Source organism: Erwinia sp. AK-PDG3-5 (assembly GCF_056821705.1).
Window position 1 is genome coordinate 1,949,718 of the sequence record NZ_CM165967.1, and the last position, 57,671, is coordinate 2,007,388.

Below are 57,671 nucleotides of genomic sequence, written 5' to 3' on the forward strand. Positions count from 1 at the left end.
ACTCGCTCTGGCAGCGATACGTACCGCTGGTGCGTCATGAAGCGTTGCGCCTCCAGGTCCGGCTGCCAGCCAGCGTGGAACTGGATGATTTGTTACAAGCAGGGGGAATTGGTCTGTTGAATGCCGTGGAGCGCTATGACGCGTTACAGGGCACCGCCTTTACCACCTATGCGGTACAGCGCATCCGTGGCGCGATGTTGGACGAACTGCGCAGCCGTGACTGGGCACCTCGTAGCGTGCGTCGTAATGCACGTGAAGTGGCCGGCGCGATGCACAAGGTCGAGCAGTCGCTGGGGCGTACGGCTACCGAGCAGGAAGTTGCTGCATCGCTTGATGTTTCATTACAGGAATACCGGCAGATCTTGCTGGATACCAATAACAGCCAGTTGTTCTCATACGACGAGTTTCGTGAAGAGCACGGCGATACCGCAGAACTGGTGACAGATGGCCACGAAGAGGCCAATCCACTGCACCAGTTAATGGAAGGGAATCTGCGCGAACGCGTCATTGAAGCGATTGAAGCCTTACCCGATCGCGAAAAGATGGTTCTGACGCTCTATTACCAGGAAGAGCTGAATCTGAAAGAGATTGGCGCAGTGCTGGAAGTGGGTGAATCCCGCGTAAGCCAACTGCACAGTCAGGCGATTAAACGCCTGCGCGCCCGGTTAACGGGAGCGCGCTGACGGAGTCAGTATTGCACTCTCAACACCAACCGGGGACTCTCAGATGGGATCCAAAACTAAAATGAGGCCGTTGAGCCGCTATTTGAAAGACTACAAACACAGCCAGAGTAACTGTTCACATTGTGGCAAAGTACTGGACCGCATGGCGTTAGTGTTTCGCGGTCAGATAATAAATAAAGAGGCCATAGCCCGGATGGACCAGCTGATCGACGATCAGGTCTGGTTGAAGCTTCAAAATGAACTGACGGCGCTGTGCCGTTTTTGCAGTGATATCTACTGCAACACGCATCCGAATTATTTCGATATTATGGCGTTCAAACAGTATCTGTTTGAACAGACCGAAATGAGCCACAGTACCATTCGCGAATACGTCGTTCGCCTGCGCCGCCTTGACGATATGCTATCGGCGCGCAACTTCCCTGCTGAAAAACTCAGCGGCAACAGCTGGCACGAATGCCTGGAAAATGATTTACCGGATGCCGGTAATAATAACTATCGCATTGCTCTGCGCAAATATGACCAGTTTTTAGGCTGGCAGCGCGCTTAAGGTGACATCAACTCACTCTTTTACGTTACCTTTTTGCTATCTTCTGTAAGACTGTAAGGATAACTGTTAGCGCCATCTCAGGAGGCTGCATTGTCCTTACATCTTTTACCCTCATTCCCCAAGCTTGAGCTGCTGGGTGCGCCCACGCCGCTGGAGCATCTGCCACGCCTGTCCGACTACCTTGGCCGCGATATTTTTATCAAACGTGATGACTTTACGCCCGTTGCGCTCGGTGGCAATAAACTCCGAAAACTCGAATTCCTCGCCGCCGATGCCTTACGTCAGGGGGCCGACGTGCTGCTTACCGCCGGTGCGATTCAGTCCAACCATGTGCGTCAGACTGCGGCCGTCGCGGCCAAACTTGGCCTGAAATGTGTGGCGCTGCTCGAAAATCCTATTGCCACCACCGCGTCTAATTACCTGTCTAACGGCAACCGCCTGCTGCTTGATCTGATGGATGCTGAAGTGGTGATGGTCGATGCGCTGCACGATCCTGCGGCACAGCTTGAAGAGCAGGCGACGCGGCTGGAAGCGCAGGGCTTTCGTCCCTATATTGTGCCCGTCGGAGGATCGAATGCCCTTGGCGCGCTGGGCTATGTGGAATGTGCCCAGGAAATGGCGCATCAAATTGAAGGCGTGGTGGATTTTGCCGCGGTGGTGGTGGCGTCTGGTAGCGCCGGCACCCATGCCGGGCTGGCGGTGGGGCTGGAAGTGCTGATGCCAGACACCGAACTGGTTGGCGTCACCGTCTCGCGTAAGGCGGATGAGCAGCGCCCGAAAGTGGTGGCGATCCAGCAGCAGCTGGCGGCCTCGCTGGAACTGACGGCCAGCGCACCGATCACCCTGTGGGATGAGTATTTTGGTCCGCAATACGGCATGCCGAACGAAGAGGGGATGGAAGCGATCAAGCTGCTGGCCCGTCTTGAGGGGATCTTCCTTGACCCGGTCTATACTGGCAAAGCAATGGCCGGTTTAATTGACGGTATCTCGCAGAAACGTTTCCGCCGTGAAGGGCCGATTGCTTTTGTCCATACCGGCGGTTCACCTGCGCTGTTTGCTTATCATCCTTCGGTCTGAGCTGGAACGAAATAATCTTTGCAGGCCGCTGGTATTCGCGCGGCCGCTCGAATAAATTCTGCGGGTCGGAATCTAATAACACAGTGGAGTCTTTATGAATTTATCTCTGGTACGTCGCCGTCTGGTGATGGGAGCCGTGTCGCTGGCGCTGGTGGCGGGCTTTTCAGTCAACGCCTTTGCCGCGGATGAAAACCTGCTCAGCAAGGTGAAAGAGCGTGGTTCTCTGTTAGTGGGTCTGGAAGGCACTTACCCGCCGTTCAGTTTCCAGGACGAAAACGGCAAGCTGGCCGGTTTTGAAGTGGATTTCGCTGACGCGCTGGCGCAGCACCTGGGCGTGAAGGCCAGCCTGAAACCGACCAAATGGGACGGTATGCTGGCGTCGCTGGACTCCAAACGCATCGATGTGGTGATCAATCAGGTGACCATTTCCGATGAGCGTAAGAAGAAATATGACTTCTCCACGCCGTACACCATCTCCGGTATTCAGGCGCTGACCAAAAAAGAGAATGCGGCCAGCATCAGCAAGCCGGAAGATCTGAGCGGCAAGAAAGTCGGTGTTGGCCTGGGCTCTAACTACGAGCAGTGGCTGCGTGCCAACGTGAAAGGCGTCGACATCCGTACCTATGATGATGACCCAACGAAATATCAGGATCTGCGCGTAGGCCGTATCAATGCTATTCTGGTTGACCGCCTGGCCGCACTGGATCTGGTGAAGAAAACCGGCAACACGCTGGCTGTCGCCGGTCCGGCATTTTCCCGTCAGGAATCGGGTGTGGCATTGCGTAAAGGCAATACCCAACTGCTGGACGCGATCAACAAAGCCATTGCGGACATGCAGAAAGACGGCACCATGGCTAAACTGTCTGAAAAATGGTTTGGCGCGGACGTGACTAAATAATGCAGGAAAGTATTCAACTGGTGCTGGATTCAGCACCTTTTTTATTGAAGGGTGCCGTATTTACCCTGCAGCTGAGCATCGGCGGCATGTTCTTTGGCCTGTTGCTCGGCTTTATTCTGGCGATGATGCGTCTGTCGCATTTCTGGCCGATTTCATGGCTGTCGCGCTGCTACGTGTCGATTTTCCGCGGCACGCCACTGATCGCCCAGCTGTTTATGATCTACTACGGTCTGCCGCAGTTCGGCATTGAGCTGGATCCGATCCCGTCGGCGATGATTGGTCTGTCGCTGAATACCGCCGCTTACGCTTCCGAATCCCTGCGGGGTGCCATTGCCTCGATCGAACGCGGGCAATGGGAAGCCGCATCCAGTATTGGCATGACGCGCTGGCAGACCATGCGTCGCGTTATCCTGCCGCAGGCGGCGCGCACCGCGTTGCCGCCGCTGGGGAACAGCTTTATTAGCCTGGTGAAAGATACCTCACTGGCCGCCACCATTCAGGTGCCGGAGCTGTTCCGTCAGGCGCAGCTGATCACCTCGCGTACGCTGGAAGTGTTTACCATGTATCTGGCTGCGTCACTGATTTACTGGGTGATGGCAACCGTGCTCTCCATCCTGCAAAGCAAGCTGGAAGATCGCGTTAATCGCCAGGATCGGGAGTCGAAATGAGTGCCATCGAAGTCAGAAATCTGGTGAAACAGTTTAACGGGCAGACGGTGCTGAATGGCATCGATCTTGACGTCAAATCCGGCGAAGTGGTGGCGATTATCGGCCCCAGTGGTTCCGGTAAAACCACACTGCTGCGCTGCATCAACCTGCTGGAAGTGCCGGAAAGCGGCACGATCCAGGTCGGCGAGATTAAAATTGATGCCGCACTGGGCATCAGCAAACAGAAAGAGCGGGTGCGCTGGTTGCGTCAGCAGGTAGGGTTTGTCTTCCAGAGCTTTAATCTGTTCCCGCACCGCTCGGTAATGGAAAACATTATTGAAGGGCCGACCATTGTTAAGCGCGAACCGAAGGCCGAGGCGATAGCCCGTGCCCGCCAGCTGCTGGAGAAAGTCGGTTTGCAGGGCAAAGAAGAAAGCTACCCGCGCAAACTGTCCGGTGGACAGCAACAGCGGGTGGCGATTGCCCGTGCGCTGGCGATGCGTCCTGAAGTGATCCTGTTTGATGAACCGACCTCGGCGCTGGATCCAGAGCTGGTGGGCGAGGTGCTCAGCACCATTCGCGCGCTGGCAGAAGAGAAGCGTACGCTGGTGATCGTCACCCACGAAATGAGCTTTGCCCGTGACGTGGCTGACCGGGCGATCTTTATGGATCAGGGCCGCATTGTGGAGCAGGGCGATGCCAAAAGCCTGTTCACCAATCCGCAGCAGCCGCGTACTCGCCAGTTCCTTGAGAAATTCCTCAATAATTAATCCCCTGATCTAATTCCCTCATCGCCGGGTTTCCCGGCGATTTATTTTTTCTTTTCGCTTTGTTTCTCCCATCCGATTATTACTAAGGAAAATCTTAATTACGCATGATGCTTATTTGGCTTAATGACTGACATAACGCCCGAAATCCCATAACTGACTGATAATCACCGTCGTTATCAGGCCGATTAGGAGTAACCCCATGGCCTTTTGGTGGACAAGAGTTAATAATTCGTAAAGTTTTACGTTAATTTGGGTTAAATTTTATGTCTGCTTCTGGGTCTTCTTCAACTAAAAATGAAGTTTTATGGATCAATACGCTGAAGGGCGGTTGTATTCTATTGGTTGTTTTGCATCACACTATTATCACCACTTTCGCCCCATCTTTACACTATCTTACCGCCGGCGTCTTGCCAGCAGAAATATGGATCGCGTTTAATAAGTACCTGTCGCCATTAAGAATGCCAGCGTTCTTTTTTGTTTCTGGTTTGCTGGCAATCAGTGCCATTAATAAAAGGTCCTGGCGCGAGGTTTTCACCAAAAAGTTCAGCAACATTTTTTACCTGTATATCCTGTGGGGCGTGATCCAGTGGGTCAGCATCTACAATATTTCAGCCAATTTAATTGGTGAGAAACTCTCCACGGCTAAGAACGCGGCCTATGCTGAAAGCCCGCAGGAATTCGTAAAACTGCTGTTTTTATCGATGACCAGCCTGTGGTACCTGTACGCGCTGGCGGGGTATTTTGTGGTGGCTAAGCTGTTCCATCGTCAGAAAATGGCGTTGATAGTGGCCGCCTTGCTGATGAACTATGCCACGCAGTTTAGCCTGGTGCCAGGCTGGGGACCGGCAAGCGTGGTACAGAACTTTGTCTACTTCCTGTTGGGGGCGTACTTCAGCCACTATCTGGTCGAGCTGAGTTTTATGAACCGACGCAACGTGCTGATCCTCAGCGCCTTCGCCCTGACCGGCGTCGCGCACCATGCGGTGGGACTCTATAAGAACCCGTTCTACTGCATGCTGTCGATTGTGTTTGGCATCGTGCTGTGCCGGGCGCTGAACAACCGATTCAATATGGCCTGGCTGAACTGGATTGGCCGTAACACGTTACAGATTTATGTTTTGCATCGCATTTTTATCGAACTGCTGGGACTGAGCGTGCTGACGCTGGCCGTGCAGTACAACCTGTTCGATAACAGTGCGTTTTCACTGCTTTGGGCGCTGACGCTTCCGGTGGTTGCCGTCAGTACCTGTACTGCTGTCTCGTTGCTGGTCTGGTCGCTGCTCAATCGTGGCCCTGGTCGGGTTCTGTTCCTCTATCCGGTATTGATGAGAAAAACAAAGCCTAAACCCGATATCGCCAGCAATCACTGACAGTCTCCATTCAGGGCCGATAATATCGGCCCTGAATGTTTCTGAACCACCGTATTACCCTGTACCACATAATAATAAAAATTACACTCAGCACCGGGAAAGATGCTGCCACTGTTTTATAAAAATACGACGATAACAGCTGGAGTATTATAATGAAACCTACTCAAAAGAAAGATATCGCCTGGGTGAATAGCCTGAAAGGCGCTTGTATATTGTTGGTTGTCTTATATCACGTTGTACTACCAGGTTATGCTGATATGGTGACGCATTTAACCGCCGGTTTTTTCCCGGCGAAATTATGGGTTGCTTTTAATAACACACTCTCTCCCCTTCGAATGCCTGCGTTCTTCTTTGTCTCTGGCCTGCTGGCGGCCAATGCCATTGTCAATCGTCCCTGGAAACAGGTATTCACCAGTCGCGTCACCAATCTGTTCTATCTCTATTTTCTGTGGGGACTGATTCAGTGGCTGATGATCAACGGCGTCTCCGGTGAAATCATGGGCGATCACCTCTCCGACAACATCAACGCCGCCTGGGCTTCCACACCGTGGGAGTTTTTGAAGCTGATGCTGCTGGCGATGAGTTCTTCCTGGTATCTCTATGCGCTGGGCCTGTTCTTTGTCTTTGCCAAGCTGTTCCGCCAGCAGAAGGTGTTGATGATGCTGGTGGCGGCGGCGCTGAACTATGCGGCGATAGTGAAAGCCATCCCCGGTTGGGGACCGGAAAGCCTGTCGCAGTACTTTATCTTCTTCCTGTTTGGCGCGTTCTACAGCAGTACGATGATCCGCTGGAGCGAGTGGCATCGCAGTAATGTGCTGCCGTGGGCGGCGATTGTGGTGCTGGCGGGCATCCATGCGATGGTGGGATTACCGAAAAGTCTGTTTATGTGCGTTATCGCTATCCTGTTCTGCATCGCCGCGTGTCGGGCGTTGAACAGCCGCTTCTCGATGAACTGGTTAAACTGGATCGGGAAAAACACGCTGCAAATCTACGTGCTGCACCGTATTTTTATCGAGTTCTTTGGCATGTCGGCGATCCTGTTTGCCGTGCATCACCATCTGTTTGCCAGCAAAGCCTTCTCGATGGTGTGGGCGGTGGGCTTCCCGATCGCCATGGTCGCGCTCTGTTCGGGCTGCTCGGTGGCTATCTGGACGCTGCTCAATCGTGGAGTCGGCAAGAACCTGTTTATCTACCCGAAGCTGTTACGGATGAAGCTGAACGTCCAGTAACGGCGTCTGCTTTCAGGCAATAAAAAACGGGGCGACTAATCGCCCCGTTTTGTTTTCCGTTATGCCGCTTAGCCAATGGTCATCAGGCTGGCATTGCCGCCGGCGGCTGCGGTGTTAACGCTCAGGGAACGCTCGATCAGCAGACGTTCCAGCAGCAGATTGGTTTCCCCGCGCGCAAAGCCCTGTACCGACACAATCGGCCCCTCACGCGAGGCGACGGTTTCACACACGGTGCGTAACTGATCGGCATCACCGTGATAGATCACCGCGTCAAACGCTTCGCTGGCCGCCAGCGGCTGCGCGCGCAGGCTGATACGTTTCTGCACCTCGGCAGGCAGGGATTTCAGCAGTGCGCGGTGCAGCTCATCATCGCTCCAGATCGCCTGGCTACCCACGGCAGTCACCCCAGCCAGCTGGATCAGCGCATCCTGCTCATTATCCGCCAGGCACAGCACATGCTCTCGTGGCAGCAGCGCAAAGGTGTTGCGCTCGCCCGTTGGGCCTGGCAGCAGGCGGACGGTGCCGCCCTGACCGAGTTCGGCAAAGCGAGCGCAGCAGGCCGCAAGTTCCGGTTGGCCTTTTGCCCATTCGGTCAGCGCCTGGTGGGCAGCTAACAGCGTTGGACGCAGGGCCGCATCGACCGGACGTTCGCCATCCTGACGATCGAGGGTAACGCGCAGCGCGCCATCCGGGCGGTGCGATAACAGACGGTAGAGATACAGCGGGCCACCGGCTTTCGGTCCGGTGCCGGATAAACCTTCGCCGCCAAATGGCTGAACCCCAACCACCGCGCCAACCATATTACGGTTAACGTAGAGGTTGCCGACGCGTGCATGGTTGGTGACCTGAAGGATGGTCTCATCAATACGCGTGTGCACACCCAGCGTCAGGCCGTAACCCGAGGCATTGATCTGCTCAATCACCTGCGGCAGGGAACTGCGCGCGTAGCGCACCACGTGCAGCACCGGGCCAAACACTTCTTTATCGAGGTCGCTGACGCTGCCGAGCTCAATCAGCGTTGGCTGGATGAAGGTTCCGCTCTGCCACTCTTTGCTGTCTTCCTGGCTGGCGAAGGCGGCCTGATAAACGGTCATGCCTTTGCTGCGCATGCTCTGAATATGACGTTCGATGTTCTCGCGGGCTTCGGCATCAATCACCGGGCCGATATCGGTGGACAGACGTTCCGGATTACCCATACGGCACTCGGCCATCGCCCCACGCAGCATTTTCAGCGTGTGGTCAGCCACATCGTCCTGAATACACAGCAGACGCAGCGCGGAGCAACGCTGTCCGGCACTGTCAAAGGCCGAGGCGACAATATCAATTACTACCTGTTCGGTCAGCGCGGAGGAGTCGACGATCATCGCATTCATCCCGCCGGTTTCGGCGATTAACGGTGTCGGGCGGCCTTGTGGATCGAGACGGCCGGCCAGATTGCGCTGCAGTAAGGTGGCGACGGCGGTTGAGCCGGTAAACATCACGCCACGAACACGCGCATCGCCCGTCAGCTGCGCACCGACGGTTTCCCCCAGGCCTGGCAATAATTGCAGCGCGCCAACGGGCACGCCCGCTTCATGCAGCAGGGCGACCGCTTCGGCCGCCACCAACGGCGTCTGTTCCGCCGGTTTCGCCAGCACGCTGTTGCCGGCGGCTAACGCTGCCGCAATCTGTCCGGTGAAGATCGCCAGCGGGAAGTTCCACGGGCTGATACACACCACCGGACCCAGCGGGCGGTGGGTTTCATTATCAAAGTCATCACGCACCTGGCCGGCGTAGTAATGCAGAAAGTCGACCGCTTCACGGACTTCGGCAATGGCGTTGCTGAAGGTTTTACCGGCTTCACGCACCAGGATCCCCAGCAGGCGTTGCATCTGACCTTCCATCAGGATCGCCGCGCGTTCCAGAATGGCGGCACGTTCTTCCGGCGGCGTGGCAAACCAGATCGGGCCTGCACTGGCGGCCGCATCCAGCGCAACCGACACCTCGGCTTCGCTGGCATGACGAACGTAACCGACGATATCGGTCGGCTCTGCCGGGTTAATCACCGGCAGCGATTCACCGGCTTCCAGCTCGCCGTCAATCATTGGCGCAGCCTGCCACGGTTGGATCGCACTGTTCAGCAAGGCGCTGGAAAGCGACGCCAGGCGATGTTCATTGGCCATATCCAGCCCGGCGGCGTTCTGACGCTTGTTGCCATACAGATCGCGCGGCAGCGGAATTTTCGGATGCGGTAAGCCAATCGCCCCTTCAACCCGCGCCATCTTCTCCACTTCTTCCACCGGATCGGCCACCAGATCTTCAATCGGCAGGGTGTTATCGGCGATGCGGTTAACAAAGGAGGTGTTGGCGCCATTTTCCAGCAGACGACGAACCAGATAGGCCAGCAGGGTTTCATGGGTGCCCACCGGCGCATAGATACGGCAGGGACGGTTTAACTTGCCGTCCGCCACTTTGCCTACCACCTGTTCGTACAGCGGCTCGCCCATGCCATGCAGACACTGGAACTCATACTGGCCGGGATAGTAGTTGTTACCCGCCAGCTGGTAAATCGCCGCCAGTGTATGGGCATTATGGGTGGCAAACTGCGGGTAAATCAGGTTTGGTACCGCCAGCAGCTTGCGGGCGCAGGCCAGATAAGAGATGTCGGTGTACACCTTGCGGGTGTAAACCGGATAGCCTTCCAGACCTTCAACCTGGGCGCGTTTAATTTCGCTGTCCCAGTAAGCGCCTTTCACCAGACGGATCATCAGGCGGCGACGGCTGCGTTGCGCCATATCGATCAGCGAATCGATGACAAACGGGCAGCGCTTCATATACGCCTGAATCACAAAGCCAATGCCGTTCCAGCCTTCCAGCTCCGGTTCAAAGCAGAGTTTTTCCAGCAGATCCAGCGACAGCTCCAGGCGGTCAGCTTCTTCCGCATCAATATTGATGCCGATATCGTATGAACGGGCCAGCAGCGTCAGCGATTTGAGGATCGGGTACAGCTCGGTCATCACGCGTTCATACTGCGCGCGGCTGTAACGCGGATGAAGGGCGGAAAGCTTGATCGAAATCCCTGGACCTTCGTAAATGCCGCGACCGTTAGAGGCCTTACCGATGGCGTGAATTGCCTGCTGATAGGATTGCAGATACGCCTTCGCATCCTGCGCGGTCAGCGCCGCTTCGCCGAGCATATCGTATGAGTAGCGGAAGCCTTTCTCTTCCAGCTTGCGAGCGTTGGCCAGCGCTTCGGCAATGGTTTCACCGGTAACGAACTGTTCGCCCATCAACCGCATCGCCATATCCACCCCTTTGCGGATCAGCGGCTCGCCACTTTTGCCGATAATGCGGTTCAGCGAGCGGGACAGGTTGGCTTCGTTATGGGTGGACACCAGACGGCCGGTAAACAGCAGTCCCCAGGTCGCCGCATTGACGAACAGAGACGGGCTGCGGCCGAGGTGTGAATGCCAGTTGCCGTTGCTGATTTTGTCGCGAATTAACGCGTCACGGGTCGGTTTATCAGGAATGCGCAGCAAGGCTTCGGCCAAACACATTAACGCCACGCCTTCCTGCGAGGAGAGTGAGAACTCCTGCAGCAGGCTTTGCACCATGCCAGCGCGTCCGGTTGCACCTTTCTGGTGCCGAAGCTTCTCGGCGAGCTGATGGGCGAGGCGATAGGTTTGCTGCGCCAGCGGCAGCGGTAAACGCGCCTGTTCCAGCATCATCGGCACGGCTTCCGTCTCTGGCCGACGCCATGCGGAGGTGATCGCGGCGCGGTTTACCGACTGCGGCAGAATATGTTCCGCAAATTGCAGGAACGGCTGGCGTTGCTCGTCTGCCGGGGGTTCATCCGTTTCCTGGGTTACCGTCTGCAGCGGGATCTCAGGCAGGGCATGGCCACTTTCCAGCTGCTCAAGATAGTTAAAGATCGCCTGCTTGATCAGCCAGTGTGGGGTGCGGTCAATCTGGCCTGCCGCCAGCTTAATGCGCTCGCGCGTGGCTTCATCCAGCTTCACGCCCATGGTAGTTGTGCCCATGCCTGAGAACTCCTTAAAAAATAATGACAATGTTGGCAAGCAATATCACTGAAGTTGCAACTTTGTGCAACCGTGTTAAATGTGACGCCGTTTGCAGAGTTTGAAACCGATTATTTAAAAGCGGCATGGATATTGCTGCAAGAATCCGGCCAGGGTTGTTCATCGCTATCCAGCCTGGATTGTAGGGACACTTCTCGCAGGTGCAACCGGTTAAAATGTGATCCAGTGCAACCTGTTAAAACTCCGCCTGTGACGAAGGGTGAAATTGCTGTAACTGCTGTGTTAAATCGTTTGTGCGCCAAAGCGGTTTACGGCAGGATACCCCGCGCTGAGCCAGGGAGGTAGCGCCGCGACGTTCCAGCGGTGACTATGGATAGCTCTTACGGTGGCGCATCAACAATAATAAGTGGAGAACCTGAATGACTCTGAGTACACCAATGATGGTGACCTTTTGTGTTTATATCCTCGGCATGGTGCTGATAGGTTTTATTGCATACCGGTCTACAAAAAACTTCGATGATTACATCCTCGGCGGGCGCAGCCTGGGTAGTGTGGTCACCGCACTGTCGGCGGGGGCGTCGGATATGAGTGGCTGGCTGTTGATGGGGTTGCCTGGCGCGATTTTCCTGTCGGGCATCTCAGAAAGCTGGATTGCCATCGGCCTGACCATCGGCGCCTACCTTAACTGGAAAATTGTCGCGGGGCGTCTGCGCGTGCAGACCGAGCATCATGATAATGCGCTCACCCTGCCGGACTTCTTCTCCAGTCGTTTTGAAGATAAAAGCAAAATGCTGCGCGTCATCTCCGCACTGGTGATCCTGGTGTTCTTCACTATCTATTGTGCTTCCGGCGTCGTTGCCGGTGCGCGTCTGTTCGAAAGCACCTTCGGCATGAGTTATGAAACCGCGCTGTGGGCCGGTGCTGCGGCCACCATCATCTATACCTTCGTTGGCGGCTTCCTCGCTGTCAGCTGGACCGATACCGTGCAGGCCAGCCTGATGTTCTTCGCGCTGATCCTGACGCCGGTGATGGTGATTTTCGCCGTCGGCGGGTTGAGTGATTCACTGCAAGTGATTCAGGCGAAAAGTATCGAAAACCTCGATATGCTGAAAAACCTGAACTTTGTTGCGGTGATTTCGCTGCTGGGCTGGGGACTGGGGTACTTCGGGCAACCGCATATTCTGGCGCGCTTTATGGCCGCCGATTCCCACCGCTCAATCCGCAGCGCACGCCGCATCGGCATGATCTGGATGATCCTGTGTCTGGGTGGGGCGGTTGCAGTGGGCTTCTTCGGCATCGCTTATTTCCAGAACCATCCGGAGCAGGCGGTGGGCGTATCTGAAAACGGCGAGCGCATCTTTATTGAGCTGGCGCGCATTCTGTTCAACCCGTGGATTGCCGGTATCCTGCTGTCCGCTATCCTGGCGGCGGTGATGTCCACCCTGAGCTGTCAGCTGCTGGTGTGTTCAAGCGCACTGACGGAAGACCTGTACAAAAACTTCCTGCGCAAAAACGCCACTCAACGTGAGCTGGTGTGGGTAGGGCGCCTGATGGTTCTGCTGGTGGCGGTGATCGCCATTGCGCTGGCCTCGAACCCGGAGAACCGCGTGTTGGGACTGGTCAGCTACGCCTGGGCGGGCTTCGGTGCGGCGTTTGGTCCAGTGGTACTGTTGTCACTGATTTGGAAGCGTATGACCCGTAACGGCGCGCTGGCAGGCATGATTATCGGTGCGGCAACCGTACTGATCTGGAAGCAGTACGGCTGGCTGGATCTGTATGAAATCATCCCAGGCTTCCTGTTCGCCAGCCTGGCAATCTGGATTGTCAGCCTGATGGGCAGCGAGCCAAGCGCCGCGGCACAGCAACGTTTCGAAGCGGCAGAAATCGAATACAACACCAAATAAGTCGGTGTTTACCACCGGGCGTCGCGCTGACGCCCGGTCGGTTGACTCCCGTTCACTCTTCGCTCGGCCCGTTACAGCCCCGCCGCGCCCCTTCTCGCAGATTGCGAAAATACCCACGATGCCTCTTGTTTTTTTGTTGCCGATAATGATAATCGATATCGTTTTGATTTACGTTTCTTTACCGCAACTGAAATTCTTTCACACTCGAGGGTGTAGGCATGTTTGTTCCCTTTCTCATCATGTTACGCGAAGGCCTGGAAGCCGCGCTGATTGTCAGCCTGATCGCCAGTTACCTGAAGCGTACCCATCGCAGTGAATGGTTTGGCGCAATGTGGGTGGGCGTGTTTGTTGCCGCCACACTCTGCCTTGGCGTGGGCTACTTTATCAACGAAACCACTGGCGAATTCCCACAGAAAGAGCAGGAGCTGTTTGAAGGGATCGTGGCCGTGGTGGCCGTGTGTATCCTGACCTACATGGTGTTCTGGATGCGCAAAGTGTCCCGCAACGTGAAGGCCCAGCTGGAAGATGCCGTGGACACTGCGTTGCAGAAGGGCAAAAGCAGCGGCTGGGCGCTGATTATGATGGTGTTCCTGGCAGTTGCCCGTGAAGGCCTCGAATCGGTGTTTTTCCTGCTTGCTGCATTCCAGCAGGATGTGGGCATTGGCCCACCGCTGGGCGCCATACTGGGCCTGGCGACCGCGGTTATCCTCGGCATGCTGATCTACTGGGGCGGCGTGCGTCTAAACCTGGCGACCTTTTTCAAGTGGACCAGCCTGTTTATCCTGTTTGTGGCCGCCGGTCTGGCCGCCGGTGCAATCCGCGCCTTCCACGAAGCCGGGCTGTGGAATCATTTCCAGGACATCGCCTTTGATATGAGTAACACGCTTTCCACCAGCACCCTTATCGGTACGCTGCTGGAAGGGATGTTAGGCTACCAGGAAACGCCAAGCGTCAGCGAAGTGGCGGTCTGGTTTATCTATTTAATTCCTGCGCTGCTGCTGTTCTTTATGCCAGTGCGTCCACAGGCTACGGCAGTGCGTACCACACGCTAAGCCTTTGTCCGCGCCTGTTTTGCAGGCGCGTCACTTTTTCACAGGGATTTACTATGACTCTTCGTTTTCGCCAGCACGCGCTGAATGCTGCGCTCGTGACTTTGCTGACCGGTTCTGCCGCTGCGATGGCTGCTGATATTCCGCAAGTTAAAATCAGCGTGAATGACAAACAGTGTGATCCAATGAACGTCACGGTGAACGCGGGGAAAACCCAGTTCATCATCCAGAACAACAGCCAGAAAGGGCTGGAGTGGGAGATCCTGAAAGGGGTGATGGTGGTCGAAGAACGTGAAAATATCGCGCCTGGCTTTACCCAGAAGCTGACGGCGAATCTGGAAGCCGGTGAATATGACCTGACCTGCGGCCTGTTAAGCAATCCGAAAGGTAAGCTGATCGTCAAGGGCACCACAGCGCCTTCTGACGGCAAGCCAGACGTGATGCAGTTGGTCGGACCGATTGCTGAATATAAAACTTACGTCACCAAAGAAGTGGCGGAGCTGGTTGCCGGCACCAAAGCCTTCACCGATGCGGTAAAAGCGGGCGATATCGAAAAAGCCAAAGCGCTGTATGCACCGACCCGCCGTCATTATGAGCGCATCGAACCGATTGCCGAACTGTTCTCCGACCTGGATGGCAGCATCGACGCCCGTGAAGATGATTTCGAGAAGAAAGCGGAAGATCCTAAGTTCACCGGTTTTCACCGCATCGAGAAAGCGCTGTGGGGCGATAACAGCACCAAAGGCATGGGGTCTTTCGCTACTCAGCTGAACACCGACGTGTTGGATCTGCAAAAGCGCATTGATGAGCTGGCCTTCCCGCCAAGCAAAGTGGTGGGTGGTGCGGCGGGTCTGATTGAAGAAGTGGCCTCCAGCAAAATCTCCGGCGAAGAAGATCGTTACAGCCGTACCGACCTGTGGGATTTCCAGGCTAACGTTGACGGCGCGCAGAAAATTGTTAACCTGCTCCGTCCAATGCTGCAGAAGGCCGATGCGCCTCTGCTGGCGAAAATCGATGCGAACTTCAAGAAAGTGGACGGCATCTTGTCAAAATACCGCACCAAAGACGGTTACGAATCTTATGACAAGCTGACGGACGCTGACCGCAATGCAATGAAAGGCCCGATCACCACACTGGCGGAAGACCTTGCTAAGCTGCGCGGAACGCTGGGACTGGATTAATCGTAAATGGCAAAATCTGTGGATGACGCGGCACTGCCGTCGCGTCGTCGTTTATTAAAAGGCATGGGAATCCTTGGGGGTGCCTTTGCCGTAGGTGGTGGCTGTCCGGTGCATGCGGCACCGGATGATAAATCCTTCTCGCCTGGCGCGTTGTCGCCTTCAGCGAGACAGGAGGCACAGCCTTTCTATGGCCTGCATCAGGCGGGCGTCACTACACCTCAACAGGCTGCGATGATGATCGTAGCCTTCGACGTTCTGGCAACCGACAAGGCGGATTTGCAACGGCTGTTCCGCTTGCTCAACGATCGTATCGCCTTCCTGACTAAAGGTGGCAAAGCGCCGCTGGTGACCAATCCACGCTTACCGCCAATGGATTCCGGCATTCTGGGTGATGATATTTACCCGGATAATCTGACCATTACGGTGTCGGTGGGGCATTCACTGTTTGACGAGCGCTATGGATTACAGGCGCACAAGCCGGTGAAGTTACAGGCGATGACGCGTTTTCCTAATGATGCGTTGGATGCCCGTCTGTGCCACGGCGATCTGCTGCTGCAAATCTGTGCCAATACCAATGACACGGTGATCCATGCCCTGCGCGATATCATCAAGCATTCGCCGGATCTGCTTAGCGTGCGCTGGCGTCGTGAAGGTTTTATCTCTGACCATGCTGCGCGTAGCAAGGGCAAAGAGACACCGATCAATCTGTTGGGCTTCAAGGACGGTACGGCGAATCCGGATACCACCAACCAGCCGCTGATGGACTCGATTTTGTGGGTGACTGCAGGGCAGGGCGAACCGGCCTGGACCGTTGGCGGCAGCTATCAGGCGGCGAGGATTATCCAGTTCCACGTTGAGTTCTGGGACCGTACGCCACTGCGCGAGCAGGAGACGATCTTTGGTCGCGTTAAGCACAGCGGTGCGCCGTTAGGGATGCAGAACGAGCATGATGTGCCTGACTATGCCAGCGATCCTGATGGCAACGTCACGCCGCTGGATGCCCATATTCGTCTGGCAAATCCCCGTACGCCAGAAACGCAGAGCAATTTAATGCTGCGTCGCGGCTACAGCTATTCGGCGGGGGTATCAAACGCGGGTCAGCTGGAAATGGGCCTGTTGTTCGTTTGTTATCAGCATGATTTAGAAAAAGGTTTTCTCAGCGTGCAAAAAAGACTGAACGGTGAAGCCCTCGAGGAATATATCAAGCCGATTGGCGGGGGATATTTCTTTGTGCTACCCGGTGTCCAGGATGATAAGCATTATCTTGGGCAGTCTTTGCTGGAAGCCTGATAGTTTCATTAAAGAACCTTCTGCTTCGTTGTGAAGCGGGAGGTTATTTTTTAATCAGTTATTTTTTTCACCCCTTTTTACTCCTCCCAGTGCATTTATCGATTCAGAAAAACCCGTAAGAAAAATCCATCTCGTTGAATTGTATCGTCATTTAATTTCTCACAGCCAGGGTGCGGACTATTAACCGATAAAATGTTACGTCAGACGTAAAATAGATGTTGCATTGATCCTGAGATCTGTAGCACCTTATTAACAGCGGGTGTTTAAAGTGTTGACATGTCCACCACGGAGATCGCGAATGGTAAAGTGTTGTAACGGACAGATGTACCATAAACAAAGTTTCGCGGCTCCATGCGAGGGCGCTACTCCCGCTTCAACTTTCTCTTCTCTCTTATATTCTAACGGCCAACTTCTTTCTTTTTCAAACCGGTGCACAGCTGCGCTCAAACACGGCTATGCGCTAACACATTGGCCAGACAAGGCTTAAAAGGAAGCCACCGAAACCTCTAAAGCGTTCACGTAATCGCATCGATTTGCAGGTGCGGGAAATGAAACCAACTGTAAGGTGCCACTATGGGAAGACAGAAAGCAGTGATCAAAGCGCGTCGTGAAGCAAAACGTGTGCTTCGTAGCGATTCACGCAGTCACCGTCAGCGTGAAGAAGAATCGGTCACCTCGCTGGTGCAGATGGGTGGGTTAGAGTCAATTGGCATGGCGCGTGATACCCGTGATCATTCCCCGATTGAAGCCCGAAATGAAGCTCAGGCGCACTATCTTAAAGCCATAGAAAGCAAACAACTGATCTTTGCCACAGGCGAAGCCGGTTGCGGTAAAACCTGGATCAGCGCAGCGAAAGCGGCTGAGGCCCTGATTCATAAGGATGTTGACAGGATTATTGTTACGCGTCCGGTATTGCAGGCGGATGAGGATTTGGGATTCCTCCCTGGAGATATCTCAGAAAAATTCGCTCCGTACTTCCGTCCAGTGTATGACGTTCTGGTTAAACGTCTGGGCTCTTCCTTTATGCAGTATTGTCTGCGTCCCGAAATTGGCAAAGTGGAGATCGCTCCCTTCGCTTACATGCGTGGACGAACGTTTGAAAATGCCGTGGTGATCCTTGATGAGGCGCAAAACGTCACCGCCGCCCAGATGAAGATGTTTCTGACACGCCTTGGGGAAAACGTCACCGTGATTGTGAACGGCGATATCACACAGTGTGATTTGCCGTCCCATGTGAAATCGGGTCTCAGCGATGCTCTTTCTCGCTTTGAGGACGACGACATGGTCAGCGTGGTGCGTTTCGAGAAAGAAGATTGCGTACGTTCACAGCTCTGCCAGCGTACGCTTCTCGCTTACGGCTAAGAATCTGCCTAGCTGAACCGAGCCCGGATGAAAGTCCGGGCTTTTTTATGCAAAAAAAAAGTCTGAACATAAGTTCAGACTCTTCTTTAAATATGGTGGTGAGAGAGGGGTTCGAACCCTCGATACGTTGCCGTATACACACTTTCCAGGCGTGCTCCTTCAGCCACTCGGACACCTCACCATATTTTTACTGCTGCGTCCCAGAGGGGCGACGGGGCGCTACTATAGGCAGTCGCAGGGAAGCGGTCAAGCAGAATTTTCTTTGCTTCTATCGGCTTATCCTCAATTCACTCACTGATTTATCCAGAAAGTTCACAGAAATCAGGTCATAAAAATGACATCAACCAAACACAAAAATGTCATGGTTGTGTCGCAGACTGGCTCCCTGAAATGTTTAGCAAAACTTACTCATGGAGCCTTGAGTTTATGAACGTTAAAAGCCTGTTTACCCTGTCTTTGATTGCCTCTGTTATCTCTTCCTCCGCCATCGCCGATATCGCCACTTACACCCGTGCCGCTCAGGGCGACATCACTCAGCCCGGCGGGGCCCGTCGACTGACCGGCGACCAGACCGACGCGCTGAAAGCCTCGCTGAACAGCAATAAAGCCAAAAACGTGATCCTGTTGATTGGCGATGGTATGGGCGACTCTGAAATTACTGCAGCACGTAACTATGCAGAGGGCGCGGGCGGCTTTTTTAAAGGGATTGATGCGCTGCCGCTGACCGGGCAATACACGCATTACGCGCTGGACAAGAAAACCCATAAACCGGATTACGTCACTGACTCTGCCGCATCAGCCACCGCGTGGAGCACCGGGGTGAAATCGTATAACGGCGCAATCGGCGTGGACGTTAACGGCAACGATCACCCAACCATTATGGAAATGGCGAAAGCAGCGGGTAAGGCGACAGGTAACGTCTCGACAGCAGAACTGGAAGATGCGACGCCAGCGGCGCAGATCGCCCATGTCACTTCGCGTAAGTGCTATGGCCCGGAAAAAACCAGCGAGCTATGCGCCGCCAATGCGTTAGAAAAAGGCGGCAGGGGATCGATTGCTGAGCAGCTGTTGAATGCCCGTGCGGACGTGACGTTCGGCGGCGGCGGTAAAACCTTCAGCGAAACCGCGAAAGCCGGGGAGTGGCAGGGCAAGACGCTGGAAGAGCAGGCTAAGCTGCGGGGTTATCAGTGGGTCAGCGATCTTAAAGGCATGACGGCCATTACCGAAGCGAATCAGGACAAACCGGTGTTAGGTCTGTTTGCTCAGGGCAATATGCCGGTGCGTTGGAAAGGACCGAAAGCGACCTGGCACGGCAACGGTGAAGACAAAGCGATACGTTGTGAAGTAAACGCCGAACGTCCGGCAACCACGCCGACGTTGGCGCAGATGACCGATAAAGCAATTGCGTTGTTGAGCAAAGACCAGAATGGCTTTTTCCTGCAGGTTGAAGGCGCGTCGATAGATAAGCAGGATCACGCCGCCAACCCATGCGGGCAGATTGGCGAGACGGTCGATCTGGACGAGGCGGTACAGAAGGCGCTGGAGTTTGCCCGTAAAGACGGTAACACGCTGGTGATTGTGACGGCTGACCATGCGCACTCCAGCCAGATCGTTGCCAATGACAGCAAAGCGCCTGGCCTGACGCAAACGCTGAAGACCAAAGAGGGGGGTTTTATGACCCTCAGTTACGGCAATTCTGAGGAGGATTCTCAGGGCCACACCGGGACGCAGTTGCGTATTGCTGCTTACGGTCCGCATGCGGCTAACGTTGTCGGGCTGACCGATCAGACCGATTTGTTCTACACGCTGAAATCGGCGATGGAAATCCAGTAATTTTTTCTGGTTAGCCTGGGGGAGCTTCGCTAAGCTGAATCAGCGACTCCCCTTCAGGAATAATGTCATGCGGCAGAGCTTGTTACGTGTACGCGATGGTCAGGGCGCCACCGTGTCGTTTTCTGAATTACTGTTCGATCTGATTTATGTCTTCGCCGTTACCCAACTTTCCCATTATTTGCTACATCATCTGACGCTGGTCGGCGCTTTGCAGACGCTGTTGCTGTGGTTTGCCGTCTGGCTGGCCTGGCAATATACCGCCTGGGTCACCAACTGGTTCGACCCTGAAACCCGGCAAATCCGTCTGTTGTTGTTCGCCATTATGGTGCTGGGGCTGTTTGCGTCGTCAGCATTGCCTGAAGCCTTTGGTGATAGGGGATTGGTGTTTGCCTTATTCTACATTGCGATGCAGGTGGGCCGAGCAGCGGTGACGCTATTCTGGTTGCCGAACAATCATTTGTTACAACGTAACTTTCAGCGCATCTTAGGCTGGATGGTGACTTCTGCGGTATTTTGGTTGATTGGTGGTCTTGTAGAGGGGAATGCGCGGATGGTGTGGTGGGCGATTGCCATTGCCTGTACCTACATTTCGCCGATGATAGGTTTCTGGTTGCCGGTGTTAGGGCGTTCGAATACTGCCAGCGAGTGGACAATTGAGGGCCATCATCTGGCGGAGCGCAGTCAGCTGTTTGTGATTGTGGCGTTAGGGGAGACCATTCTGATCACTGGCGCGACATTGAGTGAACTGGAGCGTTGGGATGCGCCGGTGATCATAGCCTCATTGGTGGCATTTCTCGGCAGTCTTGCGATGTGGTGGGTTTATTTCGACACCAGCAGTAAGGCGGGCAGTCATGCGATCCAGCAGTCGGAAAACCCGGGGCAAATGGGTGCCTGTTATCATTATGTGCATGTGGTATTGGTCGGGGCGATTATCGTTTGTGCGGTGGCGAACGAGTTGGTGATCGTCCATCCCGACGGGCATATGGATGCCAGCGCAATAGCGGTTTTGTTATTGGGTCCCGCCGCCTATCTGGCTGCCAACGGCATTTATAAAACCATGGTGTATCGGCGTTTCCCGCTGTCGCACATTGCCGGATTGGTGGCTCTGTTGGCGCTGTTACCGGTTTGTTTTATCACTGACAGGCTGATGATTAACGGATTAACAACAGTGGTGATGATCGCCGTCGCCGGATGGGAAAGTGTATCGCGAGGGAAGGGAGTGGCTTAACGTCAACGCCGGGTCGGGTGGCACGGCGCTCTGTGCCGCCACTTCATAGCATTGGTGTCGGTGGGTGGACTGGTGGATACACAAGGCAAAACCGGGTTGGGTGGCATGGCGTCGGCACAGAGCGCCTTATCCGAGACGCCGTAAATCCATCCCTGGAGGCTTGGCTGCGGCATCCCTGCCGCAGACACTCGGCTAATGCGCTCTGTGCCGCCACCTCATAGCATTGGTGTCGGAGGGTAGGTTTGTGGATACACAGGTCGAAGGCTGGGTGAAGAGTGATAGCGTTGATGTGGCTCAGTGGAAGCACATTTTAAAGGCAACCATCGGGCAGGGTGTTGACCTGTGTGTCCACATTTAACCATTCAATACTGAAGCTTGAGGGGAAGGGAGAGAGGGGTGATAAGCAAAGCATCGGCGACAGGGATGTCGCCGCTGAGCCCCCAGGGATGGGTTTACGGCGACTTTGCGTTCAACCTTCTCTCCCTGACCTGCCACCACAGTTAGCAGGCGACTTAACTAACATCAGGCAAAAAAAAAGTCTGAACGTATGTTCAGACTCTTCTTCAAATATGGTGGTGAGAGAGGGGGATCACGAGGCACATCCCTGTGCCTCGCCCTTCGGGCAGCAGAGCTGTGCAAAACGGCTGTCCTGCCGTTTTGTCGAACCCTGTCGAGGCTTCTCACCCCTCTCTCCTGAATTTTATGCAAAAAAAAAGTCTGAACGTATGTTCAGACTCTTCTTCAAATATGGTGGTGAGAGAGGGGGATCACGAGGCACATCCCTGTGCCTCGCCCTTCGGGCAGCGGAGCTGTGCAAAACGGCTGTCCTGCCGTTTTGTCGAACCCTGTCGAGGCTTCTCACCCCTCTCTCCTGAATTTTATGCAAAAAAAAAGTCTGAACGTATGTTCAGACTCTTCTTCAAATATGGTGGTGAGAGAGGGGTTCGAACCCTCGATACGTTGCCGTATACACACTTTCCAGGCGTGCTCCTTCAGCCACTCGGACACCTCACCATATTGTTGTCGCAACAAGGTTGCTGACGGGCGCTAATGTAGGCAAAAGCGCTGCTCCGGTCAACTCCCTTTCTCCACTTTTCTGCGCGTTTAGCCAGTTTTGCAGCAGTTTGCTGCTTAAATCACCAAAATACCCACTAATCACAACGAAACGGCATAACGGGTGTGTATAACCTCTGACATTCATTACCTGCGCTGGCTAATACTTCATCGCGATACTATTGGTATCGCAACAATTTTTGCTTGCCAGATGCGCCGTTTTCCCCGAGCCTTGAGAAAAAACAGGAGAGCAAAGTGGATATCATTTTTTACCATCCGTCATTTAAGGCAGAAACCTGGAGCGAAGGCCTGCAACAACGCCTACCCGACGCCCGTATCCGTCAATGGACCCCCGGCGATGAGGCTCCTGCCGACTTTGCGCTGGTGCGCCAGCCTCCTGTCGCGATGCTGCAAGGCCGCAAGGGACTGAGAGGCGTGTTCGCGCTTGGCGCGGGCGTGGATGATATCCTCGGCCAGCTTCGCCAACATCCCGAAATGTTGGCAGAAAACGTGCCGTTGTTCCGCCTGGAGGACACCGGTATGGGGCGGCAAATGCAGGAATATGCGGTCTATCACGTCCTGGGTTGGTTCCGTCGCTTCACCGAATATCAACAGCAGAAAGCCCAGTCGCTGTGGAAACACCTGCCTGACTACAGCCGCAATGATTTCAGCATCGGTATTCTGGGCGCGGGCGTACTGGGGCAGAGCGTGGCAGAAAGCCTGAAGTTTTGGGGCTTTCCGGTGCGTTGCTGGAGCCGTTCGCCAAAAGACTTGCCGGGTGTCACCAGTTTCCATGGCGCGGAACAGCTGGGCGAATTCCTGGCCGGCAGCCAGGTGCTGATTAACCTGTTACCCAACACGCCACAGACCGAAGGGATCCTTAACCGCGCCTTGCTTAGCCAATTGAAACCGCAGGCGTTCCTGCTTAACCTCGCTCGGGGCGCGCATCTGGTCGAAGACGATCTGCTGGCGGCGATCGAAGCCGGTGAGGTCAACGCCGCCGCGCTGGACGTCTTCGTACGTGAACCGCTCGATACTTCCCATCCGTTCTGGACGCATCCGGATATTGCCATTACGCCGCATAATGCCGCTGTAACCTTGCCAGACGAAGCTATGGACTACATCGCGAAGTCGATCGCCACCCTTGAAGCCGGTGAAATGCCTGGCGGTCTGGTCGACGTGACCCGCGGTTATTGAGTCAATCAGGGGCAGGAATGCTATTCTTGCCCTAAGCCCAAAGGAGAATGTTATGTACCCCGTTGACCTTCATATGCATACCGTTGCCAGCACTCATGCCTACAGCACACTCCGCGACTACGTGGTGCAGGCGCAAACCTGTGGCGTCAAACTGCTGGCCATCACCGATCACGGCCCGGATATGGCTGATGCACCGCATTACTGGCACTTTGTGAATATGCGCGTCTGGCCACGTGTGGTGGATGGCGTGGGCATCCTGCGCGGCATCGAGGCGAACATCAAGAATACCGACGGTGACATCGACTGCACCGGGCCAATGATGGGTTCGGTGGATATTGTGGTCGCCGGCTTCCATGAACCGGTGTTCGCCCCGCGCGATAAGGCCACCCATACCGAAGCGATGATTGCGACGATGGCCAGTGGCAATGTGCATATCATCAGCCATCCGGGCAACCCGAAATACCCGGTCGATATCCCGGCCATTGCCGAAGCGGCGGCGAAATATAACGTCGCGCTGGAGCTGAATAACTCCTCCTTTACCCACTCCCGCCCGGGTAGCGAACCTAACTGCCGCGCAATCGTCGCGGCGGTGCGCGATGCCGGCGGATGGATCTCCTGCGGATCGGATTCCCATACTGCCTTTACCCTTGGCAACTTCGAACACTGCATGCGGATTATGAAGGAAGTGGATTTCCCGGAGGATCGCGTATTAAATGTCACCCCTCGCCGCTTGCTGGATTTCCTCGAGCTGCGTACCGGCACCAAAATTGCTGAATTTGCTGATATGTGACATTGTCACAATTAACCTCTGGATGGACTGACCGTCATGAATGAATTCTCTATCATCTGCCGTATTCTTGGCTCGCTGTACAACCGCCAGCCGCAGGATCCGTTGCTGGTGCCGCTGTTTACCCTATTGCGTGAAGGCAAACTGCAGCAGCACTGGCCGCTGGAGCAGGATGAGCTGCTGATCCGCCTGCAGGAAAACAGCGACCCGCAGGCGTTGGCGGGGGATTACAACGCGCTGTTTGTCGGCAGCGACTGCAAAGTGCCCCCGTACGGATCCCATTGGGATAACGGCCCGCAGGAGAGTGACGTGCGTGGCTTCCTGCAAAGTCGCGGTATGCCGTTAGGCGAAGGGCCAGCCGATCATATTGGTGCGCTGCTGCTGGCCGCTTCGTGGCTGGAAGACCAGTCTGCGGCGGATGAAGTGCAGGCGCAGGTGACGCTGTTTGATGAGTATTTATTGCCGTGGGTCGGTCAGTTCCTGGGAAAAGTTGAAGCCCATGCCACCACCGCGTTTTACCGTACGCTGGCCGCGCTGAGCCGCGAGGCGATTCAGGCGATGCGTGACGAACTGGAAGAAGAAGGGGACGTCTGAGCCCTGTTCCAGCCTGAGCCATGACGTGACTTAAGCCCGCTGGTAACCCATTAGCTTACCGGCGGGCTTTTTACTGCGTTAAGGCCACTCCGCGTTGGCCGATCCCAGCCGCGACGCCGCCCGTGACCAGATCAACGGGGTGCCGGGTAACCACACCGGCGAACGCAGGCGATAGCCCATGCCCCACGGGGTGATTTCAATCTCAACGTTTTCATCCTGCGGCTTAAGCGGGTCCAAACCCTGCGGTTGTTCAGCTTCTGAATACGGATTGTCGGTCAACAGGCAGGCGGTTCTGGCCAATGACAGGCGGGCCGTATAGCCGGTATTGTGCAGCAGTCGCTGGCGCAAGCCTTCCAGCACCGCGGCTGCCATCAGATAACCGGTGGCATGATCCAGCGCCTGCACCGGCAGCGGTGAGGGCGCATCGCGCTGTTTCCACTGGCGGCCGCTGTCGGCAATACCGCATCCCATTTGCACCGGGCTGTCGAAGCCACGGCGATTACGCCATGGGCCGGTCCATCCCCACGCGTTCAGGCTGACGTCCACTAATCCCGGCGACAGTTTTTGCCGGGCTTTTGCGTCGTATCCCAGCGCGCTTAATGCATCCGCACGATAGCCATGCACCAGCACGTCCGCCTTGCTGAGCAGGGCTTCAAACACTTTCCGGCCTTTCGCAGATTTCAGATCGAGCCTGGCGCAGAGCTTACCCAGGGTCACCTCTTCTTCCAGCGAAGGTTCTTCCCAGCCTGGCGGATCGAGCCGCAATACCTCCGCGCCCAGCCCGGCAAGAAATCGTGTTGCAACGGGGCCCGCGATGATGCGGGTCAGATCCAGCACGCGCACGCCATGCAGCGGACGCGCGGGGAACAGGCGCCAGGTGGGTGCCGGGCCCTCGGGCTGCAAGGTTTGTTCGATTAACGATTCGCGCCGCACGGCCTGGCCTTGTGGATGCCGTTGCCACGCCTCCACGCTGCGCATCTCCGCCGCACAGCCGCCTGCGGCGACCACCGCGTCTTCCAGTGCGCTGTTATTCCACTGGCTGACGGCTGCCGTAAGGCTGGCGCGATCGGCATGCTGACCGAGCACGCCTTCCATCGCCGCGCGATGATGGGGCGCATTGGTATGCAGCCGGATCCAACCATCCGCGGTGGGATAATCCCCGGCAAAAGGGTCCCACAAGGCAGGCGCGGGGCGATTAATCGGGCGGAAGCTGTGCTGGAACCAGCGTGAAGCCAGCGAGGTATTCACCTCAAGCGGATGCGGATTGCCAATCAGATCGGCCGCGGCCTGCATCGCCAGCGCGATGCTGGTGCTGGCCATTTCGGTGACCGGATACAGCGAGCAGAGTTGCGCGTCCCCGTGGAAGGTAACCTGAGGAACGGTATCGCTGGCAGCGCGCAGCCCGTGCCAGAGCTGCTGCCAGAGGTGTGTGGTAAGCCCATTGTCCATTGCGTCCTCCTTGGATGATGCTTATCACCTTAGCAATGAACCCCGCTTTTTGCCTGGCGTTAGCGCAGGCGGCGGAATTTTGGCAGACGGGCGTGCATGCGCAGATTACGCAGATTAATTACCGCAATGGCCGTGCCGGCGACCACCAGCAGCGCGCCGATAATTTTAAACATATTCATCTCGTCGCCCAGCACCACCACGCCCATAATCACCGCCAGCACCGGCGTCAGCAGCGAATACGGCATGATCAGGTTGACGTTGTAGCTGCGCAGCAGCCAGTACCACAGCGAGTAGGCGATAATCGAAGAGAAAATCGCGCTGTACAGAATGCCAAACCAGCCGCGCCAGCTGGAGTGGATCAGGCTGTCGATCTGATTGGATTCCATCACCCAGGAGGCGAGGCCGACAATCGGGATCGCCAGGAAACAGAGCCAGCCGGTCATGGTCAGCGGCTTAATCGGCGGGGATTTTTTCACCAGCATATTGCTGATCGCCCAGCCCGCGGCGCTGCACAGCAAGATACACAGCACCCACCAGGAAGGAATGGTCGGGCTGCCGGCCAGCACCACCACGCCGGTCAGGGAGACGGCAATGCCGGTCATCTGCACCACCGACAGTTTCTCCTTCAGGATCACCATCGCCAGCAGCATGGCAAACGGCGTGCCGAGCTGCACCACAATGGCGCCGGTTCCGGCATCGGTGTATTTCATGCCAACAAACAGCAGTGAAAAGTGCAGGAAGCCAAAGGTAAACGCCAGCGGCACCAGATAGCGCAACTGCGCGCGGTTAACGCGGGTGAACGGGACCAAAATCAGCGCCACAACCACAAAGCGCATCAGGGTCAAAAACAGCGGGGGAAGATCGAGCAGACCCCATTTGATCGCCACGTTATTGAACGCCCAAAGGGTCACTACCAGTAAAATAAGAAAAAAATGCCGCAAAGCCACGAGACTGTCCTGTTGTGCGTGTGATCACCTTTTTATCATGGCATGAATTGCCGCTAAATTAAGCGGGCTCAGGCAATTTATTTCGCACCGGGCGTTAGCTGAATTTGTTTTACTGCCCTCAGAAAAAGTGATGAGACAGCCGACCGTCAACATGCCATCATGATCTTCAAATCCCTGTCGTCAGGTGCATGTTGATAATCATTAAGGATAACTTCCCGCTATGCGTTCTGCACTTCCGTTAGCCATCATTCAATTTGAAACCCCGCCTGACGCGGTCATCGATCGCGTTGGTGAACAACAGCACTGGTTTGTTGCCGCTCTGGGCCTGCAACCGGGCGAATATGTGGTGATCCGCCCTGATTTGGGCGAAGCCCTGCCGGATGCCGGTTCCGTTGCGGCCGCCGTGCTAAGCGGCTCCTGGGCAATGGTGACCGATCACGCCGAATGGAGCGAGCGCAGCGCGGCCTGGATCCGCAGCGCGGTCGAGCAGGGCTTACCGCTGCTCGGCGTCTGTTACGGTCATCAGCTGATGGCTTACGCGCTGGGCGGGCGGGTGGATGATAATCCACGCGGCTGGGAACGGGGGCTGCAACAGCTGGAGATGAACGCCTGCTCCGCCAGCGATCCGTTACTGAGCCAGCTGCCGACGCACTTCTCCGCGTGGCTGTCCCATCGTCAGTCGGTGCTGCAGCCGCCGCCGGGCGCTCAGGTGCTGGCCGCTTCCGCACAGGATGACTGTCAGATTATCCGTTACACCCCGCAGGCGCTTTCCGTACAGTTTCACCCGGAATTTACCGGCACCATCATGACCGCCTGTCTGCAAAGCAGCCAGAATAGTGAAATCAGTAGCCTGATGGCGCATCAGCAGGAGCCGGCCACGCCGTTGCAGCTGCTGCAAACCTTCTGGCATCAGCATCGTCAGACCAGCAAGCTGGCCTGATTCACCCGGGCCATTGTTGTGCGTTACCTCACAATGATGGCTTCCCGACCCGCTTTGATGGCACTCCCGTCACAGTTTCCTCTTCGGCAATCTGACATGCTCATTTTTATCAATATTGTTAATGATGAGTTATTTGATTGTTAAATCGCTCCGGCGAATTTACTCCGAGGAAACCACCATGCGTTATGCATATCCGGGCACTACAGATTCATTGATCATCCTGAAGTCTCACTACGGCAACTTTATCAACGGTGAGTTTGTGCCGCCGGTCAACGGCGCCTATTTCGAAAACACCTCGCCGGTCAATGGTTCGGTGATCGGTGAGTTCCCGCGTTCTGATAAAGATGATGTGGAAAAAGCGCTGGATGCAGCCCATGCCGCTGCCGACGCCTGGGGCAAAACCTCTGTACAGGCGCGTTCGCTGGCGTTGCTGAAAATTGCCGACCGGCTGGAAGAGAATCTGGAATATATCGCGGTTAACGAAACCTGGGACAACGGCAAACCGGTGCGCGAAACGCTGGCCGCCGACCTGCCGCTGGCGGTGGATCATTTCCGTTATTACGCCGGCTGTATTCGCGCGCAGGAAGGATCTTCTGCGGAGATTGACGAATTCACCGCCGCGTACCACTTCCACGAACCGCTGGGCGTGGTGGCGCAAATTATCCCGTGGAACTTCCCGCTGCTGATGGCCGCGTGGAAACTGGCGCCCGCGCTGGCTGCTGGCAACTGCGTGATTCTGAAACCCGCTGAACAGACGCCGCTGTCCATTACGCTGTTTGTGGAACTGATTGCCGACCTGCTGCCGAAAGGGGTGCTAAATGTGGTTCACGGGTACGGCCGTGAAGCTGGCGAAGCGCTGGCGGGTAATCCGCGTATCGCCAAAGTCGCCTTTACCGGTTCCACCGCCACCGGTGGTCACATCCTTGAACTGGCGGCAAAGAACCTGATCCCATCGACCGTTGAACTGGGCGGTAAATCGCCTAACATCTTCTTCGAAGACATCATGCAGGCCGAGCCGTCCTTTATTGAGAAAGCGGCGGAAGGCGTGGTGCTGGGCTTCCTGAATCAGGGCGAAGTCTGTACCTGTCCGTCGCGTGCGCTGGTGCAGGAGTCCATTTACGAACCCTTTATGGAAGCGGTATTGAAACGCGTGAAAACCATTAAGCGCGGCGATCCGATGGATACCGACACCATGGTTGGCGCGCAGGCGTCTCAGCAGCAGTTCGACAAAATCCTCTCCTATCTGGAAATCGCTCAGCAGGAAGGCGCTGAAGTGCTGACCGGCGGCGGGGTGGAAAAACTGGAGGGCGGTCTGTCCACCGGCTATTACATTCAGCCGACGCTGCTGAAAGGCAACAACAGTATGCGCGTGTTCCAGGAAGAGATTTTCGGGCCGGTGGTCGGCATCCTGACCTTTAAGGATGAGGCCGAAGCCATCGCCATTGCTAACGACTCCATTTATGGCCTGGGTGCCGGCGTCTGGACCCGCGACATCAACCGCGCGTATCGCGTGGGCAGGGCGATTAAAGCCGGACGCGTGTGGACCAACTGTTACCACCTGTATCCGGCGCATGCCGCTTTCGGGGGTTACAAAAAATCCGGTATCGGCCGTGAAACCCATAAAATGATGCTCGATCACTACCAACAAACCAAGAACCTGCTGGTCAGCTACAGCATTGAGCCGCTGGGCTTCTTCTGATGTAAGCACATCACTCAACAGGGCCGCGAGAGCGGCCCTGTTTATGCTGTTCCCCGCCATAACCTCAACCGTTTAAAAACGCCTGTACGTCACCTCCGCGCGCGCCCTCACACATTGGTTTTTGTTATGACCCATCATCTTGCCGACTAAAGCCAAATATGGCACGCTGCCATAGGGTTGTATATACAAGACTAAACATCACAATCCGTACACATCATCGCGCCACCTCGCCTCATGTCGTTCCCATGAGCGGGCGGCTCCCTTTCAGGCAAGGAGTTGGTTATGTCATCCGTATCCTCTGCGCGCACCGGGCGTGCAGAAAGCAAACTGATTGAGACCCGCAGCATCGACTACATTCCCGAATCCGAACGTCACGGCAACGTCTTCAGCCAGTTCACCCTGTGGTTTGGCGGCAACTTACAGATCACCGCGATAGTCACCGGTGCGTTAACCGTGGTGCTGGGCGGCGATGTGGTCTGGTCGCTGATTGGGCTGCTGGTGGGGCAGATACTCGGTGCCGGCATTATGGCGCTGCATGCGGTGCAGGGGCCGAGGCTGGGCCTGCCGCAGATGATAACCTGCCGCACCCAGTTTGGCGTATATGGCGCTGTGATCCCGCTGGTGCTGGTCTGCGTGATGTATATCGGCTTTTCGGCCAGCGGCACGGTACTGGCCGGGCAGGCGCTGGCGCATCTGGCCAACATCAGCGACAGGGCCGGGATTATCGGCTTCGGGCTAATCATTATCGTTGTTGCCACGCTGGGATACCGGCTGATCCACGGGTTGGGCAAAGTGGCGAGCGTGGTTGGCGTGCTGACCTTTATCTATCTGTTCTTCCGGCTGCTGCTGGAGAACGATATTGGCGCGCTGCTGAGCAACAATCACTTCTCGCTGGCCAACTTCCTGCTGGCGATGTCGCTGTCGTCTTCCTGGCAGATTGCCTTTTGTCCCTACGTTTCCGACTACTCGCGCTATCTGCCGCGTAACGTGTCGGCCGGCAAAACCTTCTTCGCCGTTTTTGCCGGCACCGCGTTGGGCACTCAGCTGTCGATGACGCTGGGGGTGATTGCCGCCGCGCTGGCCGGAAAGGCGTTCTCGGGCAATGAAGTGGGTTACATCGTGGGATTGGGATCGAGCGGAACCCTGGCGCTGGTGCTCTATTTTTCGATCTGCTTCGGCAAAATCACCTTCACCACCTTGAATGCCTACGGCAGCTTTATGTCGCTGACCACCATCGTCTGTGGTTTCCGCCAGACCGCCACTATCAGCAAAGCCGGACGTATTACCTTTATTGTCTGTATGGTGCTGATCAGCTGTGCGATAGCCATGCTCAGCGCGCCGTCCTTCCTCAAATCGTTCACCCAGTTCCTGCTGTTTCTGCTGGCGTTCTTTGTGCCCTGGAGCGCCATGAACCTGATGGATTATTACTTTATTACCCGCGGGCATATCGACATTCCGGCACTGTCCGATCCTGACGGCCGCTACAAGCGTTGGAATCTGGTGGGGATTGCCACCTATGTGGCGGGGGTGTTGATCCAGCTGCCGTTTATCTCCAATGGCTTCTACAGCGGCTCGCTGGTGTACCTGTTCAAGGGGAATGATATTTCCTGGATTATCGGCTGGGTGTTTACCGCGCTGTGCTGGCTGCTGGTCAATCAACGTGGTAAAGCAGCCCGTTTATCGGCCACCGTGCTGCCACAGGGTTAACTGGCTTTTCGCTGAGCCAGTAATTCAACGATGTGTTCTTCGGAAACCGCCTGAGAGAAAAGGTAGCCCTGCAGCTGATTACAACCGGCTTCTGCCAGGGCTGCCATCTGTCCCTGCGTTTCCACGCCTTCTGCGGTCACCGTCAGACCCATTGCCTGGCCCAGTTTCACCACCGATTCGATGATCGCCATCGAGTTCTCCGTTACCCCAAGCGACTGGGTGAACGAGCGGTCGATTTTGATTTTATCGACGGAGTAATGGCTGAGGTAATTGAGGCTGGAGTAACCGGTGCCGAAATCATCCAGTGCGATGCGGAAGCCGGCCTCGCGTAGTTTTTTCATCGTCTCCTGCGCGCCTTTTTCGTCTTCAATCAGCACCCCTTCGGTCACTTCCAGCTCAATGCGCGTGGCCAGGGTTTTTTCCTGCTTCACAATCGCCTTAAAGCGTTCGACAAAGCCGGGCGCGCGGAACTGCAACGGCGAGACGTTGACCGCAATGGTCAAATCCGGCCACTTGAGCGACACGCGGCAGGCTTCCCGCAGCACCCATTCGCCAATCTGAATAATCAGCCCCATCTCTTCGGCCAGCGGGATAAATTCGCTCGGTGAGATTGCGCCATGAACCGGATGATTCCAGCGCATCAGCGCTTCCAGTGCCACCACCTTCTGCCCGGAAATGTCCATCAGCGGCTGATAGAATACCGCCAGATCCTTTTTGCTTTGCATCGCCAGACGCAAATCGGCGGCGATTTGTTGGCGGGTCTTCACCGACTCATCCATCGCCCGCTCAAACACCCGATACTGTCCGCGCCCCTGACTTTTGGCCTCGTACAGGGCGATATCCGCTTTGCGCATCATCTCGGAACGATCGACCGCATCTTCCGGCGCGATGGCCACGCCGATACTGACACCGATCCAGGTATCGCTGCCGAGCAGGGTAAAGGGACGCGAGAGTGCGGCAATAATTTGCTCGCACATGGTCTGAATCTCGCGCGGCGAGTTGACAGCATCAAGGATCACCACAAACTCATCACCGCCAAGCCGGCCAACCGTATTTTTTTCACCCACCAGGCTGCTGACCCGGTGGCCCACTTCAATAATCAATTCATCCCCGGCGTGATGGCCGTAGGTGTCATTAATCAGCTTAAATCTGTCCAGGTCTAACAACAGTAACGCCACCTTGTCGCCGTTACGCATTAACCTGCCTAACGCTTGTGTCAGGCGTTCTTCCACCATGGCGCGGTTGGGCAAACCGGTCAGGACATCATGAAAGGCCAGATGCTGTGCCTGCGCCTCGCTGGCGCCGAGTTGCAGCACCGACTGCGACAGCCGCAGGGAAGAGAGCCACAGGCGGCGGATCATCACGCCGCAGATTGCGGTGATGATTAATACCACGATGGCGACCAGCGGGCCGATCACCGCCAGCATGCGTGTGCCAGGCCGGTCGGGCTGCCAGGAGAGATGGCCGAGAGACTGACCGCTGTGGGTGGTTAACAGGTAATTGGCGCCGTCCGCAATCGGCTTACCATCGGTATAACGCAGATCGTGCAGCAGGCTGCGCTGAGAAAGCGAACTCAGGTAGGTGCTGTCGAGATACTTTACGCTGACCAACGTGAATGGGGTTGATTGTCCACGTTCGCCTTCTACCGTGCCCATTGCCAGCACGGCAGGTCGGTTATCGATCAGCGTAAAGTCGATAACCTCACGATGGCCATTCTGGCTGGCAAAGGGCACTTTCATTTTTTGTATAAAGGTGGTGACAGGCTGTTGCAGATGGTCAAACTGCGACGCCGCCACGTTACGACCGTTCTCCCAGCGATAGACCGGTTGATTGTTGGCATCAAGGATATACACCAGTTGATGGCCGAACATCGTTGACAGCCAGTCACCGACATTTTGATTAAGCCAGACGGTATCGTGTGGCGATCTGGCCAGTCGCCGACCCAGAGGTTGCCACAGCGCCAGGCTTCGGTGCTGCTTAATCATTTCGTCAAGGCTTTGAGAAAGTGAAGTTTTTATTATCTGTTGCTGCTGTGCAGCGGCGATATCATTGCTTTTTGCGGTCGCCCACCAGACGGTAAAACTGGCTGCCACAAAGGTAATTATCAACACTAATACCAGAGGAATAAGAACTTCTCGAACGAAGTGGAGACGGAAACTGTCTGATATCTTCATGTTTTTTTATGAGCCTGTGGCGATGGGCGGACCTCCTTTCAGGCTAGCATAAATCTGATTTATGTCTTTTTTCGGGTTCTGAAACGTGCGGCTCTGCTGATTTCTCACACCTTTATATGTGAAGTAGAAATTAACTGATGAGGTCTGTTAACTTTTGGCAGCCTGGCAATTTGACTTAAAGATGTAAAAGCGAAGAGTTAATCTTTCCAACGTAAAAATGCCGGGCGGGGCGCCAACAGTTTAACGTTCTGGAAGTGTCGATATTTCCCGCTCGCGGCTTTACCCCTATTAACATAGGATTATTCCTTATTATTCTTGCCGGGTTGTTACAAAGGCCGTTCTCACCGTGAGATTGCCGTCTTATCGGCGATAAAAATTTGTGTAACCAGGTTTCGCCTGTGCATCAAATCGAATAAACAGGCATTTGGCTTAAATGTTTTGTCACCCCTGATGCCTTATGGCTTTCTTAAACGATGAGGCGATTGTGGCGGTGAATTAGCCTTGAGCGTCAGTCACATATTTTTATCCTTCCCGAATGAGGATTATCCTAATATCACGGTTTGTTTAACCTTGGTTGTAGTGAGATTTTGGAATAAAACATCCTTTACGGAAATAAATAATCATTCCTTCTGAGTGGTTGGATAAAGATTTTCATCTGACATCAATTTAAATAGGTTCGCTTATCTTATTGTTAGGCCATATTGAATTAACTTAGAAATGTAAAAAATGACATGCTTTATAATATTTAAGCGTCATTCCTGGTATTAATCTGAATAAGCGCAGGGGGGTTCATTCTGCGTTGATTTTATTTTGGTATTGTTGTTAATTAGCAGGCATTCCACTCTCACAAGAGATGAGACCTATGTCAGCTAAATTGTTGTCAGTCATTATTCCTGCGTATAATGTTGGGAAATACATTGTTGAATGTATTGATTCATTGCTGAGTCAAATTCCTTCCCCGAATGAACTTATTATCATTAACGATGGATCTACCGATAATACTCTGGCGCTGGTGGAGCAAAAGTACGGTGCGCTGGACAATGTCAAAGTGGTTACCATTGCCAATGGTGGCCTGGGTAATGCACGCGATGTCGGCATTGCGATGGCGCAGGGTGAGTTCATCTTCTGCTGTGACCCGGATGACGTGGTGTGCGACGGCCTGTTCAGAGAGCTGAGCGACGCCATTGCCCTGCATCCCGAAGTGGAACTGTTTTGCTTTAACTCGCAGATGTTTGAGGATGATGACTCCGGGCGCACCTATGGCAAAGTGGAGCACCGTGAATTTGGCTTAATGAAGCCGAAGGACGTTTTTGCCTCTTTACTGCGTTCAGGGGCCTATACCTCGGCGACCTGGAATTATGTTTTGAAAAAAGAGGTCATCGAAACTTACCAATTAAAATATGTTAAGCGTCTGCACGAAGACCACTGTTTTACGCTGGAAGTGTTTTTGCGTACCCGCAGCGCGTTTGTCAGTCAGAATCTTTACTATAAGCAACGTATTCGCAGCGGCTCTTTAACCAACAGCGTGAAGAGCGAAAGCTTTTTCCGCCAGCGTTATGATGCTTTTGTCTGTTCCTATGAGAAATTACTCAGGGCAGTGGACGATCAAAAGGAACTGGCCGAATTGCGCCGGCTGTATCTGATTCATTCGTTCAAGTTAATGATTAACCTGGCACTTGCCGATAACCGCAGCGTTCCTGTCTATGTCACCCACGCCATTCACTATTTGGGGAAAAGTCTGAAACCAGGCTCTGTTACCAACTGGCTACTGTTAAGGAAGCCGGAATTATACTCTAATCTGATCAAAGTCAGGCAGAATCTGCGCAGTATGACGGTTTCTTGAAAAGGTTAAGGGCTGATGGCTAAGGTATTTGATAAAAGTTTAATCATTAATATTTTTTCTTTGTTGGGGCTGCGTGGCGCCTCCTTTATTTTTCCGTTAGTCACCTTGCCCTATCTGGCCCGTATTTTGGGTGTAGAGCATATGGGGGTGTTGGCACTGGGCCTGGCCTGCGTCATGTACTGCAGTACCATCTCCGACTGGGGCTTTAACGTTTACACCACCAAAGATATCGCGCAGCACCGGGAAGACAAAGGCAAGGTGACCCAGCTGTTCTGGTCAACCTTCAATGCCAAGCTGATTATGGGGACCGCCACGCTGGCGATCCTGCTGCTGGTCACCTGGTTTAACCCGAAGTGGCATAATTTGTTCTTTATTGTGCTGGCGAACTCGACGGTGCTTTATGGCCAGCTGCTCTCCTTTGGCTGGTTGATGCAGGGTTTTGAGAAGCTCGGGAAAACCGCGCTGATCTCCACCGTCGGGCAGTTTTGTTCTATTCCGTTGACCTTTCTGCTGGTGAAAACGCCGGATGACACCTGGCTGGCGGCGCTGATCCCTGGCGTAACGGCCACCATTACCGCGGTGATCACCCTGTATTTCGTGGTCAATATGAAGGTGATTGGTTTTTACCGCTTTGAGCCGCGCGAAATCATGCAACGCATTAAGGACAGTCTGCATGTTTTTCTGGCGATTGCCGGCGCCAACCTGTTTAACAACGTCAACGTATTAATTCTGGCCAGCATGACCAGCAATTATATGGTCGGCTTATATAACGGCGGCGACCGCCTGAAGAAAGCCGCCAATACCTTGCCTGAGCAGATTGGTAACGCCTTCTTCCCGCGCGTTAGCTATCTGTTTCACAAGGATCCGCATGCGGTGATCCACGCCACCCGCAAAAGCATTACCTTCTCCTTCGGTATTAGCGTGTTTATTGTGGTGTTCACCTTCTTCTTCGCGGATTTAATCGTCAAGCTGCTGTTGGGACCCGATTTCCACGAGTCGGCCAACGTACTGAGGGTGATGGTGTGCGGATTTATCTTCGGTAACGTCAGCTACCCGGCGGGGCTGCAAATCCTGATCCCGCACGGACTGGCGAAGCAGCGTATGCATGTGATGTTTATTGTTGGCCTGATTAACGTGCCGGTCTGTGCCCTGTTGGCCTGGCAGTTTGGCGCGATTGGCGCGGCAAGTTCGCTGGTGCTGTCCGAGTTTCTGGTATTCCTCGGCATCCTGCGGATTATGATCAAACATAACATCCTCAAGAGCTATCTGCTGAAAGAGAGCCCACGAGGATTTGAAGCACCGAAAGAAAACGCGGGTTAAGGCTAACCCGCGCCGTTTTTAATCGTCCTTTTTCTGTCTGGCGGCAATTTTTGCCTGCCGCCAGTTCAGCAACGGCGTTACCGACACGCCATGCACGATGACGCTGGCGACAATCAGCGTGAAGGCCATATTGGCCATTCGGGTCACTTCCTCTCCCGCCACGCCATGGGTGTAGGCCCAGGCAATGTAGTTAATACTGCCAATCCCCCGAATCCCTAACCAGCCGATAATCAGGCGCTGATTGCGCGGTGCGTTCATGCCGGCGGTGGCGATCCACACCGAGGCCGGGCGGATGACGAGAAACAGTAACGCCGCCATCAGCAGACCTTGTGGATCCCAGTGATGGGCCAGCGTAACGCCCAACACAATGATGATCACGGCGGCGAACAGCCTTTCCACCGTGTCACCAAAGGAGAGCGCATCGCCAACCACCAGGCCGACCGAGCTGGCGGCGTTGGTTTCGCCCGGCGCGTGGCGGATATGCGGATTGACCAGCACCTCAGCCGGTGGACGATTGTCGCTGTCGGTAAAGTCATCGGCCGGTTGACGGTTAATCACCCGCATTTCCGCGCGGCGCAGTCCGACACCGGCGGCAAAGGCGGCGAGGAAGCCGGAAGCATCCAGCGCCTGCGCGGCGGCATAGCTGAGCGCGATCAGCGCCAGCGCCAGGAAGTCATTCGGGGCGACATCCTGATGCCTGTGGCGCAAATGGGTGATGTACTGACCGACAAACCGGCCGAGTATAAAGCCGATCCCCAGCCCGCCAACAATCGCCCACAGCACGTCGACCAGTGCCCAATGCGTGAAGTCTGGTAGCGATAACTCGCCCTGGGTGGTCAACAGCATCACCGCCAGCATCAGCAGCGGCAGGGCGGTACCGTCGTTCATCCCGGCTTCGCTGGAGAGGGAAACCCGCAGGTTGTCGCTATCCCGGGCATCGTTAACCGAAATCAGGCTGGCCAGCACCGGATCGGTCGGTGCGACGATCGCGCCAAAGGCCAGCGACAGCGCCCAGGAGAGATCCGCCAGGTAGTGCGCCACCACGGTGACACCCAGCACCGTCAGCAGCATCCCGGGAAACGCCAGCCGCAGCCCAATCCGCCAGCCCTGACTTTTTAGCGGCAGCCTGAGCTTCAGCCCGGTAATAAACAGCGACGCGGCCATGGCGATCTCAGTGAGATTTTTTGCCAGATCGGCATGGGCCGCAATATCAATCGATATCAAGCCGAGCACCCAGGGGCCGCAGGCAATGCCCACGGCGAGATATAACGCAAATGCGGTGATCGGGCCGCGTTTGATCCAGCCCGATGCCAGCGTCATTAACAGTAATAATCCACCCGTAGCGGCGGTCCAGCCAAGAAATCCCATTGCTTCTCCTTTTTGTGTTGAGCCGTTAAGTATGGACGATAAAATTACGCATTCTGTGCCGCGCGCCGCTGCAAACGTTGTCAGCAGGCGTTCAGAGGTATACTGTTAGCAGACTCATTTTTTCTCGCTGACGATATTTTATCATCGGCGATCCCCCGCTAAACCGAGGTTGTTTTGTCCAGTTATACGCCTAATCAACGTCCAAGACGTCTGCGCCAGACCCCGTCTCTTCGCGCCATGTTCCAGGAAACTTCACTGAGTATCAACGATTTGGCCTTGCCTATTTTCGTTGAAGAAGATCTTGATGACTATAAAGCCATACAGGCGATGCCGGGCGTCATGCGCATTCCTGAAAAGCGTCTGGCTTATGAAATTGAACGTATTGCTAAGGCCGGTATCCGTTCGGTGATGACCTTTGGTATTTCGCATCATACCGACGCGGATGGCAGTGACTCATGGCAGGAAAACGGTCTGGTTTCGCGCATGTCGCGTATCTGCAAAGAGACCGTGCCGGAAATGATCGTGATGTCCGATACCTGCTTCTGTGAGTACACCACCCACGGTCACTGCGGTGTGCTGCACGACCATGGCGTGGATAACGACGCCACGCTGATTAACCTCGGCAAACAGGCCGTTGCGGCGGCCCATGCGGGTGCGGATTTTATCGCCCCTTCCGCGGCAATGGATGGCCAGGTTGCCGCCATTCGTCACGCGCTGGATGCCGCCGGTTTCACTGACACCGCCATCATGTCCTACTCGACCAAGTTTGCCTCCTCGTTCTACGGCCCGTTCCGTGAAGCGGCAGGCACCTCGCTGAAGGGCGACCGTAAAACTTATCAGATGAACCCGATGAACCGCCGCGAAGCACTGCGTGAGTCGTTAATCGACCAGGCCGAAGGTGCCGATGCGCTGATGGTCAAACCTGCCGGCGCCTATCTGGATATCATCCGTGACGTCCGCGACCACACCGAACTGCCGCTGGCGGCCTATCAGGTGAGCGGTGAGTACGCGATGATCAAGTTTGCCGCGCAGGCTGGCGCAATCAGCGAGCGTGATGTGGTGCTGGAAAGTCTCGGTGCCATTAAGCGCGCCGGTGCCGATCTGATCTTCAGCTACTTCGCGCTGGATCTGGCCGAGAAAAAACTGCTGTAATCTGGCAGTGCGTGTTAAAACCGGCCGTTGAGCCGGTTTTTTTATGCCTGTTGGGGGGTTATACCACCACTTCCGCAATCCACTTCACCGATGTGATGTTGGTGAAGTTATCGACATCACCGACAATCTCATCCACATGACCGGCCATACCTTTCTGCAACGCTTCGGCAGAATGGCAGATCAGATGGCAGGCGGCGACGTAAGGGGCCGGCGTGCCGTCAGGGGCAGAGAGAATTTTGTCGATACTGTACGAGACCAGATAGTCGCCCATCCGCGCTTTGATTAACGGCAGATGCACGTCGCGATAATAGTCATGATCAAAGTGGCCGTTTTCAGTAGTCGGATAGAGCACGCTGTATTTAATCAAACCTTCACCTCATTGAGTTTCCCCGGCACGCTTACCGCACCGTTCTCAATAGTATAGCGAGGATGTAAGCGAAGCGATGAGCGCTTTGGAGTGATTGGGCGGCCTGTCCTTTACATGCATTCGGGGAATGACTAAATTACCGCAAACCGGAAGCCAGAGTGACCCGATAATGACTGATAACCAGACCCGAGGCAGGCCCTCCGCGCCGGAAAGTGACGTGCGTGACAAGGTACTCAATACCGCCTTCATCCTCATTGTTGAACGGGATATGGCCAGTCTTACCATTGATGAGATCGCCAAACGAGGCGGTCTGGCTAAAAAAACCATCTATAAATTTTTCAGCAACAAAGACGCCATCGTCGAAGGCATGATTGCGAAATGGACCTCCACCAGTGAGGTTGTGGCACCGGCTTTACCTGCGACTGAGCAGGAGGTTATCGCCTTGCTGGAAGCCTTTTTCATCACCCTGATGCAGCGGGTGCTCTCTCTGGAATCCGTGGTGATCTATCAGGTTCTTCAGGGCGATTTAAAGAAAAAAGCGGAGTACCTCAAACTGTACCGGGCCAATGGTTTTGATACCGCTGGCAGCGTGCTCGACGGTTGGCTGAACGCGGTGAGGGCGGCGGGGTTGCTGAACCCGGTCTGGCCAGAGAATTCTGCGGTCTATCTCCAGTCGCTGATCGTGACGCCGCTGCTGCGTGATATTTCGCTAGGGATCCTGCCGCCGGTTCCGGCGTATAACCCTCAGCCGCGCATTGCACAGGTCCTGCAAGATTTCCGCCCCATGCTGCTGGCCTCCCATCCGTCGTTAACACGCGCTTTCAACTGATTACGTTTTGCAACGTCGTGCCAGACGATTTCAGGCCGCTTTACGGTTATCTTAATTTGGAAACGATATTCGTTTCCAAATTGTGGCCGGAGCCCTGATATGACCAATCGTCGTGATTTTCTTAAGAATGCCACCGCCGTGGTGGCGGGAAGCACCGTATTTGCAGGAAGCAGCCAGTTTGCCTCAGCGGCGGCTGTCGAACCTGTCGCCGTTCAACCTCCCCGGCGCATCATTGCTCTTGAAGAGCATTTCATGTTGCCTGAGTTCGTTGGCTACCTGCATGAAACTCAGCAGAACCTGCGCAATGGGCTGGTGGATAAAGTGGTCACCCCGTTGTCTGATTTTGGCAAGGGCAGGCTGGAAATTATGGATAAAAATGGCGTGGATTTTGCCGTGCTGTCTTTATCTGGTCCTGGCGTTCAGGCCGAGCCTGACAAAGTGAAGGCGGTACGACTGGCCCGTTATGCCAATGACAAACTGGCCACCGAGATGCAAAAGAATCCCCGTCGTTACGGCGGCTTTGCCCACCTGGCGATGCAGGATCCGTTTGCGGCGGCGAATGAACTGGAGCGCTGCGTAAAACGGCTTCATATGCAGGGTGGCATGATCAACGGCGAGACGGACGGATTGTATCTGGATGACCGCCGCTATGACGTGTTCTGGGAGCGCGTAGAAGCGCTGAACGTGCCGATTTATATTCACCCTGGCAACCCACCCGACTACCCGCATATGTTTGCAGGTCATCCTGAGATGTGGGGGCCGGTGTGGAGCTGGGCGGTAGAAACCTGTTCCCACGCGTTGAGGCTGATTTTCAGCGGCACCTTTGACCGTTACCCTGGCGCGCGGGTGATATTGGGCCATATGGGCGAAACGTTACCCATTCAGCTGTGGCGTCTGGATAGCCGCTATCAGATTGCCAATCAGAAGTTTGCGATCGAGCATCCGCCTTCCTGGTATGCCAAAAAGAACATCACCATCACCACCTCGGGCGTCTGTAATGATGCCGCGCTCCGGTGTGCGCTGGATTCAATGGGCGGTGAAAATGTGATGTTCTCTATCGATTACCCGTTTGAAAGCACCGAAATTGCGGTGAACTGGCTTAAAACCGCCAAAATTAGCGAGCAGGAGCGTAATGCGGTTGCCTGGGGAAATGCCACCGCGATCCTTCGCCTCGGCGCATAAGGCTCTTGTTGCTCTCTCAGTAGGGAGGGCAGCGAGCATCAGCTCACCGCCTTGCCGGTTTAAAAAGATTCGCCGACCGGGCATTCTCTGTGTTAAACGCCATTTATCTGGCTATCGTTATCATGGCTAGCTAAAATGCTAGCCTTATTTTATTCCGGACACTTCCCCCCTATTTTGATGAAGCTAATCTTCCCCCTAATGAGCTGGGCCCGCACCTTTTGGCCTCAGGCGGCCGTGCCTTCCCTGAAAGAACGTCTGGCTGCCGCCATCGGTGCCGCCGTTGCGCTGACCGCCACCTTTCAGTTGTCCCATCTGATGCTTGGCGAAGCCAACCCGTGGTTTATTGCGCCGATGGGCGCGTCTGCGGTGCTGTTGTTTGGCGTACCGGCCAGTCCTTTAGCGCAACCCTGGTCAATCATTGGCGGTCATCTGCTGGCCTCGGTGATCGGTGTTGCCTGTGCGCAATGGATAGGGCATAGCGGTCTGGCGGGCGGGATCGCCGTTGGCCTGACCATCGCCCTGATGTTCTCTTTACGCTGCCTGCATCCGCCGAGTGGCGCCGTGGCGCTGACCGCCGTTTTTGGCGGACCGGCGATTAGCCATCTTGGCTGGGAATTTGTCCTCGTGCCGGTGCTGGTGAATTCGCTGTTACTGACCGCCGTGGCGCTGGTGTTCAACAATGCGCTGCGTCGACGCTATCCTCACGCTGCACCGGTCAACGCCGCCGATAACACACCGGTCAGGCCTGCGCAGCGGATTGGCGTCAGTCGTGAGGATTTGCATGCGGTGCTGGCGGAGCGGGGCGAGTACGTGGATATCGATGAGGGTGACCTGCAGGCGATTTTGTCTCAGGCTGAGCAGCGCGCGCATCGCCGGCATTTTGGTGGGCTGCGCTGCGCCGATTTTATGACCCGGGAGCTGTGGACCATCGAGCCGGATGCCTCCTGTCACGAGGCGGGCAGCCTGCTGCGGCAGCATCGCATCGATGTTCTGCCGGTGGTGTCGAAAGCGGGTGAGCTGTTGGGGATCGTCACCTCGCGGGATTTACTGGCGGATGCGGAGAGATGGCCGGACGATCTGGCCTCGCATCCCGTCTCACAGGTGATGTGCACCGCTTTCCCGCGCTGTGCGCCGGATGATGCCGTTGAGCAACAGGTGTTGCCGTTCACGCTGCAGAGCATGCAGTGTTCACTGGTGATCGACCCGGCCGGCAAGCTGGTCGGGCTGGTGACCGCCTCCGATGTGCTGGCGGCGTTATACCAGGAGCAGCTTGAGAAGGGCCGTGCGGCCTGAGCGCCGCTAAAGGGGGGCCGCCAGCGAGACGATCAGCGCTCTGAGCCACGTCTGTGCGGAAGATCCGGCGTTACGGCGATGCCACATCAGGTCGAACGGCACCACCGGCAAGGTCACTGGCGGCGGGAACATGCGTAATTGCCCGGTGGCCGACGCATGCTGCGCGACGCGCTTCATTACCGTGGTCACCATATCCGTCGCGGCGACCAGCGCGGGTGCCGCAAACATCTGCGGCAGCGTTAGCGCGCGGATGCGCTGTAATCCCTGCTGCGCCAACACCTGATCCACCAGGCCATAGCCATCACCTTCCGGCGAAACCAGCACATGCTTCAGCTGAAGAAACGTCGCCATATCCATCTCGTGGCGGGCCAGCGGATGGTCGTGCCGCAGCAACGTGACAAACTCGTCCTCCAGCAGCGGCTGCGAAAGAATGCGGTTGTTCTGCTGACCGGTCGGCACGCCAATCGCCGCATCAATTTTCCCCGCATCCAGCAGATCGATCGCCCGGTCGCGGTGATCGAAGTTCAGCACCGTCAGCCGGATCCCCGGTGCCTGCTGCTCCAGCGCCTGACTCAGTAAAGGCAGCAGCACATAGGCCGGATACTCAGACATGCCGAGCCGGAAAGTCTGATTCACCGTGCTGGGATCGAAAGCCGGTCTGGCGATCAGCGTCACTTCCAGCTGTTGCAGGGCATTGCCAATCGGTTCCGCCAGTTCTCTTGCCCGGGCGGTTGGTTGCAAACCGTCGGCACTGCGTTGGAACAGCGGATCGCCAAACACCGTGCGCAAGCGGGCGAGGGCCGCGCTCATCGCCGGCTGGCTGACGCCTACACGGCTGGCCGCGCGGGTGACATTGCGTTCTTCACTCAGCGCATTAAACGCCACCAGCAGATTCAGATCGATGCCATGAAAATCCATAAATCGTATAGTCATCTATATCGGTTATTTGTTGGATTGATAATAGCGGGCGCTTTATCCTCAGGCAATCATCTACACCACAGGAGCCATCCATGAGCCATGCCGAAACAGAACTGGGATTAACAGAACGTCGCGCTGTTGAAACGATCTACCGCGCGTTTAACGATAAGGATCCGGATTTACTGGATCGCGTTGTCAGCGACGACTGGCAGGACATCCCGCTGGCACCAGGCCAGGGGCCTGGCGCCGCAGGCCTGAAGCCGATTATTCGCGGGTTTATCGCGGCAATGCCGGATGTGCATATTCATGTCCATGAGGTGATGCAGACGCCCGGCCGCGTTGGCGTGCGCGCAGAAATCACCGGCACCCATCTTGGCAATTTTATGGGCATTCCGCCGACTGGCAAGCAAGTGAGTTTCCCGATCTTTGAGTTTCATCATCTGTCCGCCGGACGCATCACCCACACCTGGCACCTTGAAGACTGGTTTAGCTTATTCCGCCAGTTGGGGCAGTTTCCTCAGCTGGGATAATCACGCGGCAGAACTATTTGCTGAAAAATAATAAAGCCAATATAGGGGTGATTTATTCACCCCATATAGCTGACAAATGTAAAGGTGCTTAAGCCAATAATGACAACAATAACAATGGCCAAGACCACATAAGAAAAAATACGTTTACCGCTGTAAATTCCGTTCATCAGACACCTTTATTTGAAGTTAAACTAAACGAACATTAAACAGATTGCTGAAATAATCTCGCTCAATAGTATCGCAATAACATCTCTGGCAAATATTGCGACGGATCAAGTCGCCTTCATCACTATTCCATTAAGATAATTCAAATCGTAAATTTTGAATTCTACTCTTTGATGGAGTTATATTTTGACTAAACTCGCTACGGAAAATAAAAACTTTCCTCCCACGCCTGCGGCAGATATTCCTTATTATCAGCTCTCAGCAGAACAGGGCTTACAACGTCAACAATCGTCGCGCAGCGGCCTGAGTCAGGCGGAGATTAACGCCCGTCAGCGTCAGTATGGTCCGAATGCCTTACCGCAAACGAAAGGCAAGCCGGCATGGCTGCGCTTCCTCGCTCACTTCAATGATGTGCTGATCTATATCCTGCTGGCAGCCGCATTACTGACTGCGGTGATGGGGCACTGGGTCGACACGCTTGTCATCCTGGGTGTGGCGGTAATCAACGCGCTGATTGGCCATATCCAGGAAAACAACGCCGAGAAATCCCTCAAAAGCATCAGCAATATGCTCGCCAGCGAAGCCGTGGTGGTGCGTGAAGGCCAGCACAGCACCCAGCCCACGCGCGATTTGGTGCCTGGCGATATCGTCATCCTGCGCGCGGGTGACCGCATTCCGGCTGACCTGCGGGTGATCGAGGCGCATAACCTGCGGGTTGAGGAAGCGATCCTCACCGGCGAATCGGTCTCGGTATCGAAAACCGCTGAGCCGCTGAGCGGTGAACTGGCATTGGGCGATCGCACCAATCTGCTGTTCTCCGGCACCACGCTGAGTGCCGGTAGCGGCAGCGGCGTGGTGATTGCCACCGGTGGCGACACCGAGTTGGGCCATATTAACCAGATGATTTCCGGTATTGAAAAACACCGTACGCCGTTGCTGGTTCAGATTGATAAACTCGGCAAAGCGATATTCGTCATTATTCTGTTAATGATGGTGGCGTTATTTATTTTCAGCCTGTTATGGCGGGATATTCCCCTCGACGAATTACTGCTGTCTTTAATTAGCCTGGCGGTTGCCGCCGTGCCTGAAGGCTTACCGGCAATCATTTCGATTATTCTGTCATTGGGTATTCAAACCATGGCGCGGAAACACGCCATTATTCGCAAATTACCAATTGTCGAAACGCTTGGCGCAATGACCGTGGTCTGTTCGGATAAAACCGGCACGCTGACGATGAATGAAATGACCGTTAAAGCGGTGATCACCGCCGATGCCTGTTATCAGGTTGAAGGCGACAGCTATGAGCCGGTGGGCAATATTTCCCTTGAAGGGGAATCAACGCCGCTGAATATCGCGCCCGGTTCGGTGCTTGAAGACTATCTGCGCACCATCGACCTCTGTAATGACAGCCAGCTGATCAAGGATGAACAGGGACACTGGACCGTCACCGGCGGCCCAACGGAAGGGGCACTTAAGGTGCTGGCGGCCAAATCCGGCTTACCGGCGATTCACGTCGAACTGAAAGGGAAGGTCCCCTTCGACTCCCAGTACAAATATATGGCGACCCATCATCAGGTCGGCGATCGCAAGAAGATCCTGGTCACCGGCGCGCCGGATGTGTTGTTCGCACTGGCCCGCCAGCAGCAAAGCGCTCAGGGCCTCTGCGCCTTTGACCAGGCTTACTGGGAAGAGAAAATCACCCACTATGCCAGACAGGGACTGCGGATGGTGGCAGCGGCGTGGATGCCGGCACCTGACGACCTGACCCAGCTCGATCATGATGCGCTGCAGGGGGGATTAATTTTCCTCGGCATCGCCGGCATGATGGATCCCCCGCGGCCGGAAGCTATCTATGCCATCCGTACCTGTCAGCAGGCGGGCGTGCGCGTCAAAATGATCACCGGCGATCATCCGCAAACGGCGATGAATATTGCGCAAATGCTGGGCATGGCCAACAGTGACCGTGCGCTGACCGGCCACGATCTGGAGGCAATGAATGATGCGGAACTGCGCGAAGCGGCGGTCAGTTACGATATCTTCGCCCGCACCAGCCCGGAGCATAAGTTGCGGCTGGTCAAAGCCCTGCAGGACAAAGGCGAAATCGTGGGCATGACCGGCGATGGGGTTAACGATGCCCCGGCGTTGAAGCAGGCGGATGTTGGTATTGCCATGGGCATCAAAGGCACCGAAGTGACCAAAGAAGCTGCCGATATGGTGCTGACCGATGACAACTTTGCCACCATTGCCGGCGCTGTGCAGGAAGGACGTCGGGTGTATGACAACCTGAAGAAAACCATCCTGTTTATTATGCCGACCAACCTGGCGCAAGGCTTGCTGATCGTTATTGCGCTGCTGGCGGGCAATATCGTGCCGTTAACCCCGGTGCTGATTCTGTGGATGAATATGGCGACCTCCGCCACGCTCTCGTTCGCCCTGGCGTTTGAAGCCGCCGAGCGCAACGTGATGCAACGTCCGCCGCGCAACCCGACGCAGCATGTGATGGACGGCTTTGCCATCTGGCGCGTGGCCTTTGTCGGCACGCTGATTGCGCTCAGCGCCTTCGCGCTGGAAGCCTGGCTACAGCCACGCGGGCACAGCCCGGAGTTTATCCGCACCGTGCTGTTGCAGACGCTGGTGACTGCGCAGTGGTTCTATATGCTTAACTGCCGCGTCAGCAACGGTTTCTCGCTCGGTCGCAGCGTGTTGGCCAATAAAGGTCTGTGGCTGGTCAGCGGCGTGTTATTGCTGCTGCAACTGATGATTATCTATGTGCCGTTTATGCAACTGCTGTTCGGCACTGAGGCGCTCCCGCTGCGTTACTGGGGCATTACCCTGGCGATTGGCGCCGTGCTGTTCCTGATCGTCGAACTGGAAAAACCCCTTACGCGCCGTTTCCGCAGCCGTTAATGCCAGCAGATGCCCTGCGGGGCATCTGTCTTCGCTTGCTTCCCGTTTTGGAAAACACCATGAACAGACTATGCCCAACAATCGCCCTGGCGATGGTTCTCGTTATCAGCTGGCCAACGCTGAGCGTCGCCAGTCAATCCGTGCAGGTGGTGCAGGTTGAACCGACGCCGCTGCTGATGGAGCGCCGTCTGCCGGGACGGATTGAAGCTGTCCATGCGGTGGCACTGCGCAGCCGTATTGAAGGCACCCTTACTCAGGTCAATTTCAAAGACGGGCAGCAGGTGAAGGCCGGCGATCTGCTGTATGAGCTCGATGATGCGGAGCAGCGTGCCGCACTGTCGCTGGCCCAGGCCGAGTTGCGCAGCAGTGAAGCCTCCCTGCGCCAGGCACAGCAACAGTTCGACCGTTTTCAGCGGCTGAAGCCGGCGCAGGCCATCAGTAAACATGACGTTGATGGCGCGCGTATGCAGCGTGATATCGCCCGTGCTGCGGTAGACCAGGCGAAATCGCGCGTTAACGCTCGCGAAATTACCCTCGGCTACACGCGGATCGCCTCACCGGTCAGCGGACGGGTGGGGCACAGCCAGTTCCATCGGGGCAGCCTGGTAAATCCTGCCAGCGACATGCTGGTGGAAATTGTGCAGCTGGACCCGATCCGCATCGCCTTTGCCATTGAAGAACAGGCCTTTTTTGATAAGGCCGGTCAGCATCCCGACCTGAAAACGCTGCGTCAGGCCTGGCTGCCAGAAATTGAGCTGGCGGGAAAACGCCAGCCAGGCACGCTGGTCTCGGTGGATAACCGCATCGATCCGCGCAGCGGCAGCGTCACCTTACGTGCAGAATTCGCCAATCCCGGTGAGCGGCTGTTGCCCGGCGGCAGTATCGATCTGTTTTTCCGGCCAAAACAGAGTGAGCCGGCGCTGATGATCCCGGCGCTGGCGATCCAGCAAGATCCGCAAGGGTTCTTCTGTTGGCTGGTTAACGACGAGAATAAAACCGAAAAACGCCGCCTCACCCTGGGCAGCCAGCAAGGCCAGCAGTATCAGGTGCTAAGCGGTCTGCAGCGAGGCGAGCGGGTGATCGTTGAGGGCACGCAGCGCCTTCAGGCCGGGAGCCCGGTGAACGCGATCGCCGCCGGAGGAAACCGCTGATGTTGACGTTCTTCCTGACCCGCCCGCGTTTTGCGATGGTGATCGCGCTGGTGATTGGCTTACTCGGTGCTATCGCCCTGAAAATCATTCCGCTAGAGCAGTACCCGGAAATCACGCCGCCGGTGATTAACGTCAGCGCTTCCTGGCCGGGCGCCAGTGCGTCAGACGTGGCCGAAGCGGTAGCGGCCCCGCTGGAAACGCAAATCAACGGCGTGGACCATATGCTGTATATGGAATCCACCAGTTCGGACGATGGCAGCTATGCGCTGGCGATCTCCTTTGCCGCCGGGACCGATGCCGATCTGGCAGCCATTGATGTGCAGAACCGCGTGGCGCAGACCGTGGCGCAGCTGCCGCAACAGGTGCAGGAAATGGGGGTGCAGGTCCGCAAGCGCACCACCAACCTGATGCTGGGCGTCAGTCTTTTCTCACCTGATAAAACCCGTGATGCGCTGTTTATCAGCAATTACGCCAGCACCCACGTTCGTGATGCGCTGGCGCGATTGCCGGGCGTGGGCCAGGTGCAGATGTTCGGTGCGCGCGATTACAGTATGCGTATCTGGCTGAACCCGCAGCGGATGAACGCGCTGAATATTACCGCCGACGATATCACCCTCGCAATCCGCCAGCAGAACGTGCAGGGCGCCGCCGGACAGGTCGGCACGCCACCGGTGTTTAACGGCCAGCAGCAAACGCTGACCATTAACGGCCTTGGCCGCCTGAACAGCGCGGAAGCGTTCCGCGATATCATTATCCGCAGCTCGGCACAGGGGCAGCTGGTGCGGCTGCGGGAGGTCGCCTTTATTGATATCGGCGCGCGAAGCTACAACTCCAGCGCGACGCTGAACGGCAACGACACGGCTTATCTGGGAATTTACCCCTCGCCGGGCGCAAATGCATTGAATGTGGCGGGTCTGGTGCGCACCGAGCTGAAGCGGCTGAGCCATACCTTCCCGGTAGACGTGAAGTGGGAAATCAAATTCGACTCCACGAAATTTGTCTCTGCCACCATCAAAGAGATGGGCTGGTCGCTGGGACTGACGCTGGCAGTAGTGATCCTGGTGGTGTCGTTATTCCTGCAAAGCTGGCGCGCCACCTTTATTGTCGCCATGGCCATTCCGACCACGCTGCTCGGCACCTTCGCCATCCTCTATCTGCTTGGCTACTCGGCCAATACCCTCAGTCTGTTTGCCATTATCCTGGCGTTAACCATGGTGGTGGATGACGCCATTGTGGTGGTGGAAAATGTCGAAACGCTGATGGCGGAAGGCCTCGATCGGCTCAGCGCTACCACGCAGGCGATGCGCCAGGTCGCCGGACCGGTTATCGCCACCACGCTGGTGCTGCTGGCGGTGTTTATTCCGGTGGCGATGTTGCCCGGAATTACCGGTGAGCTGTACCGGCAGTTTGCGGTGACGCTCTCCAGCGCGGTGACGCTTTCCAGCCTGGTGGCCCTGAGCCTGACGCCGGCGCTTTGCGCGTTGATGCTACGGCCACGCACGGCGGCCCCGGGCCGCATTTTCCAGCTGTTCAACCGGGGACTGGATAAAACCCGTGCCGGTTACGGTAGCCTGGTGAAGGGCATGAACCGCCGGCCGTGGCTGGCACTGGTGGCCACCACCGCCGCCGCACTGGCCGTGGCCGTCAGCTTTATGCTGATGCCCAAAGGCTTTTTACCTGCCGAGGACCAGGGCTATTTCTTTGCCAACGTGCAGCTGCCCGCCGCCGCGTCATTAGAGCGCACGGAAGCCACCATGGAGCGCGCGCGGCTGTTGATTGCCAGCAATCCCGCCGTCGAGGACGTCATTATGGTGTCCGGGTTTGATATTCTCAGCGGCACCACCACCTCTAACGGCGGCTTTATGTCGGTGATGCTGAAACCCTGGGGTGAACGCGCGGCGTTGGATCAGGTCGCAGGGCAGATCCAGCAGCAGCTGGCGCAGATCCCCACGGCCAACATTATGACCTTCAATCCGCCGACGCTGCCGGGGCTGGGCAATGCCGCCGGCTTTGATCTGCGTCTGCTGGCCCAGCAGGGGCAATCCTCTGCCGAGCTGGAGCAGGTCACGCGCGCGGTGCTGGCGAAAGCCAATCAGCATCCTCAGCTGCAGGCGGTATTTACCACCTGGAGCAGCAACGTGCCTCAGCTGACGCTCAACGTCGATCGCAACCGGGCAGCCCTGTTGGATGTGCCGGTATCCCGCATCTTCAGCACTCTGCAAACCGCGTTCGGCGGCACGCGCGCCGGCGACTTCACCTTAAACAACCGCGCTTATCACGTGGTGGTGCAAAATGAGATGAGCTGGCGTGAACGGGCAGAGCAAATCAGCGATCTGTATGTGCGCAGCGATAACGGTGAACGCGTGCGGCTCAGTCATCTGGTTACCGTGACGCCGGGCGTCGGTGCGCCTTATCTGAAGCAGTACAACCAGTTCCCGTCGGTGGCCATCAGCGGATCGGCGGCGGCAAACGTCAGCAGCAACGACGCGATGAACGCCATGACCGCGATCCTCAATGACAGCTTACCGCAGGGCTACGGCTACGCCTGGAGCGGGCTGTCATTGCAGGAGCAACAAACCGGCAACCAGGCCATCTGGATCGTGCTGGCGGCGGTGGTGATGGCCTGGCTGTTCCTGGTTTGCCAGTATGAGAGCTGGACGTTGCCCGGCAGCGTGATGCTTTCGGTGCTGTTTGCTCTCGGCGGTGCGCTGCTGTGGCTGTGGTGGGCCGGGTTTGCCAATGATGTCTATGTGCAGATTGGCCTGGTGCTGTTGATCGCCTTAGCCGCCAAAAACGCCATCCTGATTGTCGAGTTCTCGCGAACGCTGCGTGAGCAGGGCGCGTCAGTTGCGGATGCCGCGCTGCAGGGTGCGACGCGGCGTTTTCGTGCGGTGATGATGACGGCAATCTCTTTTATACTCGGCGTGCTGCCGCTAATGCTGGCCTCCGGCGCGGGTGCCCAGAGTCGTCGGATCATCGGCACCACGGTCTTCAGCGGCATGCTGGTGGCTACCGTGGTGGGCATTGTCTTTATTCCGGCGCTGTTTGTGCTGTTCCAGCGTATGCGTGAATGGGCCCACCGGCGGGTTGGCTAAGCGGCCTTCAATTCAGTGACGATCTGGAGAGAATGGGGCGCGTGTCGCGATGCTTCATTCTCCCCAGCGGGCTCAGGACGTATGGCGGTGAAGGGCATTATCCGAGCGCAGATAACGGCAGGTGGCGAAAAGGCACAAACTGTAGCCGAGCAGCTCAGAGCACTCTTCCGCCATATTCTTGACCGTATGGCTATATCCCCCAGGCATAAGCGTCCGCCAAAGGTCCTGCATACCGAACAGCCGGGAGAAGACCAGTACAGTGAGCAGGCCCGCGCTCATCATTCCCCATGAGGGATGACGGAGAAAACGCACCAGACCGGCGAGCGTACGTTGTGGATATTTTAAGGCAAAAGTAAGACAAATTCCCGTCACGGCGAGGGCGAACCAGACCCAACACCCATGTTTTATTTCATCAAATAAAAAGTCCATTTCCCTGATTAACATGCAGGAAAAAAATCCCCCAATTAGCATCAGTGACGGACGGGCAGCGGAGTGCCGCATTGCGCGAAAAAAATACAGCAGTGCAATCACCAGCAGCATCAGCTCCTGAGTAATCTCCGTTAAAGAGGATTCATGAACAGCATCATGCATCCAGTGAACATCAATAAATACCAGACCCATCATCAGACAAAGAAACAGTGCACTGGCGAAAAATATAACCAATTTGTTGCGTATAAAGATTAAATCAGAATGCATTTTTTATAACCATTACTCTACAAGCGGCAGATATTACGAACGAAAAAAGCCGGTTACAACGGAGTGAGTCACCGGCAAGATGCTGCAGGATAGCGTTTTTTTTATAGAAAAATGGTCCTTATGTGCCCTATGTTATTCCTGGCAGGTTCTGGCCTGTTGGGCACGGTACAGCACAGCATGCCACGAGGGCATGCTGTGAATGAATGCTGGATTAAGAGGTATAGGGTTCTGACAGCGCCAGTCCTTCAACGCCGGCATAAGTAATGATCACGTCGGCCGGTTCGTCAGTGGTATAACCGCGATGTACATCATCAATGGATTCGTTGAACGCTTCACCCGCGGTAAATTTTCGACTTTCGCCCGTCTCTTTATTTTCAATCGTTAACGACCCAGAAATAATATAGGCAACATTAGGCATCGGGTGAGTGTGCCAGGGCAAAGTGGTATTTGCGTCAAAGTGCATTTTCATCACGGTTAAATGCGGTTTGCCTTCCGGATATTTCTCGTACGCTTTACCGTTCCATGCGCTACCACTACTTAACAGCTCTTCCGATTTTACACCATCGGATTCAAACTCAGAGGTTTGGTCAGTTTGTTCTTTAGAATGAGTAGACATAAATCGCTCCCTGGTGGTGATGTACGTGATGACATATTACAAAAAACCTGTTTCCTGGCATGCAGTCCGAATGCTTCAAAATAATGAATTATTCATGCCTCGAATGCCATATCTGTCATTCTGAAAGAAGCGGGCTTGGGAGTAGCGTGATTTGATATTCCTTTCTCTCAAACAATATTCGCTTTAAACGGAAGTGATGGCTGATATTCGTCCGCGACAAGCGGCCTGCAATTCAGTGACCCTCAGCGGATAACCGGCAGATCCCGGAAGCGGGTGGTATAGCTGGGCGACAGCATCTCACGCTTCATCGACCAGTCGCGCTGGATCCCCTGACCGGCGAACCAGACGCGGCTGCCGCTCTGTTTATTCAGGGTATCCAGCACGGCCATTAACGCCTCGCTGTTGGCTTTGGGCTGAAAATCATCAAACAGATTCAGCTGTGCCACGCCCTGATTGAAGAAGTCGCCGAGCATGATGCCGCCTTTCATATAGCGATGGCCCGGCCGCCAGATTTTGTCCAGACACTGAATGGCGGCGTTAATAATATCGCGGCTATCCTGGGTCGGCGTCAGCAGCTTAACGCTGGCGGCATTGGTGTAATAAGGATGTTTGGGATCGTGCGGGCTGGTACGGATAAAGGTGCCGATTTCCCGACAGTACTGGCGCTCGTGGCGCAGTTTTTCCGCGCCCCGGACGGCATAGCTGCAGATGGCTTCATGCATCTCCTGATACTCGGTAATGCGGTGGCCGAACGAGCGTGAGCAGAGGATATGCTGCTTGGTCGGCACCTCTTCCAGCTCCAGGCAAGCTTCCCCGCGTAACTCCCGCACCGTGCGCTCCAGTACCACGCCAAAATGCTTGCGGATCAACGCCACCGGCGTATCGGCCAGCTGCAGCGCGGTTTCAATCCCCAATCCTTCCAGCTTTTTCGACAGGCGTCGGCCCACACCCCAGACTTCTTCTACCGGCAGCAGCCCCATCAGCTTACGCTGGCGGGCAGGCGAGGAGAGATCGAGAACGTGCCCGGTTTTGGTCCATTTTTTGGCGGCAAAATTCGCCAGCTTGGCGAGGGTTTTGGTCTGCGCAATCCCCACGCCCACTTTCAGATGGGTATCCTGCCAGATTTTATCGCGCACCTGGCGGCCAAAGGTATCCAGCGGCAGACAGTTGCTGATGCCGCTGACATCAAGAAACGCCTCATCAATCGAGTAAATCTCAATTGCCGGTGCCAGCTCTTCCAGCGTGCTCATCACCCGCTGCGACATGTCGGCATACAGCGCATAGTTTGACGAGAACACCGCCACGTTATGTCGCTGAATTTCGTCGCGCATCTTAAAGTAGGGCGCGCCCATCTTGATATCCAACCGCTTGGCTTCGGCGTTGCGTGCAATCACGCAGCCATCGTTATTGGAAAGTACTACCACCGGGCGGCCTGCAAGGTCAGGGCGGAACACCGTCTCGCAGGAGGCATAAAAGCTGTTAACGTCTACCAGCGCAAACATAGCGATTTGCCTGCTGGGTAAGGGATGGATGGCATAAGAGGACTCCATGTGTGCTGTATATACATACAGTATATTTGAATGGCGGGAACGATCAAGAAGGTTTCCAGAAGACTTTACTCCACCTTCATGGCATCGAGGGATAGGCGAATCATCGGATCACAGGATCGGCGTAACGGATGCTACGCTGATGACCCGTGTTCAGGACAAGAGGAAAGAAATGATCTGGCTGATTGTGAAGTATGCGGTGACCGCAGGGATGATAGTGCTTATCTCCGAGGTGGCAAAACGAAGCGACCGGTTGGGCGGTCTGTTGGCGGCATTGCCACTGGTGACCGTTTTGGTGCTGATATGGATGAAGCTTGAGGGGCAAACCCAAGAGAAAATAGCGAATCATGCATGGTACACATTTTGGTATGTCGTCCCGACACTGCCCATGTTTCTTTGCTTTCCCTTCATTTTTCAGCGGTGGGGATTCTGGGTCGCGCTGCTGGCCTCCTGCCTTATGACCGTGCTGCTTTTTTGGGGATATGCGCTGTTACTTCGCCGCTTTGGTATTGAGCTGATGTGAAACCCGTGTGGGGTGTTCCTGTTATTTATGTGTGATTTTACCTGCTATCGCCTCTGGCAGGCTGCTGCGCTGACGGAACCATGCTGCAAAAAAGCCGGTGATAATGCATAACTCGGCGATATCTCCGCCATAATACATCCACAGCGCGGCCGCCTGAATTTCCTCAGGAGATGCTGAGGTCCCAAGAGGGTAACCGTATCCGTACATTAATTTTCCAAGAACACCATGAGCCGCTGTGGCCAGGAAAATGACTATCAGCCTTACGGACCTCGGCGGGCGATGGGGAGCAGGATCGGGCCCTGCGACAGACCAGGTAAAAAGATACCCGGAGAGAACAAAATGCAGATGGATAAAAACAAACAGGAAAGGGCTGGTCATCGTCAGCCCAAAAAGCGGGGTGAGATAAAGAAGATACATACCGCCAATATCCAGGAAAGCAGCGGTTATCGGGTGTATTAAAAAACGGACCGGGCGCGTGCGGAGAATATTCATAATGACGCGTGTCATTTTCGCGGGAACAGAGCGCATCAGAAGCGATCCGGGCGCACCAAAAACCAGGCCCAGAGGACCAAACATTCCCAGAAAAAGATGCTGTATCATGTGACCGCGCAAATCGTGATGAGCCCAGTCAGCCACAGGCGGCAATACGGATACCACGATTAACACTATGCCGGCCGTGAAGCTGGCTGTACGCCACGTGCTCCAGCGGGCGGTGCCACGTATTCTGACGGCGGCCAGAAGATAAAGACAGAGAAGTACGGCAGGCATAATGACCAAAAGAACGAACAACATCGGGGAGTGCGGCACACCTGCGTGATGCATTGCTGGATCCACGGGTTACGTTCCCGTCTGCAGTTCAGCCGTGCGCGCCCGGCGATAGATAATGAAACCCGCCAGTAATACAAGCAGACCAGCCGCGTTCCAGATAAGGTCGTAGAGGAGAACATTGTCCACGTAACGGATCTGATGAATCCTGAGCAGCTTGTGGTCCACAATCCCGTCAAAAAGCTGAAACGCTCCCATACCCAAAAAGAGGCCTGCCCATGCTGCTGCCCGGTTAAGCTTTCTGCGGCTACGCAGATCGGCAAACATAAAAAAGCCGAGGACAAACAAAATCACTTCAGCTGAATGCAATAACCCATCTGAAAGCAGGCCAAAAGCGGGTGTTTCCCAGTCAAAAAAGTGATGCCAGGCCAGAATCTGATGAAATATCACTTCGTCTATCGCTGCCATCAACCCAATGCCAAGCGGAAGCGTGGCGGTCAATGAACGTTTCAGATCGGATTGAATTGCTGGGGTCAACGTTGGCACTACTCACTCCTGAATAAAGAAAAATTTTCCTTAAGAAGCGTAGCTGAAAATGAGGGGGGCCCGATGGCTCTTCGGCATAGGCCGCTTTCCGGCCCTGCATCTGCCCTGCAAACAAACTTACTTCCGCCAGGAAAGTTGCCGCCGAATGAGAAATACGCGAATGCGTATTACAACATGTCTGCAGGCGGAGGGGGGCGGGGAAGCTGGAACTCTGACGAAAACTTCTAGTACATTGCGGAACCCACACCTGCGGTGGACGGCGGAGATAGCTCGGCAAGCCTTTTTCTCTCCCCCGGGCATGACTGACCGCTGTGAGCGAGCAGCGGACCTTTAGTGAGAAGCGGTAAGCCATACCCGCTGTAATGAGATTTGAATATTTAACAAACTTTCTGGCAGATCACTTTTTTTTTAACTCTCTAAGATATTTATAAACGGTTGTACGTCCCAGAGACAGTACGCCCGCAATGTAATCGGCTGCATTCTTTGCACGAAAAGCACCCTGACTGTGCATGCTCTGTACCAGATTTTTCTTCTGTTCTCGCGTCAGAGCGCTCAGCGAGGTACCCTCGCGTCGAATCCATTCATGCAGAAAAGTATTGATATTCTCCTGCCAGTCATCACGGAAAAGTTGTTCTGGCTGAGGCTGAAGCCGCGTAACGGAAAGAAACATGTCAAGCGCGTTCCTGGCGTCTTCAAACACCGCTGTGCAGAGGTTAATGCAAAGAAGGTAACCCGGTGTCTTATCGTCTCCTGTCGCGATCGTGACGGAGCGCATTTTTTTTCCGTCCCAGTTGAGCTTTTCATATGGGCCGCTTAGCGGTGCCAGTTTGTCCTGTTGAAAATCATCAAGACCCGCATCATCGCCTGGCTTGCGCTTTGAAAGATTGTTCGCAATGTAGGCGACAGTGCCCGCTTCTACATCGTGGATAACGACTTCCACGCTCGGAAAGAAAAGCGCGGCAATACCGTCTGCAACTGACTTCAGCAAACTCAGCTGGGCATTGTCCGGGCCGTGCTTATTTACCATTTTCATATCCTCATTCCGTGCGATTGGTGCAGATTGAAATAATGCCGTTTTTCCGGGGGCGAACCATATCACGATGTACCTGATAAATGCTGCATCGCTGACTAAGCAAAACGATATTCCGGTACCGCTATAGAAATCTCCGGAATCCGTCATTCTTCCGCCATCTCATACCTGAACGGCAGTACCAGGCCTCATAA

45 protein-coding genes, 2 tRNA genes and 1 pseudogene (1 of these 48 only partly in view) are annotated in these 57,671 nt (G+C 55.4%); 33 read left to right on the plus strand and 15 right to left on the minus strand.

What is annotated here, in order from left to right:
* From AC1UKS_RS08980 to AC1UKS_RS09015, 8 genes are all read left to right on the plus strand, one after another.
* Positions 1-683, plus strand: partial view of an RNA polymerase sigma factor FliA gene (locus tag AC1UKS_RS08980; RefSeq protein ID WP_013202652.1) — the 3' portion only. The gene continues 40 nt to the left of window position 1, outside the view; only the last 683 of its 723 coding nucleotides appear in the window; the start codon falls outside the window, past its left edge; its stop codon occupies positions 681-683.
* Positions 684-726: 43 nt separating this feature from the next.
* Positions 727-1,230 carry a flagella biosynthesis regulatory protein FliZ gene (gene fliZ, locus AC1UKS_RS08985; RefSeq protein WP_013202651.1) on the plus strand — a complete coding sequence of 168 codons (504 nt, stop codon included), beginning with the start codon at positions 727-729 and terminating at the stop codon, positions 1,228-1,230.
* A 90-nt stretch (positions 1,231-1,320) separates the two neighbouring features.
* Positions 1,321-2,307: a D-cysteine desulfhydrase gene (locus AC1UKS_RS08990; RefSeq protein ID WP_482436523.1), complete on the plus strand. Its 987-nt coding sequence runs from the start codon at positions 1,321-1,323 to the stop codon at positions 2,305-2,307.
* 94 nt (positions 2,308-2,401) lie between these two features.
* Positions 2,402-3,205, plus strand: coding sequence for a cystine ABC transporter substrate-binding protein (gene tcyJ, locus AC1UKS_RS08995; protein ID WP_013202649.1), 804 nt, complete (start codon positions 2,402-2,404; stop codon positions 3,203-3,205).
* Positions 3,205-3,873 (plus strand): cystine ABC transporter permease, encoded by a 669-nt coding sequence (gene tcyL / locus AC1UKS_RS09000; protein ID WP_013202648.1) that lies wholly within the window; start codon positions 3,205-3,207, stop codon positions 3,871-3,873. Before tcyJ ends, tcyL begins: the two co-directional genes overlap by 1 nt.
* Entirely contained in the window at positions 3,870-4,622 is a 753-nt protein-coding gene (gene tcyN, locus AC1UKS_RS09005) for an L-cystine ABC transporter ATP-binding protein TcyN (protein ID WP_265910792.1), read from the plus strand. The genes tcyL and tcyN overlap by 4 nt, the downstream gene beginning before the upstream one ends.
* Positions 4,623-4,885: 263 nt before the next feature.
* Positions 4,886-5,992: an acyltransferase family protein gene (locus AC1UKS_RS09010; protein WP_482436524.1), complete on the plus strand. Its 1,107-nt coding sequence runs from the start codon at positions 4,886-4,888 to the stop codon at positions 5,990-5,992.
* Positions 5,993-6,144: 152 nt separating this feature from the next.
* A complete protein-coding gene (locus AC1UKS_RS09015) occupies positions 6,145-7,221 on the plus strand; it encodes an acyltransferase family protein (RefSeq protein ID WP_265910790.1) in 1,077 nt (358 codons plus the stop codon).
* A gap of 68 nt (positions 7,222-7,289) precedes the next feature.
* On the opposite strand, the gene putA is transcribed toward AC1UKS_RS09015, so the two are convergent.
* Complete coding sequence (gene putA, locus AC1UKS_RS09020; RefSeq protein WP_482436525.1) at positions 7,290-11,240, minus strand: trifunctional transcriptional regulator/proline dehydrogenase/L-glutamate gamma-semialdehyde dehydrogenase; 3,951 nt, start codon at positions 11,238-11,240, stop codon at positions 7,290-7,292.
* Between the two features lie 419 nt (positions 11,241-11,659).
* Between putA and putP the strand changes: the two genes are divergently transcribed.
* From putP to phoH, 5 genes are all read left to right on the plus strand, one after another.
* Entirely contained in the window at positions 11,660-13,144 is a 1,485-nt protein-coding gene (gene putP, locus AC1UKS_RS09025) for a sodium/proline symporter PutP (RefSeq protein WP_265910788.1), read from the plus strand.
* A 218-nt stretch (positions 13,145-13,362) separates the two neighbouring features.
* Positions 13,363-14,196: an iron uptake transporter permease EfeU gene (efeU, locus tag AC1UKS_RS09030; protein WP_482436526.1), complete on the plus strand. Its 834-nt coding sequence runs from the start codon at positions 13,363-13,365 to the stop codon at positions 14,194-14,196.
* Between the two features lie 53 nt (positions 14,197-14,249).
* Positions 14,250-15,374 (plus strand): iron uptake system protein EfeO, encoded by a 1,125-nt coding sequence (gene efeO, locus AC1UKS_RS09035; protein ID WP_482436527.1) that lies wholly within the window; start codon positions 14,250-14,252, stop codon positions 15,372-15,374.
* A gap of 6 nt (positions 15,375-15,380) precedes the next feature.
* Positions 15,381-16,664 carry an iron uptake transporter deferrochelatase/peroxidase subunit gene (efeB, locus tag AC1UKS_RS09040; RefSeq protein WP_265910785.1) on the plus strand — a complete coding sequence of 428 codons (1,284 nt, stop codon included), beginning with the start codon at positions 15,381-15,383 and terminating at the stop codon, positions 16,662-16,664.
* Between the two features lie 573 nt (positions 16,665-17,237).
* A complete protein-coding gene (gene phoH / locus AC1UKS_RS09045; RefSeq protein ID WP_013202639.1) occupies positions 17,238-18,026 on the plus strand; it encodes a phosphate starvation-inducible protein PhoH in 789 nt (262 codons plus the stop codon).
* Between the two features lie 93 nt (positions 18,027-18,119).
* Here phoH and AC1UKS_RS09050 read toward each other — a convergent pair.
* Positions 18,120-18,207: transfer RNA gene (locus AC1UKS_RS09050), tRNA-Ser, on the minus strand.
* A 245-nt stretch (positions 18,208-18,452) separates the two neighbouring features.
* Here AC1UKS_RS09050 and phoA point away from each other — a divergent pair.
* Together phoA and AC1UKS_RS09060 are read left to right on the plus strand one after the other, a co-directional pair.
* Positions 18,453-19,859 carry an alkaline phosphatase gene (phoA, locus tag AC1UKS_RS09055; protein ID WP_482436528.1) on the plus strand — a complete coding sequence of 469 codons (1,407 nt, stop codon included), beginning with the start codon at positions 18,453-18,455 and terminating at the stop codon, positions 19,857-19,859.
* A gap of 67 nt (positions 19,860-19,926) precedes the next feature.
* The gene (locus AC1UKS_RS09060) at positions 19,927-21,087 is read left to right on the plus strand and encodes a low temperature requirement protein A (RefSeq protein ID WP_482436530.1); all 1,161 of its coding nucleotides are present in this window, start codon (positions 19,927-19,929) and stop codon (positions 21,085-21,087) included.
* 926 nt (positions 21,088-22,013) lie between these two features.
* Here the strand turns inward: AC1UKS_RS09060 and AC1UKS_RS09065 are convergent.
* Positions 22,014-22,101: transfer RNA gene (locus AC1UKS_RS09065), tRNA-Ser, on the minus strand.
* A gap of 294 nt (positions 22,102-22,395) precedes the next feature.
* On the opposite strand from AC1UKS_RS09065, the gene ghrA reads away from it, so the two are divergent.
* From ghrA to AC1UKS_RS09080, 3 genes are read left to right on the plus strand one after another with little or no spacing between them, the layout of a single operon-like run.
* Entirely contained in the window at positions 22,396-23,337 is a 942-nt protein-coding gene (gene ghrA / locus AC1UKS_RS09070; protein WP_482436532.1) for a glyoxylate/hydroxypyruvate reductase GhrA, read from the plus strand.
* 52 nt (positions 23,338-23,389) lie between these two features.
* A complete protein-coding gene (locus AC1UKS_RS09075; protein ID WP_482436534.1) occupies positions 23,390-24,127 on the plus strand; it encodes a PHP domain-containing protein in 738 nt (245 codons plus the stop codon).
* A gap of 36 nt (positions 24,128-24,163) precedes the next feature.
* Positions 24,164-24,718 (plus strand): TorD/DmsD family molecular chaperone, encoded by a 555-nt coding sequence (locus AC1UKS_RS09080; RefSeq protein WP_482436536.1) that lies wholly within the window; start codon positions 24,164-24,166, stop codon positions 24,716-24,718.
* A gap of 78 nt (positions 24,719-24,796) precedes the next feature.
* Here AC1UKS_RS09080 and AC1UKS_RS09085 read toward each other — a convergent pair whose 3' ends face one another.
* Together AC1UKS_RS09085 and AC1UKS_RS09090 are read right to left on the minus strand one after the other, a co-directional pair.
* The gene (locus AC1UKS_RS09085; RefSeq protein ID WP_482436538.1) at positions 24,797-26,167 is read right to left on the minus strand and encodes a CoA transferase; all 1,371 of its coding nucleotides are present in this window, start codon (positions 26,165-26,167) and stop codon (positions 24,797-24,799) included.
* A gap of 59 nt (positions 26,168-26,226) precedes the next feature.
* Positions 26,227-27,114 carry a DMT family transporter gene (locus tag AC1UKS_RS09090; RefSeq protein WP_013202632.1) on the minus strand — a complete coding sequence of 296 codons (888 nt, stop codon included), beginning with the start codon at positions 27,112-27,114 and terminating at the stop codon, positions 26,227-26,229.
* A gap of 220 nt (positions 27,115-27,334) precedes the next feature.
* Between AC1UKS_RS09090 and AC1UKS_RS09095 the strand changes: the two genes are divergently transcribed.
* The 3 genes from AC1UKS_RS09095 (at position 27,335) to AC1UKS_RS09105 (ending at position 31,460) form a co-directional block, all read left to right on the plus strand.
* Entirely contained in the window at positions 27,335-28,054 is a 720-nt protein-coding gene (locus tag AC1UKS_RS09095; protein ID WP_265910777.1) for a glutamine amidotransferase, read from the plus strand.
* 178 nt (positions 28,055-28,232) lie between these two features.
* Positions 28,233-29,753 carry an acetaldehyde dehydrogenase ExaC gene (exaC, locus tag AC1UKS_RS09100; RefSeq protein ID WP_482436540.1) on the plus strand — a complete coding sequence of 507 codons (1,521 nt, stop codon included), beginning with the start codon at positions 28,233-28,235 and terminating at the stop codon, positions 29,751-29,753.
* Between the two features lie 282 nt (positions 29,754-30,035).
* A complete protein-coding gene (locus tag AC1UKS_RS09105; RefSeq protein ID WP_265910775.1) occupies positions 30,036-31,460 on the plus strand; it encodes a purine-cytosine permease family protein in 1,425 nt (474 codons plus the stop codon).
* On the opposite strand, the gene AC1UKS_RS09110 is transcribed toward AC1UKS_RS09105, so the two are convergent.
* Complete coding sequence (locus AC1UKS_RS09110; RefSeq protein WP_482436543.1) at positions 31,457-33,571, minus strand: bifunctional diguanylate cyclase/phosphodiesterase; 2,115 nt, start codon at positions 33,569-33,571, stop codon at positions 31,457-31,459. The two genes, AC1UKS_RS09105 and AC1UKS_RS09110, sit on opposite strands and share 4 nt — an antisense overlap.
* Before the next feature lie 925 nt (positions 33,572-34,496).
* Here AC1UKS_RS09110 and AC1UKS_RS09115 point away from each other — a divergent pair.
* Positions 34,497-35,477, plus strand: a complete 981-nt coding sequence (locus tag AC1UKS_RS09115) for a glycosyltransferase family 2 protein (protein WP_482436545.1) — start codon at positions 34,497-34,499, stop codon at positions 35,475-35,477.
* Positions 35,478-35,492: 15 nt separating this feature from the next.
* Entirely contained in the window at positions 35,493-36,797 is a 1,305-nt protein-coding gene (locus tag AC1UKS_RS09120; protein WP_105759893.1) for a flippase, read from the plus strand.
* Between the two features lie 18 nt (positions 36,798-36,815).
* Here the strand turns inward: AC1UKS_RS09120 and AC1UKS_RS09125 are convergent, their stop codons facing one another.
* Complete coding sequence (locus AC1UKS_RS09125; RefSeq protein ID WP_482436548.1) at positions 36,816-38,165, minus strand: cation:proton antiporter; 1,350 nt, start codon at positions 38,163-38,165, stop codon at positions 36,816-36,818.
* A 174-nt stretch (positions 38,166-38,339) separates the two neighbouring features.
* Between AC1UKS_RS09125 and hemB the strand changes: the two genes are divergently transcribed.
* Positions 38,340-39,317 carry a porphobilinogen synthase gene (gene hemB, locus AC1UKS_RS09130; RefSeq protein ID WP_482436549.1) on the plus strand — a complete coding sequence of 326 codons (978 nt, stop codon included), beginning with the start codon at positions 38,340-38,342 and terminating at the stop codon, positions 39,315-39,317.
* Positions 39,318-39,375: 58 nt separating this feature from the next.
* On the opposite strand, the gene AC1UKS_RS09135 is transcribed toward hemB, so the two are convergent.
* Positions 39,376-39,684: an EthD family reductase gene (locus tag AC1UKS_RS09135; protein ID WP_134824360.1), complete on the minus strand. Its 309-nt coding sequence runs from the start codon at positions 39,682-39,684 to the stop codon at positions 39,376-39,378.
* A 169-nt stretch (positions 39,685-39,853) separates the two neighbouring features.
* On the opposite strand from AC1UKS_RS09135, the gene AC1UKS_RS09140 reads away from it, so the two are divergent.
* The 3 genes from AC1UKS_RS09140 to AC1UKS_RS09150 all read left to right on the plus strand — a co-directional run bounded on the left by AC1UKS_RS09140 (position 39,854) and on the right by AC1UKS_RS09150 (position 42,988).
* The gene (locus AC1UKS_RS09140; RefSeq protein ID WP_482436551.1) at positions 39,854-40,513 is read left to right on the plus strand and encodes a TetR/AcrR family transcriptional regulator; all 660 of its coding nucleotides are present in this window, start codon (positions 39,854-39,856) and stop codon (positions 40,511-40,513) included.
* A gap of 99 nt (positions 40,514-40,612) precedes the next feature.
* On the plus strand, positions 40,613-41,695 hold the full coding sequence (locus tag AC1UKS_RS09145) for an amidohydrolase family protein (protein ID WP_482436553.1): 1,083 nt from the start codon (positions 40,613-40,615) through the stop codon (positions 41,693-41,695).
* 234 nt (positions 41,696-41,929) lie between these two features.
* Complete coding sequence (locus AC1UKS_RS09150; RefSeq protein ID WP_482436555.1) at positions 41,930-42,988, plus strand: HPP family protein; 1,059 nt, start codon at positions 41,930-41,932, stop codon at positions 42,986-42,988.
* Between the two features lie 6 nt (positions 42,989-42,994).
* Here the strand turns inward: AC1UKS_RS09150 and AC1UKS_RS09155 are convergent, their stop codons facing one another.
* Positions 42,995-43,921, minus strand: a complete 927-nt coding sequence (locus AC1UKS_RS09155; RefSeq protein ID WP_482436556.1) for a LysR family transcriptional regulator — start codon at positions 43,919-43,921, stop codon at positions 42,995-42,997.
* A gap of 77 nt (positions 43,922-43,998) precedes the next feature.
* On the opposite strand from AC1UKS_RS09155, the gene AC1UKS_RS09160 reads away from it, so the two are divergent.
* From AC1UKS_RS09160 to AC1UKS_RS09175, 4 genes are all read left to right on the plus strand, one after another.
* Positions 43,999-44,436 (plus strand): ester cyclase, encoded by a 438-nt coding sequence (locus AC1UKS_RS09160; protein WP_482436557.1) that lies wholly within the window; start codon positions 43,999-44,001, stop codon positions 44,434-44,436.
* Positions 44,437-44,841: 405 nt separating this feature from the next.
* Positions 44,842-47,508: a cation-transporting P-type ATPase gene (locus tag AC1UKS_RS09165; RefSeq protein ID WP_482436908.1), complete on the plus strand. Its 2,667-nt coding sequence runs from the start codon at positions 44,842-44,844 to the stop codon at positions 47,506-47,508.
* A gap of 59 nt (positions 47,509-47,567) precedes the next feature.
* Positions 47,568-48,659, plus strand: a complete 1,092-nt coding sequence (locus AC1UKS_RS09170) for an efflux RND transporter periplasmic adaptor subunit (protein WP_482436558.1) — start codon at positions 47,568-47,570, stop codon at positions 48,657-48,659.
* Positions 48,659-51,754 carry an efflux RND transporter permease subunit gene (locus tag AC1UKS_RS09175; RefSeq protein ID WP_482436559.1) on the plus strand — a complete coding sequence of 1,032 codons (3,096 nt, stop codon included), beginning with the start codon at positions 48,659-48,661 and terminating at the stop codon, positions 51,752-51,754. Before AC1UKS_RS09170 ends, AC1UKS_RS09175 begins: the two co-directional genes overlap by 1 nt.
* A gap of 72 nt (positions 51,755-51,826) precedes the next feature.
* On the opposite strand, the gene AC1UKS_RS09180 is transcribed toward AC1UKS_RS09175, so the two are convergent.
* From AC1UKS_RS09180 to umuC, 3 genes are all read right to left on the minus strand, one after another.
* Positions 51,827-52,450, minus strand: a complete 624-nt coding sequence (locus AC1UKS_RS09180; protein WP_482436560.1) for a hypothetical protein — start codon at positions 52,448-52,450, stop codon at positions 51,827-51,829.
* A gap of 211 nt (positions 52,451-52,661) precedes the next feature.
* Positions 52,662-53,066 (minus strand): cupin domain-containing protein, encoded by a 405-nt coding sequence (locus tag AC1UKS_RS09185; RefSeq protein WP_482436561.1) that lies wholly within the window; start codon positions 53,064-53,066, stop codon positions 52,662-52,664.
* A 242-nt stretch (positions 53,067-53,308) separates the two neighbouring features.
* Positions 53,309-54,568, minus strand: coding sequence for a translesion error-prone DNA polymerase V subunit UmuC (umuC, locus tag AC1UKS_RS09190; RefSeq protein ID WP_482436562.1), 1,260 nt, complete (start codon positions 54,566-54,568; stop codon positions 53,309-53,311).
* A 217-nt stretch (positions 54,569-54,785) separates the two neighbouring features.
* Between umuC and AC1UKS_RS09195 the strand changes: the two genes are divergently transcribed.
* A complete protein-coding gene (locus AC1UKS_RS09195) occupies positions 54,786-55,136 on the plus strand; it encodes a DUF3147 family protein (RefSeq protein WP_206400682.1) in 351 nt (116 codons plus the stop codon).
* Between the two features lie 21 nt (positions 55,137-55,157).
* Here AC1UKS_RS09195 and AC1UKS_RS09200 read toward each other — a convergent pair whose 3' ends face one another.
* Together AC1UKS_RS09200 and AC1UKS_RS09205 are read right to left on the minus strand one after the other, a co-directional pair.
* A complete protein-coding gene (locus AC1UKS_RS09200) occupies positions 55,158-55,958 on the minus strand; it encodes a cytochrome c oxidase assembly protein (protein WP_482436563.1) in 801 nt (266 codons plus the stop codon).
* A 15-nt stretch (positions 55,959-55,973) separates the two neighbouring features.
* Positions 55,974-56,447: a DUF2243 domain-containing protein gene (locus AC1UKS_RS09205; RefSeq protein WP_482436564.1), complete on the minus strand. Its 474-nt coding sequence runs from the start codon at positions 56,445-56,447 to the stop codon at positions 55,974-55,976.
* Positions 56,448-56,561: 114 nt separating this feature from the next.
* Between AC1UKS_RS09205 and AC1UKS_RS09210 the strand changes: the two are divergent.
* A pseudogene (locus tag AC1UKS_RS09210) lies at positions 56,562-56,738 on the plus strand (manganese catalase family protein); the annotation flags it as partial.
* A 106-nt stretch (positions 56,739-56,844) separates the two neighbouring features.
* On the opposite strand, the gene AC1UKS_RS09215 reads toward AC1UKS_RS09210, so the two are convergent.
* The gene (locus tag AC1UKS_RS09215) at positions 56,845-57,480 is read right to left on the minus strand and encodes a helix-turn-helix transcriptional regulator (protein ID WP_482436910.1); all 636 of its coding nucleotides are present in this window, start codon (positions 57,478-57,480) and stop codon (positions 56,845-56,847) included.
* Positions 57,481-57,671: the final 191 nt, after the last annotated feature.

Bases quoted from the DNA above. Each gene is read 5' to 3' on its own strand.
- AC1UKS_RS09060 (WP_482436530.1), top strand. From the start codon at position 19,927: ATGCGGCAGAGCTTGTTACGTGTACGCGATGGTCAGGGCGCCACCGTG.
- efeB (WP_265910785.1), top strand. From the start codon at position 15,381: ATGGCAAAATCTGTGGATGACGCGGCACTGCCGTCGCGTCGTCGTTTA.
- AC1UKS_RS09160 (WP_482436557.1), top strand. From the start codon at position 43,999: ATGAGCCATGCCGAAACAGAACTGGGATTAACAGAACGTCGCGCTGTT.
- AC1UKS_RS09115 (WP_482436545.1), top strand. From the start codon at position 34,497: ATGTCAGCTAAATTGTTGTCAGTCATTATTCCTGCGTATAATGTTGGG.
- umuC (WP_482436562.1), bottom strand. From the start codon at position 54,568: ATGTTTGCGCTGGTAGACGTTAACAGCTTTTATGCCTCCTGCGAGACG.
- AC1UKS_RS09010 (WP_482436524.1), top strand. From the start codon at position 4,886: ATGTCTGCTTCTGGGTCTTCTTCAACTAAAAATGAAGTTTTATGGATC.
- putA (WP_482436525.1), bottom strand. From the start codon at position 11,240: ATGGGCACAACTACCATGGGCGTGAAGCTGGATGAAGCCACGCGCGAG.
- AC1UKS_RS09200 (WP_482436563.1), bottom strand. From the start codon at position 55,958: ATGCATCACGCAGGTGTGCCGCACTCCCCGATGTTGTTCGTTCTTTTG.
- AC1UKS_RS09180 (WP_482436560.1), bottom strand. From the start codon at position 52,450: ATGCATTCTGATTTAATCTTTATACGCAACAAATTGGTTATATTTTTC.
- tcyN (WP_265910792.1), top strand. From the start codon at position 3,870: ATGAGTGCCATCGAAGTCAGAAATCTGGTGAAACAGTTTAACGGGCAG.
- AC1UKS_RS09015 (WP_265910790.1), top strand. From the start codon at position 6,145: ATGAAACCTACTCAAAAGAAAGATATCGCCTGGGTGAATAGCCTGAAA.
- exaC (WP_482436540.1), top strand. From the start codon at position 28,233: ATGCGTTATGCATATCCGGGCACTACAGATTCATTGATCATCCTGAAG.
- AC1UKS_RS09105 (WP_265910775.1), top strand. From the start codon at position 30,036: ATGTCATCCGTATCCTCTGCGCGCACCGGGCGTGCAGAAAGCAAACTG.
- AC1UKS_RS09080 (WP_482436536.1), top strand. From the start codon at position 24,164: ATGAATGAATTCTCTATCATCTGCCGTATTCTTGGCTCGCTGTACAAC.
- AC1UKS_RS09120 (WP_105759893.1), top strand. From the start codon at position 35,493: ATGGCTAAGGTATTTGATAAAAGTTTAATCATTAATATTTTTTCTTTG.
- tcyJ (WP_013202649.1), top strand. From the start codon at position 2,402: ATGAATTTATCTCTGGTACGTCGCCGTCTGGTGATGGGAGCCGTGTCG.
- fliZ (WP_013202651.1), top strand. From the start codon at position 727: ATGGGATCCAAAACTAAAATGAGGCCGTTGAGCCGCTATTTGAAAGAC.
- phoH (WP_013202639.1), top strand. From the start codon at position 17,238: ATGGGAAGACAGAAAGCAGTGATCAAAGCGCGTCGTGAAGCAAAACGT.
- putP (WP_265910788.1), top strand. From the start codon at position 11,660: ATGACTCTGAGTACACCAATGATGGTGACCTTTTGTGTTTATATCCTC.
- AC1UKS_RS09215 (WP_482436910.1), bottom strand. From the start codon at position 57,480: ATGAAAATGGTAAATAAGCACGGCCCGGACAATGCCCAGCTGAGTTTG.
- AC1UKS_RS09075 (WP_482436534.1), top strand. From the start codon at position 23,390: ATGTACCCCGTTGACCTTCATATGCATACCGTTGCCAGCACTCATGCC.
- AC1UKS_RS09155 (WP_482436556.1), bottom strand. From the start codon at position 43,921: ATGACTATACGATTTATGGATTTTCATGGCATCGATCTGAATCTGCTG.
- tcyL (WP_013202648.1), top strand. From the start codon at position 3,205: ATGCAGGAAAGTATTCAACTGGTGCTGGATTCAGCACCTTTTTTATTG.
- AC1UKS_RS09175 (WP_482436559.1), top strand. From the start codon at position 48,659: ATGTTGACGTTCTTCCTGACCCGCCCGCGTTTTGCGATGGTGATCGCG.
- AC1UKS_RS09185 (WP_482436561.1), bottom strand. From the start codon at position 53,066: ATGTCTACTCATTCTAAAGAACAAACTGACCAAACCTCTGAGTTTGAA.
- AC1UKS_RS09095 (WP_265910777.1), top strand. From the start codon at position 27,335: ATGCGTTCTGCACTTCCGTTAGCCATCATTCAATTTGAAACCCCGCCT.
- AC1UKS_RS09140 (WP_482436551.1), top strand. From the start codon at position 39,854: ATGACTGATAACCAGACCCGAGGCAGGCCCTCCGCGCCGGAAAGTGAC.
- AC1UKS_RS09195 (WP_206400682.1), top strand. From the start codon at position 54,786: ATGATCTGGCTGATTGTGAAGTATGCGGTGACCGCAGGGATGATAGTG.
- efeU (WP_482436526.1), top strand. From the start codon at position 13,363: ATGTTTGTTCCCTTTCTCATCATGTTACGCGAAGGCCTGGAAGCCGCG.
- AC1UKS_RS09085 (WP_482436538.1), bottom strand. From the start codon at position 26,167: ATGGACAATGGGCTTACCACACACCTCTGGCAGCAGCTCTGGCACGGG.
- phoA (WP_482436528.1), top strand. From the start codon at position 18,453: ATGAACGTTAAAAGCCTGTTTACCCTGTCTTTGATTGCCTCTGTTATC.
- AC1UKS_RS09125 (WP_482436548.1), bottom strand. From the start codon at position 38,165: ATGGGATTTCTTGGCTGGACCGCCGCTACGGGTGGATTATTACTGTTA.
- efeO (WP_482436527.1), top strand. From the start codon at position 14,250: ATGACTCTTCGTTTTCGCCAGCACGCGCTGAATGCTGCGCTCGTGACT.
- AC1UKS_RS09170 (WP_482436558.1), top strand. From the start codon at position 47,568: ATGAACAGACTATGCCCAACAATCGCCCTGGCGATGGTTCTCGTTATC.
- AC1UKS_RS09145 (WP_482436553.1), top strand. From the start codon at position 40,613: ATGACCAATCGTCGTGATTTTCTTAAGAATGCCACCGCCGTGGTGGCG.